We start from the raw sequence: 57671 nt of genomic DNA on the forward strand, positions 1-57671 counted from the left end.
AATAAGTAATTCGTCCCCTGTAAGAATAGCAAAGAAACAATATTATTTACTACCTTATTCCTCAAAACACTCATAATAGTACTCCTGACTTAAATTGACAACTAGTTACCTAGTTATTAAGCATATTCCCCATTTTTTGCTTGAAGCCATCGTTTACGGCTTTAAATAAAAATGTTGTTCTTTCTAATTTCCTGTTTTGGTTTTTGATAAATATTTTAATTAATTTCTTTAAAAGAATCGTAAAAATATTTACCAGAGAAACTGTTTTAATAAGTCCCTTTTGTGTTCTTAAAATCATAGCAATCAAATTTCTAAGTTGATAATAATCAACATATGGAGCTAAATTATTTTCTCCCCCAGAGGATATGGATACTTTATGATAAACAATCGAATCTGGCACATATCTAATGCCCCATCCGTTTTGCTTTGCCCTAATGTTCCAATCGGTTTCCTCAAAATATAGAAAATAGTCTTCATGCATAAGACCAATAGAATCTATTAATTCTTTTCGAAATAATAAGCTACATCCTGTAATGTAATCCACCTCGACATTTCGGTTATAATTACAAGAGTCTATTTCACCTATCCCAATATGTTTGGGGACACATGTGTATTTGTTAACTTTACCACCCGCAAACCAAATTTTATCAGTATTATGATAGTAAATTTTTGAATTCTAATAACGGAAATTGTGTCTGACAAATGTATCGGCGAAAAAGCCATTTACCATTTTATTTGTTGGTTCCGGCGCGGATCGCGGATCGGCTCAGATTATTGCGGCCAAACTGGAAGAAACGTTCGGAGGAAAGCTCGTAAAAACAGCAATCCAAACATCCGATCTAACATCGACTGAGTTTGTCGCCCAGAAAAAATCGCTCGAGATCGCCTCCGAGCAAGCGCAATTGATCCTTTTCGAACCGTTTCTTTTAAACGATAACGGCAATGTCGAAACAAAGACCGCGCTCGCAAATGTGTCGAAAATCATCGAAGACGTGAAAGCGGTGAACCCGGATGTGACCTTTATCTTGCAGCCATCCTATCCGTTATATGCCGCCAAGTACTACCCGCTGCAAGTCGATGCATTAAAGAAATACGCCAGCGACAATGGCATCACGTATCTCGATCACTGGAAAGCGTGGCCAGACTATCAAAAAGCGGAGTTGAAGAACTACTTGCTCGCAGACCAAAGCGGACCAAATGAAAAAGGGAATGCGATTTGGGCGAAGTTTTTGGAAGATTACTTGATTAGCAAATGATGAAAGTTCCTGTTTTTGCTGTTTTATCAAAATTCATCGATTGTTCGACGCGGGGAAAATCGTAATGCACATTCATATGATATACTAAAAGAAACAGTTGGGAGATGATGATCGTGGAAGAGATCTTAAATCAAATCCTACATGAATTAAAAGGTGTTAAGCAGGATTTGAACGGGGTAAAGCAAGATTTAAACGATGTTAAGCAAGATTTGAATGGCGTTAAGCAGGACATTAAAGATTTAAAGCAAGGGCAAGAACGACTGGAAACGAGAATGGCAAAACTCGAAGATGGACAAGGTCGACTAGAAACAAAAGTAGACAACTTAACATTGGAATGGCGCAGCAACTTTATTGATAACAAAAAAGTGTTTAATGTCGCTTCTGACGAGATAAAAAGCATTAAAGTAAACATTGATTACTTGGGCTCGAAAATGGGCAAACACGATATGGAGCTAAACTACATTATAACAAGACTGAAGAGTTAACTGAATGGTACGATCGTGTGCAAAGGGGCAACCCTTTGCATTTTTTATTGGCATCGAAATAAACGCGAATGGTAGTATTTCCCTAGTGGCGATTGATCAAGGTGACCATTAAAAACCTGCACCCCCACTACTTTATTTTAGCCATTTCCTGCTCCAGTTTAACTGCCAGCTCGTTTAATAGGGTGTTGTGTTTTTTTACAATTTTCAAATAAATGATCTTTGCCTCTTCTTCGTCATAGATATGAGACGTTTTATTGCGATCTTCCATCATACTGATCCATTCATCACCATTGTCAATTATTCCAGCGGCATAGGCTTCGCGAATGATTGCCCGCGGACTCCGCAATTCACCGATCCCTGTAAACTCTAAGTGCAGCTTTAGCAGCTTCCAGCTCAATTCAAAGGTAAATTCAAATCGTTGAATGACTCCATCGAAGACAATATCATTTACTGGTTCAAGCTTTGTGGCTTCGTCTAAACGTTTACAGGCACGCTTAAAATCATCAAGCTTCTCGTAAACCCGCTCCTTTTTCATAAATAATCACCCCTTCATTTAAAATATTGGATTTTAGTTTTGCTTTTGTCAGCCGGTCAAAAAACAACACATCTATTTTTAAAGGTGTGGACATTTCATTGATGGAATGGTGAATGACATTTTGCTGTTGATGTGATGCATGGTTGGTAAAAATAGCTAAATCAATATCAGACGTTTTTCGATAATCCCCTCTAGCCCTCGAACCAAACAAGATCACTTTATCTATCATAGTGTTTTCACAACAAAATTGCCGCAACTCCTGCAAAAACTTCAGAGAAATCCCAGTATCATTCCAATTACCAAACATTCCAATCACCTCATTTCATATTTTATCAAAAAAATAAAACGAAAGCGAACAACGGGACGGTTCTCTTGAAAGCAGACGAACCACCCCGCTGTGTTGTCACACGATTCGCTTTAAATCTATCTTCAATTCTTCTAAAAGTTTCGTTAATGTCATATTCTGATCGTTTTTACCATTTTCGTATGCTTTTCGAATGATTTCGGTAAAGTTTTCCTGGCTCTGTTTTTCGTCTTTATCACCTGCCATTTGACAAAAATCTCCTTTCTTCATTTCCTCCCATTTTAATCAATTGCAAATTATTTGTAAATATTTTGTTTTTTGTGATGAAATTTTGAAAAAACCTTGCTGCCGGGGCGGATAAATATGGTAAAATATTAGAAAAATAGGGACACCATTCACTTAGTGTTCCCGGTGTCTGAAACTACTAAACTTTTTAACAGAGGTGATGAAAAATCATGAAGAAAAAAGTCGTTACAGCGCTGGCGACAGCTGCGATTGCCTCAGCTGCCTACGCTGGAACCGCATCCGCCGATACATATACCGTTCAAAAAGGTGATACCCTCTCTCAAATTGCGAAAAAATATCAAACCAATGTTCCAGATTTGAAGAATTTAAACGGCCTTCCATCCGACTTAATTTTCATCAATCAAGTTTTGCAAGTTTCGGTTCCGGCAAGCCAGCCGGCTCCAGTTGCGCAAGCCCCGGCACCTACGGCGATTTACACCGTGGTAAGCGGAGATACTTTAAGCAAAATTGCCCAGCAGTTCGGAATTTCTCTCTCTGACTTGAAACAATGGAACGGCATCAACGGCTATCTTATTTTCCCAGGCCAAAAATTGAAAGTTTCAGATAGTGGTTCAGCAGCTTCAGCAGTTTCGGCTCCGGCCAGCCAGCCACCTGCCGCACCTGCGCCTGTTCAGTCCACGGCCGAGTATGTCGTTGTCAGCGGCGACACTCTTGGAAAAATTGCCCGCCAGTTCGGGATCGCGCTTTCCGACTTAAAACAGTGGAACGACCTTGACAGCGATCTAATTTTTCCAGGCCAAAAATTAAATGTTTCCGGCAGCGGATCAACGGCTGCACCTGCGCCTGTTCCTGTTCGTGCGCCGGCACCCCTGCCTGTTCCTGTTAGCGCTCCGGCACCCGCTCCCACGAAGCCAAGCGCTTCTGCAGATTATACCGTCACAAGCGGCGACACGTTGGGGAAAATCGCTGCGCTCTCTGGAATGTCCGTAAGCGAATTGATGAAACGGAACAACCTAACATCCAGTTTAATTTTTCCAGGACAAACATTGAAAGTATCGGGTGAAATGGCTGCCAGCACGCCCGTTGCCGCACCACAGGCGTCCTCGTCGGTTCTTGATGTTGCCAAAAGTGTGATGGGCGTTCCGTACGTTTGGGGAGGCAGCACGCTTTCCGGCTTTGACTGCAGCGGCTTTATTTACTATGTCTTCAATAAAAGCGGAAAGTCGATCGGACGCTACTCGGCCGCAGGCTACTTCGACCGCTCCTATTATGTGGACAAACCGCAGCCCGGCGACCTCGTTTATTTTGCCAATACGTACAAAAAAGGCATTTCCCATATGGGGATTTATCTCGGAGGCGGCCAGTTCATCCACGCCGACGAAAAGCGGGGCATCAGCATCTCCAACCTCGACAACCCATACTACAAAGCACATTTTGATAGTTTTAAACGATTCTATTAAAAATGAGGAGCCAGTCTCGAATGGTGATCGGGGCTGGCGTTTTATTTTATGTCATTCTATTAAATAAGAGAACCAGTCCTGAATCGCGGTTTGGTTGTCGTTTTTTGGTGAAATACCCAAAGGCTATATTAAAAAAGAGTGACAATCCCGAATAGTGAGTGGGATGGTATTTTTTTACAAAACGTTCTGCGACGTCTGGTGTATCTTATACGATTTTATTTTTTAAAAAAGTAACAATCCCGAATAGTTACTGTACTGGTATTTTTTTACAAAACATTCCGCGACGTCTGGTGTATCTTATACGATTTTATTTTTTAAAAAAGTAACAATCCCGAATAGTTACTGTACTGGTATTTTTTTACAAAACATTCTGCGACGTCTGGTGTATCTTATACGATTTTATTAAACAACCACCTGCTAAAGCAGGTGGATTTTGACATAAATGCCGGCGACTAAAGTCGCTAATATAGACTGAAGTCCACTTAAAGAGCCTAGGCTTAAGCATACTAAATTAGACTAAACTCATTCTTCAATCTTGAATATTTCGTTCTTTTCTTCATTGAATTGGTTTGCTATATAGTTTCTTATTATTTCTTCCGTCACTGTTCCAACTGTGGCACAGAAATAGCCTCTCGCCCACAAATGTTGCCCCCAATATCTTTTTTTCAATTCTGCAAATTCGTCCTGCAAAAGTCTTGATGATCGTCCTTTTAAGTACTGCAGAATTTTACTAGGTGCAAGACTTGGAGGACATGACAATAATAAATGAATATGGTCTTTCCCTACGCTTCCCTGCAAGATCGTAATGCCTCTTGCTTCACACCCTTGCCTTATTAGTTCCCTCGTTCTTATTGCAATGGGTCCATATAAGATTTTATATCGATATTTTGTTACCCATATGACATGATACTTGATGTTGTAAACATCATGACTACTTTTTTTATATCCATCCATACTCTCACCTCATTTTCAAGTATGGACATGGAATGGGAAGGCTAAAAGCGTATACCGTCTAAAGACGGTGGAGTTGGACCACGCATTTGTAAATTAAAAAGAGAGTGACAACACCGAATAGTGATTGTGTTGGTAATTTTCACAAAACATCTCGAGATGTCTGGTGTATCTTATTCGATTTTATGAAAAAGAGAGTGACAATCCCGGACGGTGATCGAGTCGACAATTTTAACAAAAAATTCACACACTTATGTCGCAATTTGTTGTATGGTTTAACTAGAAAGGAAGTGGAACATGGCTTACAAACTTCGTGTCGAAAAAGACGAGATCAAAATTTGGCGATTTCTAAATGCTCGAATGAAGTTGACAAAGGATGAAAAACAGCACTTTTTAAATCTAGAAAAAGGCTTTAAAGGCGAATTGATGTTTGATCAGCACACTGACAAACTTCCTGCTGGCCACCTCATTTTAAATGACTTGCTGCTCGAAGTGGACGGAAGAAAATTCCAAATTGACACCGTTGGAATCATTCAGGAATGGATTCATCTTTTTGAAATAAAAAATCTTGAAGGCAACTATATTTATGAAAATGGCAAAATCTGCAGAGTCAATCCGCGAAAGGAAATTAGCAATCCGCTCGACCAAGTGAAAAGAAGCGAATTCTTGTTGCGAAAGCTGATTGAAAGTTACGGATTCCATCTTCCCATTATCCAACATGTGGTGTTTATCAACCCCGAGTTTACCCTATATCAAGCTCCACTCGACGTGCCCCTCATCATGCCAACCCAAATCAATGCTTTTATGAAAAATTACAGCATGGCTCCATCAACATTAAATTCATTGCATTACAATCTGGCCGAGAAACTGGTTTCCTTGCATCAAATTGACGATCCCTTCCTCCGGGTGCGCCGCTATAGATTCGGCGATCTTAAAAAGGGCATCCTTTGCGGCACGTGTTATTCATTTATGTATTTAGTGAATGGGGGGGATAACCTGGTCTGTCCCTGTTGTGGGGCGCATGAAAAAATGGACTCCGCCGTATTGCGGAATGTAAAAGAACTCCAATTGCTTTTTCCTGATGCGAAAATCACCACAAATCTTGTTTTTGACTGGTGTGAGGGGATTGTGTCAAAAAAGGCATTCAGACGGGTTTTAAAGGGAAATTATCAAACTTTGGGAAATAAAAAATATACTTATTATGAGTGAAGGATTGCCATAGGGGACTGCGTATTCATAGTAATCGAAAAGAGGTATCCTCTTTTATTCGGTACTATGAATTTTTTTAGCGTTTAGTGGTACCCTATTAACTTTAGAAATCGGGGGAAATAAGAATTTTTTTATTGACTGTTGGCTTGTTTTTTCACTGTTGAAGGGCTCTATGAACGCTTCTTATTGACCTCTCTCCCCCTTTTTCATCACCAAAGGGCTCTATGAACGCTTCTTATCGACCTCTCTCCCACTTTTTCCTCACCAAAGGGCTCTATGAACCCTTCTTATTGACCTCTCTCCCCCTTTTTCATCACCAAAGGGCTCTATGAACCCTTCTTATCGACCTCTCTCCCACTTTTTCCTCACCAAAGGGCTCTATGAACCCTTCTTATTGACCTCTCTCCCCCTTTTTCATCACCAAAGGGCTCTATGAACCCTTCTTATCGACCTCTCTCCCACTTTTTCCTCACCAAAGGGCTCTATGAACCCTTCTTATTGACCTCTCTCCCCCTTTTTCATCACCAAAGGGCTCTATGAACCCTTCTTATTGACCTCTCCCTCCCTTTTTCATCGCCAAAGGGCTCTATGAACGCTTCTTATTGACCTCTCTCCCCCTTTTTCATCACCAAAGGGCTCTATGAACCCTTCTTATTGACCTCTCCCTCCCTTTTTCATCGCCAAAGGGCTCTATGAACGCTTCTTATTGACCTCTCCCCCCCTTTTTCATCACCGAAGGGCTCTATGAACGCTTCTTATTGACCTCTCCCCCCCTTTTTCATCACCAAAGGGCTCTATGAACGCTTCTTATTGACCTCTCCCCCCCTTTTTCATCACCAAAGGGCTCTATGAACGCTTCTTATTGACCTCTCCCCCCTTTTTTCATCACCAAAGGGCTCTATGAACGCTTCTTATTGACCTCTCTCCCCCTTTTTCATCACCAAAGGGCTCTATGAACGCTTCTTATTGACCTCTCCACCCCTTTTTTCATCACCAAAGGGCTCTATGAACTCTTCTTATTGACCTCTCCCTCCTTTTTTCATCACCAAAGGGCTTTATGAACTCTTCTTATTGACCTCTCCCTCCTTTTTTCATCACCAAAGGGCTCTATGAACCCTTCTTATTGACCTCTCTCCCCCTTTTTCATCACCAAAGGGCTCTATGAACGCTTCTTATTGACCTCTCCCCCCTTTTTCCTCGCCAAAGGGCTCTATGAACGCTTCTTATCGACCTCTCTCCCCCTTTTTCCTCACCAAAGGGCTCTATGAACCCTTCTTATCGACCTCTCTCCCCCTTTTTCATCGCAAAAGGGCTCTATGAACCCTTCTTATTGACCTCTACCCTCCTTTTTCATCGCAAAAGGGCTCTATGAACGCTTCTTATTGACCTCTCCCTCCTTTTTTCATCACCAAAGGGCTCTATGAACCCTTCTTATTGACCTCCAAGACTTTGAATCCCTATTGATATGCTCATAAACCATTCATTTCCGCTCCTAAAGTTTGCTTTTTCCGGAAAAATCTCTCCTTAAGTTTTTCTAGGCTTCCGAAAGAGACCCTTACATCCAGCAAACTGGCAATGAGAGGGGGTTTTTCGACTAGGGGTAATTGTTCTTGGTTTTGGATTTTGAAATCTGGCAACAACAATCGACAACAAACCGTTCCGCTGCACTATTACCGGCCTGTCAAAAACAATACATCCATTTTTAAAAAGGTAGACATTTCATTATTGGAATGCTTAATGACATCAAGCGAAAGCGAATAGCGGGACAATTCTCACGAAAACACGAAAACACGTGAACCGCCACCGCCACCCGTGTACCCCGGTGTTCCCCTCCGCCCCTCGCCGAAACTTCCATTTTAGGATATAATAAAGAAATATGAATTTTTGTGCGGTATGGGAGGTTGATGGTGTGAATCCAATGTTGGCGAGTACAAGTGAGGCACTGCGGGAGGTGCTGGACCCGTACCGGTCAGAGGATGTAAAGATGGTACAGTCAGGTTTGATGCTGTACCGACAAGGGATGGTGTCGCACCTCCGATTTATCAATAAAGATGTACTGGCAGCGACGGTGCAGGATGTGACGCCAGCAAAAGTGGAACTGGATTTGTCCTTTTTTCCAATGAGCGATTGTTCCTGTCCGACAGAAGGCGTATGCCGCCACCAGATTGCCGTATTTTTTGCGGCCTACGCAACCGCCAGAAGCGTCGCTGAATGGGTCGAAGAGTGGCGCGAGCCCGTTCGGGAAACAGCACAAATCACCAAATGGGGTGTCCAAAAGGCGAAAGACTTAGTAAAAGCAAACAATACCCTGCCAGCCGATTACAACCATTGGGTACAATCGTTTGCAGAAAGCTTTGACTCACTGCTGCGCGAAAAAGCAAACATGAGCCCCTACGTAATCGCTGAACTTTTCCAAATATACCGGCGCCGCATCAAAGCAAGTGCGCCGCTCGAGCAAAAATGGCGCATGCTCTATGAACTGATCGCCAATGTCCTTTCATTTCAAAAACTCGCAACCCTAAGCGAGGAACTCGGCCACACCGAAGAAGCCGTGAAACGTACCTATCTCCACTTGTTTCACCAGCTCACAGACGACACCGAACAACTCCTTGCCAAAATGGGCCACCAGGCACTGCCATTCGCCTTCGATGCCCATTTAGAACAATTCAAGGACGACGCCTTTGGCCTGCTCACATGCGCAACAAGCCTGTCGTACGAGCGCACGTCCCTGTATCAACTGTTATGGACCGATTTTTTTCGAAAAAATGCCTGGCGAACAGCTGAGTTGACACGGATTGAACAGGAACTGAGGCGATTGCATGAGCAAGCCAATCCCCTCCCGCTCCTAATCGCCGCGATTCATTTGCGAATGCTGACGGACGCAGATGAACAGGCACTCAAGTTACTGGAGGAAATAGAGGACGCCGTTGTAACCCCGTACATGCTGTTTTGGATTGATCTCCTGACACAGCAAAATGCGTGGAAGCGAGTCGGCCCTATGATTGAGTTGTTTTTGCAAAAAGTTAAAGGATATTTGCTTGCTCTTGAAAATTATTATGCGTGCACAAGCTTCACGCGGCTCGCGATCAAGGCAATTGCTCCATATTGCGGAGAAATGGGCCGCGCGGATTTGTATGAACGCGCATTGGGACAAATGCTCCCGTATTCGTTTTCGGAGTATGAGTATTTGCTGTTTCAACGCGGCCAGTACGACCGCTGGAGCGAGCTTTACGCGTTTATTGGCGTTGATTTTTCAGACTTGCCGAAGGATCGGGTGAAGATAATTGAAAAAGCACAGCCTGAGGTATTGTTCGGACTGCTGCATCAGTCGGCCCAACGCGCGATTGAGCTGAAGAACCGCCAGAGCTATCGGACGGCTGTTCGGTATTTAAAGAAACTGCGAACATTGTACAAGAAAGCCAAACGCCTCGACGACTGGCAGTTCTTTTTTGACCACTTGATTGACAAAACAAAGCGGCTGCGCGCCTTCCATGAAGAGTGCCGCCGCAGCAAACTGCTGGAAGAGTAAAAAAGGAGTATAGGAATCGATGCTCAAATCGAGATTTTTAAAATTGCGGATAAATGAATTAGAGGAGGGTAGCTACTTGCTTACGGCCCAGGACGAAAATGGCTATTACTTGCCGGCTGCCCAGTGGAAGAACCTTGTTTTCAGCCAGCATGAAGAAAGCTACTTTGGCACGGTACTGGAGGAGAAAACCGAAAATAATCTTGATGGTCTCGCGTTGAGTGGCTGGCAACTGGTCACATTATTCGCGAAGGAGTCCTTCAACCACTTTATTCAATGGGACTGGAGCGAAACGGCTGAGATTTGTCTGGCGGCCTCACATGCCCTCTATGAAGGAATTGTCGAAAACAACTGGTATCCAGATTTTGCCGTCTGGGAACAAGGTCACTTTCGCTGGCGTCTGCCCGAGCAGGTGAAGAATGAGTTCAGCGCTGAATTTTGGCAGCAGTCGCTTCCCTCCCCTTCCGAATCCGTTCAGCCGTTCCTTTTCAATTTGTACAACCGGGCGCTCGATGCGTATTTGACACGCAATCCGGCAATGAAAGAGCTGTTTGCACCCAAGCTTGAGTTGTTGAAAAAGCAAACGATTTCGGGCGCAGATCTGGCGCATTATTTTGATGAGGACAGCTGGCTTGAATGGGTGGGCATCAAGGATAGCGGAGCGCCTTTCACCATCGGCCTGCGTCTGGAAGAACCGATTGATGGCGCAGGGCCTTGGAGTCTCGAAGTATTTTTACGAAGCAAAAAAAATCCAGATGCAACGTACGGTCTTGATGATCGAAAACAGCCGGCAAGCTGGCGTCCGCATTTGGAGAAGGCGGACCGCGAGCAAGCGCGCTGGGCAAAGCTGATCCCGTGGCTGCGAGATGACGATGCCACCCGGCAGCTTGCGGACAATTCCATGGACGATGCTCCTGACCGGCTTGCATCCCATTCAACTGGTGGTGCCACCAAGCGGCTTGATTCCGTTTCCATTGACGGTGCTCCAGAACGGCTTGCATCCAGTTCCATTGACGAAGCTCCTGGGCGGCTTGCATCCAGTTCCATTGACGGTGCTCCTGGGCGGCTTGCATCCAACTCCATTGGCGCAGCACCTGACCGAATCAAGTCGCAGTTAACGGAAGAAGAAGCGTGGATGTTTTTGACCGAGGCGAGTGAAACGCTTGTGGCTTTGGATATCGAGATTCTCCTGCCTGCGTGGTGGCAGGAGATGAAGAACGCCAATTTGAAAGTGAAAGCGGCGTTGAAAGGGACATCGAGCCATCGGCCGTCATTTGTCGGTTTGCAGGCGATGCTTGATTTCAACTGGCGCTTTTCGATGAACGGCGTCGACCTGTCCGAGGAGGAATTCCGCGGACTGGTTGAGGAAAAGCGGCGGCTTGTCTACATTCGCGGCCGTTGGGTGAAACTTGATCCGCAGTTTATCCGGCAAATCCAAGAACTGATGAAAAAAGCGGAAAAAGAAGGACTGCATGTTCGCGATTTGCTGGAGCAGGAGCTTGTCGAAGCCGCTCCAACCGAGGAAGAGCTTGAAAATCCGAAAGCTTTTGCCAAAATTCAAATTGAACTGAACCGCCAGTGGAAACAAATGATCAAGCAGCTTTCCGAAATCAAGGAAATTCCGCTTCAGCCGGTGCCAGCCGGGCTGCACGGTGACTTGAGACCCTATCAGCAGCTAGGCATGAGCTGGCTCTGGTTTTTGCGCCAACATGGATTCGGTGCCACCCTTGCCGATGACATGGGACTTGGCAAAACCGTGCAGCTGATCTCCTATTTGCTGATGGTAAAAGAACAGCCCGCACCAGACGTTTTTGCGGAGATGAATGGCGGCGAACGGCCGCGGCGCAAACCCGCAAAAAAACGGGGAAAAGTCTCAATGGCGGCCGCTCCCGATTCAGCTGGCGGCAATATCGACCTTCAAGAAACCGTTGCTTCCGCCGAGCAAGCAGCAGACGGACAACACCAAGCAGCAAAAACACCAACAAAGGCCGCGCTGATTATTTGTCCAACATCGGTACTTGGCAACTGGCAAAAGGAGCTGGAGCGGTTTGCGCCTGGGATGGACGTCTATTTGCATTACGGATCGAACCGCTTGAAGGGCGTTTCTTTTGCTGAAAAAGCGCAAAATGCCGATGTTGTGCTTACCTCCTATGGCTTGAGCCATCTTGATACCGAGGAATTCGAGTCAATGCTGTGGAGCACGATTGCCATCGATGAAGCGCAAAATATTAAAAACCCGCAGACAAAGCAATCAAGGGCGGTAAGGCGCTTGCGGGGCGGCCATCATATTGCGCTGACGGGAACACCGATGGAAAACCGCCTTACTGAGCTCTGGTCGATTTTCGACTTTACCAATCACGGCTATTTGGGGAGCCTCGGGAATTTCCAGAAAAAATTTGTCATTCCGATTGAAAAGGATGAGAACAAAGACAAGGTGCGCCAGCTGCAAGGCTTGATTCGGCCGTTCCTTTTGCGCCGCACGAAAAAGGACGAAGAAGTTGCGCTCAATCTGCCGGATAAGCAGGAGCAAAAAGAATATTGCCCACTGACAGCTGAACAGGCTTCCCTATATGAGCAGCTTGTGCAGGACACATTCGCCGAGATTGAGAAACTGACCGGCATCGAGCGCAAGGGGTTGATTTTGCAGATGCTAAGCCGTCTGAAGCAGTTGTGCAACCACCCTGCGCTCTATTTAAAGGAAAAAGCAACGCAGCATTTGCTGGATCGTTCGAATAAATTGGAGAAGCTGATCGAACTCGTTGAGGCAGTGCTTGATCAAGGTGAAAGCTGCCTGATTTTTACCCAGTATATTGAAATGGGGCAAATGATCAAAGCCATTTTGAAAAAGAAATTTGGCATTGAGGTACCATTTTTAAACGGGAGTGTGGCAAAAACGCAGCGGGATGTGCTGATCGAACGGTTTCAGAATCATGAGTTTCCCGTGTTCTTGCTGTCGCTAAAGGCGGGTGGAACAGGGCTGAACTTGACGGCAGCCAACCACGTGATTCACTATGACCGCTGGTGGAATCCGGCGGTTGAAAATCAGGCGACCGACCGCGCCTATCGCATTGGCCAGCAGCGCTTTGTCCATGTGCACAAGCTGATCTGCACCGGAACGCTTGAGGAAAAAATTGATGCCATGCTTGAGAAAAAACAATTTTTAAACGATCAAATCATTCAAAGTGAAAATTGGCTGACCGAGCTGTCGACCGATGACCTGAAGGATCTCGTGCTGCTAGGTTCCTCGTGAGGTCTTGCTGGAATTTATCATAAATTCCAGCACGGAGCGATCTCGTGTTGCTAGGTCCTCATAAGGACAGTTGCGGTCACCGAAGCAGGAACGCCCCAATGGATCGGCGTTCCTGTTTTATAGAGTGAATCAAATCACCTATTTACAGCTTCTTGTGGTGGGAATGTTGGTATTGTCGTTTTTTCCGAAGGGCAACGATTTTGCTATTCGGGCCGTTGGCTAAAAATAAAATATGATCCTTCCTTTTTATTAAAAAATGCTTGAAAATTTTATAGGCACCCTCTTTTGACAGCTCGCCGTCATGGTCAATGAGCTCGAGTGCCTTAGGATGGATAAGCAATTCGACTGTTTCATCTTGGAAGTAAAATCGTTCGTGAAGGTTGTCATTGAGCGAAATCATCTGATAGGGGGGATTCTGGGGTGACAGCATCAAAAGGTGCAGGGCATCTGAAAAGCCAGGGATTCCACTCAAATTGATTTCCCGGGGATGCAGCATTTCCCCCAAATAGAAAAGGGTGTTCGCGTACAAACCGGAACTTTTCTGTTTCGAAAAGAGCAAATAGGTTTTTTTCTCCATTGCATAAAGGACCCTCCGAATCTTACATTTGTTTACATTTATAGATACTATTCGACCTTTTTTTCATTTTTCCTCTAAAGATACATTTCTGGATTTCCTTTACTGGCAAGGTTTTCACTACCGTCGTGCACAATTTCCTCATCCGTATTCGTGTATTTTATGCACATTTGGTCTAAAGGCTGCTTTTTCCCGTTAAGTTAAAAGCAACGATTTGTAACGGCGGTGAAAAGAATGGCATTATCTGATAAATTAAAAGAATTGCGTGAGGGGAAGAACTGGTCGCAACAGCATGTAGCGGATTTAATGAAAATTGACCGATCCACGATCAGCCGCTATGAAACGGGAAAGAGCCTCCCCTCCTATCAAACCATTAGTCAATTTGCGGAAATCTATCAAATTGACAAAGAGTATTTGGTTGCGGAGCTTGATAGTCTTCTTCCAGACCCTGACAGACCAGGCTACATCCTGAAAGAAACCGCAAACGATAAAGAGCTTGAGCTGATCATGCAATTGGTTAGCAATGAGCCCGAATTAAAAAAGATTTTATTGGAACTTCACTTCATGGGGCAAAAACGCAGAGGATTTTTTCTCGAAGTATTGAACGCAGCCGTTCGGCTTCAACACAAATATAAGCTGATGTAGCCTTTACCACTTGTTGAAGTCATTGCAGCTTCAGCATACATTGCTTCAATAAAAAGACTAGCTGATTGCAGGAAATTGTTGCGGCATTCGCCAGGGCTTCAGGTCACTTCAGCAAAGCTTTGCGCGGGTGACGGAATGCCCCCGATAGGAAAGCTGACCACAAAAAACTCCGGCGTGAGCAGCGCCGGAGTAAAAAGGGAGATTTTTGCGGGGAAACAATTGAATCTTTCTAAGGCGGGATTCTCGTGAAGTCAGGTGATACCTAAAGTTTTTTCCTTTTTGCAGCTGGGTAGGAAATGAACTGGAGATGGCTGTTTTGGGCGTCCCCCTGCTCCAAAACCATCCATTCCAGCTGACTGATGCGCTGCTGCAATTGCGCAACGGTTTGATTTGATTTTCCTACCATTTTAATGAGACTTTCCAAAAGTTGTTCCAAACTGGCGGCTGCATTCCGATTACACTCCAAGCGGCAAACCCTCCTGACTATTTGCTGGCGCGGGTAAAAGCGAACCAGCATATGGATTGCTGTTTTGGACTTCCGGTGCCGGTGCGGCAAACGAGCCGCTGCTCCGGGAATCCAACCCCTGGTCAGAAAATGACAGATTGCTTCCCGTGCCCGATCCCGAAATCGAGCCGGCGTTTCCCATTCCCGTTCCCGATCCCGGAACCGAGCCGGCGTTGCCCGTTCCCGTTCCCGATCCCGGAACCGAGCCGGCGTTGCCCGTTCCCGTTCCCGATCCCGGAACCGAGCCGGCGTTGCCCGTTCCTGGGGACGAACCGTATGACGGATTGCTTCTCGCTCCCGATGCTGGTTCCGCATGTGGCCGACTGCTTAGAAAACTGACATTTTCGGCAACGACTTCCGTAATGTACATTCTTTTTCCCTCATGACTATCATAATGACGGGTTTGAATTCTGCCGGTAATGCCGAGCACCGACCCTTTTCGGCAGTAGGCTGCTGTGTTTTCAGCTACCTTTCGCCAAAGGGTACACTGGACAAAATCGGCATCAATTTCGCCATTTTGGTTGCGGTAATGACGGCTGACAGCAAGGGTCACATTCGTTACGGGTGTCCCTTCCGTGGTCATTTTCAATTCCGGATTGCGTGTCAGCCTTCCCACAAGTGTCACCTGATTGATCATCTCATCCCTCCTTTCGCTTTGATGTTTTTATCATAGCGCCAAACCATTTCACTTGTAAAAATGGCAAAATGCCATTTTCAGGCGATTTCAGCTGCAAAAAAGGACAAATCTCTTGGCGAAAATTTGTTTTTTAAGAGATGCCCCCCAATTAACGACTGATTTTACCATTCTTCGTAACTATTTTTCGACAATGGTTTTACCAGCACAGTATGATATAATCGAAGTATAGAATTTCCAACGGTTTCCGCGTTCGGGAACAACTCTTGTCGAAATGAGTGGTTATGGAATTTACCATTTTACATTCCAAACAGCTTGGGAAGGAGAGTGATGTTTGCAAATGAAAACCTTTAAACTGATTGCATTAGAAATAATGGATGGGGATGAGGCCGTTAACGTGCCTCTAACCGATGGATTGATTATTAATAAAGAAGATGAACAGTCCACATGGCTGCTTGAAGCTTATACAGCCGCCCCACTTTATGATTTTTTTAAAAAAATTACCGATGAACAAAAAGAGGTAATCGTTCAAGCAGTCATCACCAAAAAGGACAATGACCCTGCTTTTTTCCAAACAAAAGTTGTTACCCTTACTCAATTCAAAAACCACATCAGCGTTCTGCTCGAAGGCCGCCTGCGCCGGGCAAGACGAGATTATTCCGAACTGCTCCTCGACAGCCTGCTGCAAAAAGGCTTTACCGGAAACGCCCTGCTCAACGAATTCAAAGAAAAGATGAAAAGCAAGCCGCGAATCAAATAGATGGAAGCCAGTTCGTGTACAAGGGACTGGTTTTTTTTTCGAGAAAATTGCACAATCTTCGACATATTCAGTGTAAAATGAAAGATATAGAGAAAGAAAGGAGTTCTACGATGACGTTTACCATTCGCAAAAAATTAATCGGCGGTTTTTTGGCTGTTCTGTTACTGCTCGGCACCATTGTCGCCATTGCCAACTATGAAATCAGCCGGATTGACAAATTGTACAGCAAGATGCTCGATGTGGATGCAAATCAAGTCAGCATGATTCAAAACTATAAAGCGGAACTGTTTAAACAAGCAAACGCAGTCAACGCCTACCTTTTGGCAAAAAATGCCGATTCCGTTTCGGACTATCAAATTGCTTTTTCCAAATTCACCAAACCGTTTGAAGCATTGGAAAAAGCCGAAACCACACAAAAAGGAAAACAGCTGTTGGCTGAAATGAAACAGGCACAAAATCAATTTTTGCAAGTCGTTAACAAAGAAATTGAATTAAAAAGTCAAGGGGATACAGAAGGATACATAACGCTTGCGACCACGGAGGCGAAGAGCACAAGTGATCACTTCCAAGCAGCCGCCGAGGCTGTGGTTCAGTATAAAACGGCGCAAATGAAGGAGCACCGCGCGGAGCTAATGGGTCAAACCAATGCCGTTAAACAAACGATCTTGCTGATCAGCCTTGTCGCGATCCTTGTTGGCATTGGGGTAGCCCTTGTTGTCAGTTTTATGATCTCCCGTCCCGTCCAGGCCGTTTCCCACTCGCTCAATCAACTGGCTCAAGGGAATTTAACCATTCCCGATGTTCGGGTAAAAAACAAAGATGAAATCGGCATTCTGGCAAATTCCTTGAATGAGCTTTTAAACCATTTGAAAGAACTGATTGGCAAAGTGGTCGATTCCGCTGCCAAAGTGGCGGCTTCAAGCGATCAGTTGCTGGCCAGCAATGAGCAGAATTCGCGCGCCTCTGAACAAATTGCCCAAAGCGTCCAGCAGACGGCCTCCGGAGCAGAGCAGCAGCTCAGTCTATTTGAGGAAGTTTCCTCTTCTGTCGGAGAAATGGCTTCCGGCATCCAGCAAATTGCCGAGTCAAGCGAACGGATGCAGCATTCGGCCGAAAACGCGACTCATTTAAGCCGGAAAGGAGCAAAATCAGTCGAGACCGTAGTCGATCATATGCGCGACATTACCGAGTCGTTTGAACAAACGTCAAAAATTGTGGCCATTCTCGGCAACCGTTCTTCGGAAATCACCGGAATTGCCGCGCTGATCACCGATATTGCCGAACAGACCAATTTGCTCGCCTTGAACGCCGCCATCGAAGCCGCCCGCGCCGGCGAGCATGGGAAAGGATTTGCCGTTGTCGCCGATGAAGTCCGCAAACTTGCGGTTCAGTCCAAACAATCAGCTGATCAAATTGCCCACACGATCCGCCTCGTCCAAGAGGAAACCGATCAGGCCATTGCCGCTGTTCACGCCGGCAACCAGCTTGTTGAAAAAGGTCTTCATTCGACAAAAGAAGCCGACCTCGCCTTCCGCGATATTTCCGGCTCCATCGAAGAAGTTTCAAGCAAAGTTCAAGAAGTTTCTTCAGCAGTCGAAGAATTAACAGCCCAAAGCCATCTAATTGTCGAAACAATCGGCCAGGTCAAAGCCATTGCCGAACAAGGCCTGCTGGCAAACCAAGACAGCTCCGCCGCTACCCAAGAACAAGTTGCAACCATGGAAGAAGTCACCGCCTCAGCTCAAGGTCTCACCCAGCTTGCCAACGAACTGCAAACCGCCGTCTCACAATTTAAATTATAGGATGGAGGCACTCGCAAATTGCGAGTGCTCTTTTTCGGTTCATTTTCACTTAATTTTTCAAGTGTATGGGTATTTTTGGTCTTTTTCTAGGTATAGTGAGCCGTTTCATCTGCCGCAGCTCCACCCTATCCGCGGGGGTTGGGGGATGTCCGCGGGGTTTTGGGGGGATATCCGAGGGGTTTTGGGGTTTATCCGTGAAATATAGTCGTTTATCCGCGGAGTTTTTGTGTTTATCCGCGAAGTTTAGTCGTTTATCCGCGGAACTTTTCCATTTATCCGCGGAATTCTCCTGTTTATCCGTATTTCCTTTATCTGGATCACCCCTAATTTCCAGTTATCGGTATTTTTGGTCCTTTCCTAGTAAAGAAATTTGTACTACCTACTGCGACTCCACCCTTTCCGCGGACTTTAGTGGTTTATCCGCGAAGTTTTTGTGTTTATCCGCGAAGTTTAGTCGTTTATCCGCGGAAATTTTCCATTTATCCGCGGAGTTCTCCTGTTTATCCGTATTTCCTTTATATGGTTCACCCCCTAATTTCCAGTTATCGGTATTTTTGATCTTTCCTAGTAAAGAAATTTGCACTACCTACTGCGACTCCACCCTTTCCGCGGACTTTAGTCGTTTATCCGCGGAGTTTTTGTGTTTATCCGCGAAGTCTAGTCGTTTATCCGCGGAACTTTTCCATTTATCCGCGGAGTTCTCCTGTTTATCCGTATTTCCTTTATATGGTTCACCCCCTAATTTCCAGTTATCGGTATTTTTGATCTTTCCTAGTAAAGAAATTTGCACTACCTACTGCGACTCCACCCTTTCCGCGGACTTTAGTCGTTTATCCGCGGAGTTTTTGTGTTTATCCGCGAAGTCTAGTCGTTTATCCGCGGAACTTTTCCATTTATCCGCGGAGTTCTCCTGTTTATCCGTATTTCCTTTATCTGGATCACCCCTAATTTCCAGTTATCGGTATTTTTGATCTTTCCTAGTAAAGAAATTTGCACTACCTACTGCGACTCCACCCTATCCGCGAAATTTAGTCGTCTATCCGCGGAGTTTTTGTGTTTATCCGCGAAGTTTAGTGGTTTATCCGCGGAAATTTTCCATTTATCCGCGGAGTTCTCCTGTTTATCCGTATTTCCTTTATATGGACCCATCCCAATTTCCAGTTATCGGTATTTTGATCCTTTCCTAGTTAAGAAATTTGTATTACCTACTGCGACTCCACCCTATCCGCGGAATTTAGTGGTTTATCCGCGGAGTTTTTGTGTTTATCTGCGAAGTTTAGTCGTTTATCCGCGAAACTTTTCCATTTATCCGCGGAATTCTCCTGTTTATCCGTATTTCCTTTATCTGGACCCATCCTAATTTCCAGTTATCGGTATTTTTGATCTTTCCTAGTAAAGAAATTTGCACTACCTACTGCGACTCCACCCTATCTGCGGAATTTAGCTATTTATCCGTGAAATTTCCCCTTTCATCCGCGAAACTTTTCCATTTATCCGCGAAATACCACTATTTATCCATTTACCCCTTTTTCTGGATCCCCCCGAATTTCCAGCTATCGGTATTCCCAGTCTTCTTCATTGTAAAAAATATTGTACCATTGGCTGCGATCCACACCCTTTCCGTGAACTTCCCCTTTTTCCCAGAGTCCACCTTCCAAAGAACTCACCTCACCTTCTGGCCGTCCAAGACATAAAAAAAAAGAAACCCCGCTCCCCTGCAAGGTTTCCATCCATTTACACCCAACAATATTATTTTTCCGCCTTCTCCCCTAAAGCAAACGTGATTTCCGCTTCGCAGACAAGCTCGCCCTCTACCGTGGCAACCGCTTTGCCTTTCCCAATCGAACCGCGAACACGCGTCATTTCTACTTCGAGCCGAAGCTGGTCCCCAGGAGTGACTTGCTTTTTGAAACGGCAACCATCAATTCCGGCAAAAAAAGCGAGCCGCCCGCGATTTTCCTCTTTGATCAAAATGGCAACCGCCCCGACTTGAGCAAGAGCTTCCACAATTAATACACCGGGCATTACCGGGTATTGCGGAAAATGGCCGTTGAAAAACGCTTCATTGGCCGTTACATTTTTAATCCCGACTGCACGCTTTCCTTCTTCTACTTCCAAAATTTTGTCCACCAGCAAAAACGGATATCGGTGTGGGATGATCTCTTTGATTTGCGTTACATCTAGCATTTTAGTACCTCCTACTAATAATAGGTATCCACCCTATTATACACAAAAACGACCATCCCCACTATTTTTCTTTTTCAACAAGATCGCGGATATGCGTCCAGGTTGATGGTTTGAAAACATCGGTCGCCTTGCCGCCGCCAATAGCCCCATACCCGACGAGCGCTCCAGCAGTTATGCTCAACGCAATCATCACAAGCAGCAAAACAAGCCGCAGCCAAATCGGAATCAAACGAACCCGGATCCACCCCGAGCCTGAAGCCGAATCATTCTCGGTCCGCTGCTGCTGCTTATATTCCGCACGCGTCTTCGCCTGCCATTCCTCCGACTGTCTTGCCCCCATCATCCATTCCCCTTTTCGGAAAAGTATCCTGCCGCTGATTTTCTCACCAATCAAAACCTTAGCGAATCCCGTTAATCAGCCCCATCATTTGATCCGCAATCGTTATCGAGCGCGACTGAAACTGGTACGAACGCTGAACAGTAAGCAAATCCGTCATTTCCTTCGACAAATCCACATTAGACTGCTCAAGCATCCGTTGGCCAATCGAAACCTGCCCCCTCTGCTGCCCCGTTAAATCCGTCAGCACATCCGCAGGCACAACCCCCGTGGCACCAGCCGCAAGCCCAAGCAAATTGCCGCCCTTTTGCTCAAAAAACTGCGGCTTATTGAGCTGGACAACACCTAACATAAAAGATTGGCTCGTCCCATTTGCCATCGTCACATTCATTTGCCCCGACTTCGTTACTTCAATTTTACCAACATCCCCAGCAACCGTAATCGGTCGATTCGCCTCATCCAGAACCGGATCACCAGAGCTCGTCACCAGCATCACCTCATTCGCCGACACAGGCGACAGCGAAAACGAACCATCCCTTGTATACTGAACCGAATTATCCTTAGAAGACAAAACCTTAAAATATTGATTCTCCGCCTGAAAAGCAAGATCAAGATCCCGGCCTGTTGACTTGAAACTGCCCTGTTTTGCCAACATTTGAACCTGATCCAGCCGCGCCCCGACACCTTGGCGAATCCCATTCGGCGTCAGCCGGCCAACCTCTGCCCGCGCATTCGGCTGATTATCCACCTGCTGAACCAGCAAATCCGTAAAACTAGCCTGCCTGCTTTTAAAACCCGTCGTATCCACGTTCGCCAAATTATTGCCAATCATATCCATTTGCTTCTGCAACTGACCCAACGCATTCGTTGCCGTAATCATTGTGCTATTCACATGAATCCCTCATTCTCATTCAAACCTTTTTTTGGAAAAAAACTTGCGGGTGACGGAGCTGGTGATCTTGAATTAACCGACTTTGCCGACCTCGTTGACTGCTTTATCCATACTCCGATCATAAGCCTGCAAAATCTTTTGGTTCGCTTCAAACGAACGGTAGGCCGTCAGCAAATCCGTCATCGACCGGCTGACATCAACATTCGAACGCTCCAAAAAGCCTTGCTGCAGCTTAAACTGGACGCCTGGCCGGGTACTGGCATTCACCAGCGCCGCTCCATTTCCCGCCCGGTACAAGCCGCTGCCTTCTTTAATCAGCTGCTCTGGATTGGCGGCAAATGCGATTCCCAACTGTGCCTGCTCGCCATTTGCACCGCTGATTTGCCCGCTATCAGTCAACGTAAACTGGTCGCTTGAAAGCTGAATCGGGTTGCCATTGGCATCCAATACGTATAAGCCGCCACCTGTTGTCAAAAACCCTTTGGCATCAAGCGTAAAATTGCCGTCCCTCGTATAGCGGGTTTGGCCATTTGGATCTTGAACGGTAAAAAACACGGAACCCTTTTGCCCATTTGTGACCGGCATCGTTAAATCAACCAATGCCATATCCGTTTTGTTACCAGTTTGCTGCATATCCCCCTGGATAAACTTCGGAATCGTTTCCTGCATGTACACACCCGTATTCACCGAGCCAACCGGTGTCGAAACCGCTGCCGCGGGAGCCGTTTTATCAAAGCGCTGCAACAGCATCTCCGGAAATGCCCTTAATGCCGCCTGATCTTCCTTAAATCCGGGCGTGTTGGCGTTTGCCATATTATTCGTTACCATTTCTGTCCGGCGCTGCTGGGCGAGCATGCCGGAAGCAACTGTGTAAAATCCTCTGAACATCGTTTCCACCTCATTTATCGATGGGTATCTATCCTTATTATAAGGAATTTTCCTAAAATACACATTAACTTTTTGTAGTTTTTTGTCTGAATTTGTTTTAAATACCCATCAAACGGAAATAATTGTTCATTTAAAGTCCACTTTCTTCAACTAGATCCTGAACTCCGGCTCGATTTCGATATTTCGCCTTCCAAGTGCGGAACTCCGGCTCGATTTCGATATTTCGCCTTCCAAGTGCGGAACTCCGCCTTGATTCAGTTTTTTCTACTTCATCCGAAACAACCCTGTATATAGCCCATTCACCACAATTTACCAAAAATAAAAAAGCCTGATGACGAAGGCTTGTCCGCCTTTTTCTTCAGACTTTTTCCCTATTAGACGATTTTTCTTTTTGGCAGGCGGTCGATGTTGTCGAGCATGACGCCTGTTCCTATTGCGACACAATCCATTGGATTTTCTGCTACCAGTACTGGCACTTTCAGCTCTTCGGCAAGAAGCAGATCAATTCCGTGAAGCAGAGCGCCTCCGCCTGTTAAAATTACGCCGCGATCGATAATGTCCGCTGATAATTCCGGCGGTGTCCGTTCGAGCACGGTTTTGGCCGCTTGCACAATCACGGCAACCGATTCGCGCAATGCCTCTTCGATCTCTTCTGAATGAACCGTAATCGTGCGTGGCAAGCCGCTGACCATGTCCCGGCCGCGAATTTCCATTTCCTCTGAACGCGATCCAGGAAAAACAGTACCAATGTTGATTTTAATATTTTCGGCTGTGCGTTCACCGATCAACAGCTTGTACTCGCGCTTGATGTAATTTAAAATTTCCGCGTCAAATTTGTCGCCGGCCATTTTTATGGAGGAAGAAGTCACGATATCGCCCATAGATAGAACTGCTACGTCCGTTGTTCCTCCTCCGATGTCGACGACCATATTGCCGCTTGGCTGAAAAATGTCCATTCCGGCACCAATGGCTGCTACTTTTGGTTCTTCTTCCAAATACACTTTTTTGCCGCCGCTTTTTTCTGCAGCCTCGCGAATCGCTTTTTGCTCAACGCTTGTGATGTTGGTCGGGCAGCAAATCAAAATTCTTGGCTTTGATAAAAATCCTTTGACATTCAGCTTATTGATAAAATGCTTTAGCATGGCTTCTGTTACATCAAAGTCGGCAATAACGCCATCTTTAAGCGGACGAATGGCAACGATGTTTCCTGGTGTCCGTCCAACCATTTTGCGCGCTTCTTCCCCAACCGCAAGAACGCGGTTTGTGTTTTTATCAATCGCCACAACTGAAGGTTCATTCAAAACAATGCCGCGGCCTTTAACGTGAATCAACACATTGGCCGTTCCTAGATCAATTCCAATATCCCTTGCAAACATTCTTTTCTCTTTCCTCCTTGATACGGAATCCACATACTGTCCTAATTATATATTCTAACACAACCAGGACTTTTTACATACAAAAAGTTGTAAATATTTGCAGAATCTTGTCAGATGAAAGGAAAAAGAATTTGCTCAAAGGAAAATGAAAGTTTGCCAGTTGGCGAGGCTGGCGTTCTTCGGATTTTCAAGTCCGGCCAGGCTGTTTATTTGACAACCTCTCCTTCTCTTTCTTCTTTTTGATATTTCATCTTGGTTGCTTCGCCACCGCGTAAATGGCGGATTGATTTATGGTAATCTAGAATTTCTTTCACTTCGTTTGCCAAATCTGGATTAATTTCAGGAAGTCTCTCTGTCAAATCTTTATGGACTGTACTTTTGGATACGCCAAACTCCTTCGCAATGACGCGAACCGTTTTTCTCGTCTCCACGATATACTTTCCAATCTTGATAGTTCTCTCTTTGATGTAATCGTGCACACCACTCGCCCTCCCTAAATTGGATGTGAGAAGTGTGAAATGAGACCCGCTTATCTTTGACGAATACTGCCACCGCATAAATAGATTCATGACCATGCGGCAGAAAGCATTGCTGCTTTCTGAATCGTACGATGAATAATCATGTCCGCAACTACTCCCCCGCTGTTACCAAACGACTCCTCACCTCAAACACTCTCTTTGTAAAGGTTTGTAAACATTTTATTAGCTTGGGTAACGGTTTATGACCATTTCAGGCAAACAGGACAAGGTTTTTGAGAAATTATTTGATAATTGGACATAAAATTGATCCGCTTTCATCTCAAGACAGTTCAAGCGTCTTTCATTTTTCCGGATGGGCTCCGCCATTTTTATCAATTTACTTTCAATTTAAGGAACTACGTGCGGCCAGTAAACCCCGATAAATGCAGCAAAATTCTTCTCTTTTTCGACAGGCTTTTCACGATAAAGTCGAATATTTCCCGAGAAATTTGTCATATTTTTGCATACAAAAAGGACTGCAGATGGTTGGCTGCAGCCCTTTTCTCATTACTTCATTTGGGTAAACAAATTTTTCACCTTTTCAACAGGAACTTGTGAACCGCCGCGTCCTTGAACGTTTTCAATCATCATGGCCATCATCAGATTGGGCGAATAGGCGACAAACCAGCCATTTTCGGTACCGGTCTCTCCCTGCTTCTGCTTGATTTCAGCTGTACCAGTTTTGCCTGAAATAGGATAGCCGGGAATCTCCGCGCGATGTGCCGTTCCATTTGGATCGGCGACAACCTTCCTCAGCATTCCAGAGAGCAAATTGGCTTGTTCTGCGGTGATCACTTGCTGCTTCCAGACCTGGCTTTTCGGATCGTCCTGAAGTAAAACCGGCTTCATCAGATTGCCGCCATTTAACAGCGGCGTGTAAGCAGCCATTAAATGGACGATATTCATTTGGATTTGCCCCTGCCCATAGCCGGAATCCGCTAATGCGATGTCATTTGCCAGCTGGCCGATTTGCGATGTCTCAAGCGGGAATGGATAGTCTAGCGTCTCGGTAAAGCCAAACTTTTTCAAGCCGGCGCTAAACGGTTCCTTGCCGATTTTTAAAGCGGCTTGGGCAAAATAAATATTATCGGAGTATACGAGTGCTTTCTCTAGGTCAACTGGACTTGCTTGATGAACGCGGGTGACAAAGTAGTTACCCCACGATTGATCTTTTTGCCATTTAAGACCGTTGATGGCTATTGCCTCGCCTGGATTTATTTTTCCAGTTGCAAGTCCGACTGATGCCGTGATTGGCTTCATGACCGAGCCGGGCGCATACACTTGTTTAAACCTTGTTGCCAGCGGCTTTTGCGGATTGTCTTGAAGGGCTTTCCATTCATCTGCTGAAAAACCGATCGCTGCCTGGTTTGGATCAAACGATGGACTGCTAACGAGCGCAAGCGTTTCGCCTGTCATCGGGTTCATTGCCGCTGCAGTTCCTGCTTCGCCGTTCATTTCGGCAAAAATCTTCTGCTGAACTGCCCCGTCGATTGTTAGGGTAATATTTTTTCCATCCTCAACGGGTTTTTCTGCCAGCGTTTCGTCGGTTCCGTTTTGTTTAATGACCGTGATTTTTACACCCCGCTGGCCTTTTAATTGCTCATCAAAGACTTGTTCCAATCCTCTTTTTCCAATTTCATCCTGGGCATTGTAGCCTTTATCTTTCAGTTTTGCCAGTTCATCGGCAGTTATTTGGCCGATGTAGCCGATCAGCTGTGCGGCAGCTTCTTTGTATGGATAAATTCGGGCAGTGACCTTTTTCGTTTGCACCGGCTCGAGCTTGATCAGTTCTGCAATTCTTGCCTGGTCGTCGAGCGCAACTTTTTTCAGGGGAACAAAGTATTCGGGCTTCACCCAGCTTGCGGTGATTGCCTTATTGATTTGCTCGGGGGTCATTTGCAGCAGGGACGCGAGCTGGGCAATCATTACGTCTTTTTGTTCACCCAATTTGCCAGGGACCACGCCTACTTCATACGCTTGGCCGTTTACCGCCATCGGATTGCCGTTGCGGTCAAGAATTTCGCCGCGCTTCGGCGCTGTTGTGCTAACCCCGACTCGGTCTCCTTTTTTTAATTGAGGAAAAATATAGCTTGTATCCCAATTGATATACCAGTCTTTATCTTCTTTTTTCAAATTGGCCTTATTCGTAAACTGGATTTTTCCGGCAATGCTGTTCATTTGTGCGCTATATGTATAGCTTGCCGTCGCCTCTTTTGCTTGTTTGTCATCTTTTGTTTTTTGAAAATCTACCTTCAGGTCGGTAATTTGCAGATCACGGTAGATTTTTTTATACCGGTTCACAAAATCCTTTTGACTGATCGATTTTTTCGCGTTAGTTGAAAGCAATCCATACATTTTATCAAATTTCTGCTGATTCCATAGTTTTACATATTCAGCTAATCGGTCTTGTGGTGTTGGATTGTTGCTGCAGCCAGCCGCTACGCTAACGAGCACGGCAAAGGTGAGTAAAAATGCGAGCCACTTTTTCAATGTATCTCCCTCCTTGCCCCTTATTCTACCATAGATAACGGTTTCCATCCTTTTTAAAAATTGAGGGTTTTGAGGACGATACAGAGCCAAAAGGTGGGAGCGCCTTGGTCAAGTGCTGGAGCTAGACCATAAAGAAAACTTGTCGATTGGCGAGCCTTTGGCGAAGACTGAGGCATAGTTGCCCTTATGCGTTCAGAATTTATGGATATAAATTCTGGTGTAGCTAAAAAAGAGAAGGGTTGCCCCTCCTCTTTGTTTCTTATGAATTTGGATTAGTGGTTGTGTCTGTTGATGGATTGGATGGATTTCCGTTATCCGTATTGGTATTTCCGTTATCGGTTTTGGCATTTCCATTATCCGTATTGGTATTGGCTCCATCGCTTGGATTTTTGCTCGAATCCCCATTGATTGACGACTTGCCGTTTGCATCTTTTTGGCTGTTGTCAATCTTTTGTTGCTCTTTCTTCGCATCTGGTATGCTGTTTGATTTGTTCACTTCAGCCAACGCGCTTACAGGCTTGTTAAAATAGCTTTCCGGATTCACAGCTACTCCGTCCTTGCGAATTTCAAAATGCAAATGGGTTCCTGCTTTTTCATTCAATGTGCTTTGACCAGCTTTGGCAATCGTTTGTCCTTGGTCGACTTTGTCGCCAACTTTGACAGCGATGTCTTTAACAGATTCATATTGGGTCACAACGCCTTTGTCATGTTCAATTTCAATGACATTTCCCAACAATGAATCTTCTTCCACTTTGGTAACCGTACCGCTTAAAGCAGCGACGACGTCAAAGGTTCCGCCATTTTTCATCGTAATGTCGATGCCGGTGTTCGGCGCGTACGTATTGCCATAGACAACAAGCGCTGCTTCCTGATCCGCTTTTTTGCCGGAGAAATCGTAGAATTTCTTTTCAATCATCGCTTCTTCAGCATTTTTCACGGGCATCGTGAAGTTTTCCATTGCCCGGTTTACTTCCACGGACGGCTGCTTGTACTTTTTGCCGGCAATGTCAGTGGACTTAGAGCCATATTTGTCTGTCGCATTATTGCTTGCGGTTTGATACCATAGAACCCCGGTCAAAATGATTGCTGCACTTGCAATATAAAGAGCTGGAAATACCCAACGCTTTTTGAAAAAGCGCTTAAAGCTGGAGCCTCGAGAAGATTGGTTTTTTTCTTCCTCTCTCATTTTCATCACCTCAGCAATCATTCTGAACAGAACGATCGCATTCTATACATCGCCCAAAAAATTTTTTTGGATTTATTTTTCGACAAATGGGAGATGTTTATGCATGATTTCGAAAAAAAATTTTGGCTTATTGTTGAAAATAGATCTTCATTTTGTTTTTGCCGCCAGAGGGTAAATTCATGGAAACGATAAATTGCCTCGTTATGTTGGGTGAGGAAATTTGCAGCCAGTGGCGCAATTCAGTGTTTGAAATGGTTGGTTTAATCAGAAGAAAATGATCCTGAATCGTGTCGATATAAGCGGTTTTGGAAGTAAAATGACAGTTAAAACATTCCCATGTACCGCGATGATATGTCATTGGAATCGCAAAACAATTGGGGCAATGCACACCCGGACGGATTTCATGGGGGCTGATATGATACATTTCTTTAATGGAGTAATCGGGCGGGGTGTGACTTTGGAGTAGCTGTTGACCAATTTTGGTTACTGCAGATTTGCCGATTGGTTCGTTGCGATATTGCTTCGAGAGTGCGAAAATTTTGCGATTGACTGTTTCGCTGTTGCTTGCTTTTTCTAAAATCCATTCGTTTCCCGGATCCGCCGTAATGATCGTTTTCGGATTGCTGTTGACAAATCCATACTCAATGGGCAAGCCCCCAAGCTGGTTGCGATTCATCCAGCTCTCAAGCTGCAAGCTCTGCTCCTCTGCCTGCAAAATTGGATTTTGGTACCGCTCCCTGCTGTTTGTTTGTGGATTGATCCGGATGAATTGATCCAAAAGTTTTTCAAAATGCAAGATCCCGGACATGTTTTTCACTTCTAAAACAAATGCAAACATTGTTGATAGAATAAGCGTGTCAATTTGGAAGAATCCATTTTCCCCCGGAAGCCGCAAGCCATGAATGATATCAAACTTTGTTTGCGGCAGCTTTTTCAAATAGTAGACGAGTGATTTTTCTCCCCGGTAGCCTGCCATACGGGCATGATAATCATCTTCGATCTCCCTTCGCGCTGGATGCTGTGGGTCTATTCTCCTTAAGAGTGCCGCATCGATTAATGCCCTTTTCGGTACCGTAACTTCATTTAAAAACAACAACAATCTCCTCCTTTCTTTCATTCTCCTTCTACTTCTCGTTTTTTCGGATTTCTCCTGCTGACAATTCTATGAAATTTTTCACCGGCAGGGGTTCTTGACTTTTTTTGGGCGTGATCCTCTGTTTGAATTTGGGATCGGGTGTGACCCTCTTATCCGCGGGTTTTTGACGTTTATCCGGATTTGGTCCCGGGCGCGGGGGTCTGGACACTTTTTTTCGGGGGAGCGATCCCCCTATCCGCGGATTTTTGACTTTTATCCGCGAACTTTCTCCTTTTATCCGCGAACTTTTCCCGTTTATCCGTATCTTTTTGCTCTTTATCCGCGGGATTTTGACTTTTATCCGGATTTGGTTCCGGGCGCGGGGGTCTTGACACTTTTTTAGCGGGGAGCAATCCCCTTATCCGCGGATTTATGACTTTTATCCGCGAACTTTCTCCTTTTATCCGCGGACTTTTCCCGTTTATCCGTATCTTTTTGCTCTTTATCCGCGGGTTTTTGACGTTTATCCGGATTTGGTCCCGGGCGCGGGGGTCTGGACACTTTTTTAGCGGGGAGCAATCCCCTTATCCGCGGATTTTTGACTTTTATCCGCGAACTTTCTCCTTTTATCCGCGAACTTTTCCCGTTTATCCGTATCTTTTTGCTCTTTATCCGCGGGATTTTGACTTTTATCCGGATTTGGTTCCGGGCGCGGGGGTCTTGACACTTTTTTAGCGGGGAGCAATCCCCTTATCCGCGGATTTTTGACTTTTATCCGCGAACTTTCTCCTTTTATCCGCGAACTTTTCCCGTTTATCCGTATCTTTTTGCTCTTTATCCGCGGGATTTTGACTTTTATCCGGATTTGGTTCCGGGCGCGGGGGTCTGGACACTTTTTTAGCGGGGAGCAATCCCCTTATCCGCGGATTTATGACTTTTATCCGCGAACTTTCTCCTTTTATCCGCGGACTTTTCCCGTTTATCCGTATCTTTTTGCTCTTTATCCGCGGGTTTTTGACTTTTATCCGGATTTGGTTCCGGACGCGGGGGTCTGGACACTTTTTTTCGGGGAGCAATCCCCCTATCCGCGGAAAATTAGCTTTTCTCCGAATTTCACCTCCTCCGCCGCCGCGAGCCTGAACCTTTTTTTAGCGGGGCCCGGGTGACTTTCATGTGAGATCCTTTATCCTGATTGAGTCTCAAGGAAAAATATCAAAAAACCGGCCCCAACTTTGCGGGAACCGGTCGCCAATCGTACTGGTTATTTTTTTCCGCTGACCATTGCCAGCATGCTTTGCGAGGAGGTAACTTCGACACCTTTGTAATAGTATTTTACAATATCCTTGTAGTTTTTTCCTTCTAAAGCCATGCCGTTTGCACCGTATTGACTCATGCCGACGCCATGTCCGTAACCTTTCGTCGTAACGACAATCTGATCGCCTTTCCGCACCCATGAAAAATCACTCGACTTCAACCCCAGTTTGTCACGGATTTCCTTTCCTGTTAAGATTTTACCATTAAAATCGACTTTGGCTACTCGCTTTCCTGCCGTCCTCCCCACAAAAACACCAATCGAATTGCCTTTTAAGTGAACCCCAAGCCTTGCCTCAAAGTTAGCAACGCTAAAAGTTTGTTCACCATTATACTTTGGTGAGGTTGTATCCCAGGGACTCGGAACACTCCGCAAATAAGGAAACGCATTTGGCCAGTAGTCCTCCGAATTTTCCGTATAGCCATTGCTTGTTGAAAAAAACGTCGCCGTAATTGGCTGCCCATTATACGTAAGGATTTGTCCGCTCGTTCCTCGAACAGCATCAAGAATCTTCTTCCGCTTCCAGCTATAATCCATTCCCCAATCTTTGCGAAGCCGGTCATCACTTAAATAGGCTTGAGTTAGTTCATTATCCCCCACATCCGCTCCTTTAGGCAGGCCGAGGTGATCTCCCGGACTCATCAACTGTTTTACAATATACGTCCGCGCAGTAAGAGCCTGTGCTTTCAAAGCTTCCTCTTGAAAATCTGCCGGCATCTCAGCTGCCACAACCCCTACCAAATAATCCTCAAGCGGAACTTTATCAATTTTCCCTTTTGAAAAACGATAAACAGCCACTTCCACCCCTGCATCCGCAGTCGGAACAGCTGCTACATTTTTTGCTGGAGCTTGCGTCAAAGTCAATTTGCCGCTTGCCTTCTCTCCCGAAAACGGAAGAACAAGAACAGACGGAACAACGAGAGTGACGGCAAAGAGAGACGATCCTAGTACCATGAAGGGTTTGAATTTTTTCATCAACTAAGCCCCCATTATATAAATTCAACAACAGCCTCAGCCGCGTCTATTTCATACATATGGGGGTGGACAAGCATTTATGCCAAAAACAATTCGGTTCTAAAAATCACAAGCGCGAGACCGCTATTAAAAAGAAACACAAGAGCGGTCCCTAAAGTTTCCAAAAACAAAACCGAAGAATACATCTGTCGGTCATCTGACAGCTGCACTCTTCGGCTGGCTCTGTTTTTTATAAAATTATGCGTTTAAATCCGAAACGAGAGGTTGAACCTCTGTGTAAATTTCTTCCATGTCATTGACACGCTCGATGTCGGCACCGAGAGCCGCCAATTTTTCATGAAAATTGACATAGCCGCGGTCGAGGTGTTTGAGCTCTGTTACGCGTGTAATACCTTTTGCGGCAAGGCCGGCTAAAATCAATGCTGCGGCTGCACGCAAATCGGTTGCTGCCACTTCGGCGCCTTGCAAATTGGATGGGCCGTTTAAAATAACAGAGCGGCCTTCAATTTTAATATCGGCGTTCATGCGGCGAAATTCTTCAACATGCATAAAACGGTTCTCAAAAACCGTCTCGGTGATCATGCTGGTGCCATTTGCACGGAGCAAAAGAGCCATCATCTGCGATTGCATATCGGTTGGAAAACCGGGATGCGGCATGGTTTTAATGTCGACTGCTTTTAGGAATTCCGGTCCAATGACACGAATGCCATCTTCTTCTTCAAAAACAGTCACGCCCATCTCTTGCATTTTTGCAATTAAAGAAGACAAATGTTCAGGTACAGCCCCTTTTACCAGCACATTTCCACCAGTGATTGCAGCTGCAACCATGAAAGTACCGGCTTCAATACGGTCGGGAATGATGGCATGATCCGTGCCAAATAAAACATGAACCCCTTCAATACGAATCGTCCCGGTTCCTGCACCCTTCACATTTGCTCCCATTTTATTCAAAAGATTGGCAAGATCGACAATTTCTGGTTCTTTTGCCACGTTTTCGATGATCGTCGTTCCTTCCGCAAGGGTTGCCGCCATCATAATGTTTTCCGTTGCGCCAACGCTTGGGAAATCCAAATAAATTTTAGCACCTTTTAAGCGGCCGTCTACTTCCGCTTCAATAAATCCATTTCCTACCTTTACCATGGCACCCATTGCTTCAAACCCTTTAAGGTGCTGATCGATAGGCCGGGATCCAATGGCACAGCCGCCAGGGAGCGCAACCCGGGCTCGCCCGTTTCGGGCAAGTAAAGATCCCATGACAAGCACAGAAGCACGCATTTTTCGAACGTATTCAAATGGTGCTTCATCCTTTAACTCTCTTGATGCATCTACTGTTACTGTATTGTTTTCAAAAGTAACTTCAGCGTTTAAATTCCGCAACACTTCGTTGATTGTGTATACATCGGAGAGAGTTGGCACATCACGAATTGTTGTTTTTCCATCACTTGCTAATAATGTTGCAGCGATAACAGGCAGCACGGAATTTTTTGCGCCTTCAACCTTTACCGTACCATATAGCCTTTGTCCGCCGCGGACGATGATCTTTTCCAAGAGTATTCCCCTCCGCGTCCATTTTCTCTATATTAATATTCAATCGTTAGGATTGGTGTGCCAACTACAACGGTAGTCCCTGCGCCCAATCCTTCATTGCGTAGTCCAATTTGCAAATTCATGTTGTCGTTTTTTGTTTGGATGGATTCTTTAAATAGCGGCGAATAGGCCGATACTGATATGAATTGATCCTCTTTTAACGCTTCGATTTCTTTTGCTTTGAACCGTTTCATTATGTTTTTAGCTGTTTTGGGCAAAGCCGTATCCATTTTATCATTGATTTTGCCTTTGATACTAGAAAAAATTGTCGGATTCCCAAGAAATATGTCGGTCAGCCTATTTTTGTATTGATCGGTGGTAAAAAAGGACTCTGTCTGCTTTGTCCACTGTTTCCCGCTGACACGATATACTACATACGTATAGGCAGGCCCGTTTGTGTGGGTAGTCAGAATCTGAAGTGATTCTTGGTGGTTTTTAGAAGTTGGAGATACTGCTGTGACTTCCCATTTTTGGCTGGTATGAAGATCAGACCATTTCCAATCCGGAAAATTCTGCTTAAGCTTCTGCACATATTTCCTTACTTCTTCCTCATTTTTCAGGTTCACCGCATGTTCTCTTGCATACAAAGACCAATCTTTGAGCAAAATATTTTCGTTTTTAAAAACAGACACCATTTTCTCTAAATCAAGCTCTCCGGAAGCTACAGACGTTTTATTCCCAATAAATAAACTGCTAAAACCAATCAAAAGTAAAACGGTTAAAATAAATGCAATTTTTTTCTTCATCTCTACACTCTCCCTTACTACACAGTCTTTCCAAGGAGAGGGAGAGCATACTTGGGAAATGTCGTCACTTTTTGACAAATCGTTCAAACTTCACTTTATTCATGTAATGTACGAAAGATACTTTTTCAGCACAAAAAGTATTGTACTTAAAAAATCAAGAAAATGGAACATGTATGAAGACCTAATTTTTTACCAAATTTGTATGTACTGCATCAACAATGGCAGCTGTCTTGACCATTGCAAATAGTCAAGGAAAAAGTTACTAACAGATGAACCAATGACAATGGCCAATACTATATACAACAGCCGTGCCTGAAAAACCCGATTTGGTTTCAGCAGTTTTTCAAGCTGAATGGCTTGCAATGCCCACCAGGCAATCGCAATGAACACAAGATGTGAAAGAATTCCTAACAAAGCTTGTTGTCCAAAATCATTGATCATCCTGTCACCTCTCTTAAAAAATCAAAGGTTGTTTGACAACAATGATTATTTTACCACACTAACACGTAAAAAGCTGAATAAAAATTTAAAATTGGAATTTTTTTGCTCAATTATGAATTTTTTTCAAAAAAAAAAGCCTACGTTTAAGTGGCTTTAATCAAATGGTCTTTATTTTCAAAGCAGTTGTTCGACCCATTAATTTTTTTATTTTTTGGTAGAGGCTCATATAGGAACTTCCCCCCTCTAGCACTTCAAAACCAGCTTTTGTTAAAAAGGGAAAAAGCGTAATCAGTTGATGAATGTGATTTGTATTCTGATAAAAGAGATTGGCTATCCGATCAATCAGCTGCATTTCAGGCAAAATCAGCTCATCAACATCAGCTTGGTAACGGCTAAAAGACTCTCCTTCTCCACGAAGTGTTTCTTTTATGCGCTCGGCAAGCAATTCTCCGCTCCATAATGCATAGTAAATTCCTTCTCCGCCAAATGGCTCAACCAACCCTGCAGCATCACCAATAAGTGCGATTCTCGATGTTTGTAGATGATCTTGTATGCCACCAGCCGACAAAAATGAGCCTTTTATTTTTACTGAATTGGAATTTAAACGATTCAGTTCAATGTACCTCTCAAGGTGGCTTGTCAATTGTTTATGCGAATACAAATAGGAACCGATTCCTACAGATAAATGATCTCCTTTTGGAAAGATCCATCCATAGCCGAACGGGATGATTCCATAATCAATTGCAATACAATGGCGGTATTTTTCCAGCGCTTCCTTGTCTGCAAAGATTTCACACTCAAAGGCAGCAGCTGTCCTGCGCTTCGTCACTAAACCGCTTTGTCTGGCAACGAGACTGTTTACGCCATCGGCACCAATCACATATCGCGCAAAGTATTCCTCGTTGTCGGTTTTTACGATTACTTGATCAGCCAATTCCTCTACCCTTTGCACTACCGTTTTTGTTTGTAATTTTGTTCCATTATTTACGGCATGATTCGCCAGCAAATAATCCAATTCGTCGCGCATGACCGAATAAACGATGGGATTTTTGTATTTAAATTGTTTGCTATTGTTTCCATTCAAAGACAATTCAAATGTATCAATGGTATCTCGTAAAACCGAGGAAATATCCACAGGCATTTTTAACAGCGCCCGTTTCGTTACACCTCCGCCACACACTTTGTAACGCGGCAATGCCGCCTTTTCTAATACAAGGACGTCAATCCCTTGCTTTGCCAAACTCGCAGCCAATGAACTTCCTGCCGGTCCAGAGCCAACAATGATACAATCATATCGATGAGATCCCATGATTATCCTCCTTCTATACTCCATATCTAAAAAATAACGTATAAACTTTAGAAGTTTCTGAATTTAACCTAAAAAAAAGCTAAGAAAAAAAGAGCTAAACAAATTTAGCTCTTTTTTCAAATATAATCTTTTATTGCAAAAAATCTTTAAACTCATTAAAGCGATTATGCAAAAACTCAATCGCCGTGTTTGGTGCCAGTCCAAGCCATAATGTTCCAATGACCGAAACAATAATGACCAAGAGAATTCCGAACGGAACGGAAAATGTAGTTTTTTCTTTTGCCGGACGGAAGAAGATCTGCGTCAAAACACCAAAGTAATAAAAATAGGAAATAATTGTTGTGGCAATCAAAATCGAGCCCAATATATAATGTGTGTTTTGATCAACAAACGCCCCGATGAATATATTTAATTTTCCAATAAAGCCACCTGTACCCGGAAACCCTGCCAATGAAAGAATGAAGATTCCCATTGCAATCGCCAAAAGCGGTGAGCGGCGATACAGGCCTGCATAGTCTGAAATTTCCTCTGATCCAGTCTTTTGCGCAATCAGTTGAATCACCGCAAAAGCTCCCAAATTCATAAACACGTAAGCGAGTAAGTAAAACCAAACGGCATCAAACATAAAGTAATTCATCGATGCAAAGGCGACAAGGATGTAACCCGCATGTGAAATACTTGAATAAGCAAACATCCGTTTAATATTGGTCTGCTTTAGCGCAATTACGTTACCGATAATCATCGTTGCACCGGCAATAAAAGCAATATAATCTTGCATTTTATAAAGAATCGGATCCGATCCCGGCCCTGAAGAGGCTGCAATGCCAAAAACAGAAAGCAAAATACGGATTACGATCACAAAGCCGGCTGCTTTGGAAATAACGCTTAAGAAAGCTGTGACAGGAGTCGGTGCACCTTGGTACACATCGGGTGCCCACATATGGAACGGCGCAGTAGACAGTTTAAAACTTAAGCCAACAAGCAGGATCAAGAACGCTAAACCTAACAAATAAGCTTGCTGAGGATCAGCCACCGATTGTAGCCTTGTCGCAATCTCCAATAAATTGGTCGTCCCTGTTAAGCCGTACACATAGCTCATGCCAAACAAAGTTGTCGCAGTGGAAATCCCACCGATAATTACATATTTCATTGCTGATTCGTTTGATTGTATCGACTTTTTATGCATTCCCACCAAAATATAAGAAGAAATGGAGAGCAATTCCAAGCCCACAAACAATGTAATTAAATCGCCGCTTGAAGTCATGAACATGGCGCCAAGCAATGCGGTTAAAAACAAGTAATAAAATTCGCCGTGATATTCTTCGATCCCATCCTTCGTCTCATAGCTGATCGCCAAAAGGAGAACGAGAACCGAACCGGCAAGCAATATCAATTTAAACGCTTTTGCAAAACCGTCAAGACGGAACGTATCGTATAAAATCGAAGTTACACCAGTGTTCACCAAACCGGCTAATGATACCATTGCCGCCAATACAGCAGCAATGGCCACCCAGCCTAAAATTCTCCGATCACGGTTTTTTGGCATAAACATATCAATCAACATGATGACGGTTGCGATGATAAGGATGATGAACTCCGGTGCCATGATATTCCATTTAAACGATAGTAATGTAGCAATATCCATCCTTCATCACCCTCCTAACCCAAGCATAATCGTTTTTAATGTCGTCTGAAGCGGTATGCTGAGAACACTCGGGAATACGCCGATGACGACAATGAACAGCATTAAAGTCACCACTGGGACAAACTCGATTCCTTGTAAATCAACAACCCCGGCAAAGTCACGATGGGCTTTTCCGAATGTGATTCCAAGAACGGTTCGCAACAGATAAACTGCAGTTAAAATAATCCCGAGCGTTCCAACCGCAGCTATGATTGGCATGACTTTAAACAGACCCAAGAAGGCCATAAATTCACTTATAAAACCGGACATTCCTGGCAATCCAAGCGAAGCAAGCCCGCCAGCGAGCAAAAATCCGGCAGTTAGCGGCATGCCTTTTGCCATTCCGCCTAAGTTCGTAATCAGCGTTGTATCGGTACGTTCGTAGAAAACACTGATCAGGAAGAACAGTAGAGCGGAAATTAATCCATGGGAAATGACCTGAAAAATCGCCCCTTGAACACCCGCTTCATTCAATGCCGCAAGTCCAATTAACACAATCCCCATATGGGAAACGGATGAATAGGCAAGCATCATTTTGAAATCTGTTTGTATTAACGCAATATAGGCACCATATAAAATGTTAATGACACCCAAGATCGCAATGAAAACTGCAATCGATTTAAACTGCTCTGGAAAAATTCCCATTCCAAAACGAATTAAGCCATACGCTCCAATTTTCAACAGGATCCCAGAGTGAATCATCACGATTGGAGTCGGTGCCTGAACGTGCGCCCTTAGCATCCAGCTATGCAGAGGGAAAATCGGCAATTTAACACCAAATGCAATCACTAAAGCGATAAATAGCCCATATTTTGCGCCTGCAGAGAGCGGGGAGACCAATGTAGCCTTGCTGTCATTGATGATATTAGTTAATGCATCAATGTTCGTCGTTCCTGTTTTCGCAAATAGAACCATGATCACAATCAACAGAATGGCCGAACCAACACCGTTATATAATAAAAAGTTAAAGGCCGCTTTTTCTTTTTCAAAATACCCCCACTTGCCAATTAGGAAAAAGGCCGGAATGAGGATCGTCTCGAAAAAGATAAAAAACAAGATCAAATTTTCAGCCGTAAATACACCGAGCATACCCATTTCCAAAAGAAGGAAGAGCATAAAGAAGCCTTTCCATTCTTTTTTGATATAAATGGCTGCAATTGCCGCTAATGTACTTACCAACGCCGTCAACACAATTAAAATTAGGGTAAATCCGTTTAGTCCAAGTTCAAAATTTACCGCGAAAAGTGTTTTGGAAACTTTTTTAAAGCCGCCAAATTGAATCCAAGAAGCAGAAAGTGCGAAATCATTCAAACTCTTTCCTGCCAAGCGATGGAAGTAGGCTGCAAATGCCAGGATTAACGCAGGCAAAGTTGCTAAAACCCCAACAATTTTAATCCATTTTTCCTCTGTTTTTTTGATAAACAATAACACAACCATACCCAAAAGCGGGGAGAATACCATGATTGGGAGAACAGCTGCTAGAGTCATTTTAAGTACCCCCCTGTCAACGCAAAGATGACCATTAATACAGCCAAGCCAACAAAGGCGACTGCGCCATACGTTTGCACTTGCCCAGTCTGGGCTTTGGAGCCTGTTTTCCCAAGTCCTTGGACGAATCCAGCTACTCCTTTCACAATCCCTTCAACGATATAGACATCAATAAAACGCAAGAAATAGCTCATTCCTTTTGTGAACCGGAGCACTGTAAGCTGGTAAAATTCATCGACGTAATATTTGTTATAAAGGATGGTGTGCAACGTATCGCCGCGCGCACTCAACCAAGTTCGGGAAAGAGATCGTTTGCCGTACATTAACCAAGCAAGGTAAATACCCAATAAGGACACAATTGAGGTAATGATCGAGATCCATGTTGAACTTCCCGCTTGTTCGTTCCCAGCTAGCACTTCGTTTCCTTTTGTCAGCCAATCTCCTAAAAATGTCCCAAACCAATTGGTATTTACATATCCAGCAAAAACCGCAAGAAACCCTAGGACAATCATCGGGCCTGTCATAACGGATGGGGATTCGTGAACATTTCCCATATCGCTCCTTGGTTTACCGCTAAAGACCATAAAGAATAAGCGGAATACATAAAAGGCCGTAAAGAATGCAGCAACTAATGCCAGCAAGAAGAGGATTGGATGTCCTCCTTCCCATGCAGCCACTAAGATTTCATCCTTACTGAAAAATCCTGACAGAAGCGGAACGCCGCCTAGTGACATGGCACCGATTAGAAATAAAGGTCCCCGTTAACGGAAGTTTTTTCCACAGTCCACCCATTTTCTCAATATCTTGTGTACCGGCTGCATGGATAATGCTTCCGGCGGAAAGGAACAGCAAAGCTTTGAAGAACGCGTGGGTCATCAAGTGAAACACACCAGCAACATAGCCGGCGGAACCTAATGCCATCATCATATATCCAAGTTGGCTAACCGTTGAATAAGCTAGTATTCTCTTAATATCTGTTTGCACAAGACCGATACTGGCAGCGAAGATAGACGTAAAGCCACCGATGACAGCAATCGTAAGCAATGCGGTTTTGCTAGCCAAAAACAACGGAAACAGTGCAGCCACAAGGTAAACGCCTGCAGCAACCATTGTTGCCGCGTGAATTAGCGCAGAAACTGGTGTCGGGCCTTCCATTGCATCCGGCAGCCATGTGTGTAGTGGAAACTGTCCTGATTTCCCTATCGCTCCAATAAAAATCAAAATGGCAATCAACGTAAGCATGCCAGAAGAGATCGAACCTTGCTCAATAGCTTTAAAAATTACGCTGTACTCAAAACTATTCGTTTGCCAGAACAAGAGGATGATCCCGATAAAGAGGCCGACATCGCCGATGCGAGTGATGATGAACGCCTTTTTCGCTGCGGCCTTTGCTTCGGCTTTATGATAGTAGAATCCAATTAATAAGAAGGATCCTACCCCGACTATCTCCCAAAAGATATACGTCTGCAACAAGTTCGGCGAGATAACCAATCCGAGCATTCCAAATGTAAACAGTCCTAAATAGGTATAAAAAACCGATAATCGCTCGTCCCCATGCATATAGCCTTTTGAGTAAGTATGTACTAAGAAACTTACGAGCGACACAATAAATAGCATTAATGCATTTAATTGATTTACTTCAAAGCCCGCTGTTAAATGAAGATCTCCTATTGTGAACCAGTCGGCTTTCGCTTGGTATGTTGGTGCAGAAAAGCGCTCAAATAATACCAATGTCGAGACCACAAATGCCGCTAATGTAGCAAAAATTCCTACATAAGCACTCGAATTTTTTAGCCGTTTGCCAAATAGAAGAAGAATCAAAAACGATAATAGCGGGAAAAGCGGTATGATCCATGCAGTTTCTATCATTATCACGATCCCCTTTTTGAGCTAATCAGAACATATTTTTTATAAAATTCTGCACTGAGCCAGATCAGCTCGGTATTTTTTGCAAAAACTAGCGCTGGCGGATGGTGTTTTCCTGTCGCCATGTATATGGCTGATTTCGTTTGCTTAATGTTTCATTGTGTTGATTTCATCGATATTTACGGTTTTGCGATTACGATAAAGCGAGATTAAGATCGCCAAACCGATCGCTGCTTCTGCAGCTGCTATTGTAATGGCAAACAAGGCAAAGATCTGACCGGTAATCGATGGCGTAATTCCGTATTTGCTAAACGTAACAAGGTTAATGTTTGCGGCGTTTAACATTAATTCAATCGAAATCAACACGATCACAGTATTCTTTTTTGTTAAGGCTCCGTATAAGCCGATACAAAACAGGATCAGCGCAAGTGCTAAAAAGGCCGATGCAGGAATAGAACTCATTCTTTGTTCGCCTCCTTCACATCTTTTTTGGCGAGGACAATGGCGCCCATCATCGTAACCATTAAAAGAACGGAAGCTAGCTCAAACGGAATCACATATTTAGTGTAGAGAGCTTTACCAATCTGCAACGTATTGTTCACATGCAAATTGCTGGCAACCTGTGTGATATCCAAGTTGTATATACCCATATAAACTGCAAACGCAAAGCCAATGATGCCGAGAAGCAGCAGCCATTTCCGCCATTTTCCCGGTTGCGCCTCACTTTCATCATCGTGTTTTGTCAGCATGATCCCAAAGAGCATGATAATCGTAATCGCCCCGGAATAAATCATGATTTGCACCACAGCAACAAATTCGGCTGACAGCAGGACGTAAATACCGGCGATACTGACAAAGGTAAACACAAGAGCGACAACCATGTGCATCACTTTTGTTAAGTTAATCAGCAGCACCCCGCCGATAATTGCGACCAAAGCCAAACCCAAAAAGGCGATAAATTCTCCCGTCATGGTTTATTCACCTTCCGTATATTTTCGTCGTTTTCATCGAGCCATTCCAAATTCTTAAATAACTGATCGCGGCTGTATTCTGCTAGTTCAAAATTATTCGTCATAATGATGGCTTCTGTCGGGCAGACTTCTGTACACAAATCGCAGAGAATGCAAATTTCAAAATTAATATCATATGTGTCGATAATCTTCCCTTTTTTCGTTGGGTCCGGATGCTTCTTTCCGATTAAGTTGATGCATTCTGTCGGACAAATATTCATGCACTGGTTGCAAACAATGCATTTTTCCGGGTAAAATTTCTGAATTCCGCGAAACCGGTCCGGAAGCGGCAGCGGCTTGTTTGGATAATCATAGGTAACCTTTTCCCGAGTTAGTTGTTTTAGGGTATACTTTAAGCCTTTTGCTAAACCTAGCACGTTTTTCACCCCTTTTTAAGATGATAATTTTACAGTTGCTATTTTTTTAGAAAAAGAGTGTTTTAATTAGAGCTGTTAAAAAGATATTGGCTAAGGCAACTGGCAGCAAGACTTTCCAGGCAAATTCCATTAATTGGTCTGCCCGCAAACGCGGAAAGGTTACACGGAGCCAAATGTACATAAAGAGTACAATGCTGAATTTAAGTGCAAACCAGACAGCTCCTGGAATAAAACTAAGCACTCCGAGCGGTGCTGTCCATCCACCTAGGAACAATACCGTGACAAGGGCGGTCATTGCGAATAAATACACATACTCCGCAAGCATAAAGAATGCCCAGCGGAAACCGGAATATTCAACATGGTAGCCGGCGACAAGTTCTGATTCTGCTTCCGGCAAGTCAAACGGCGTCCGGTTCAATTCGGCAACTGAAGCAATGAAAAAGATGATGAACCCAATCGGCTGCAATAAAATAAACCAACCATGCCTTTGGGCCGCAACAATATCATTTAAGTTTAAACTGCCCGAAAGCAAAATAACTCCAAGCACTGACATAACGAGCGGAATTTCATAGGAGATCATTTGCGCTGCCGCGCGCATGCCCCCCAGGAGAGCGTACTTATTGTTTGATGCCCAGCCTCCAGTCATAACGCCGATCGTTGTTAATCCAGAAACTGCAATGTAATAAAGCAATCCAACGCCGATATCGGCAAATTGGAATTTATCCGTAAACGGAATGGTTGCCAGAACCATAAACGATGGCGCAAAGGCAATGACTGGTGCAAGAATAAACAACGGGCGATCTGCCAGTTTCGGAATGACATCTTCTTTTAATAAAAGCTTTAGGACGTCTGCGACTGTTTGCAAAAGTCCCCAGCGGCCGCCCACTTGGTTCGGTCCGTGGCGAAGCTGCATGTATCCCATTACTTTCCGCTCAGCCAAAATTCCGTATGTTACAAAGCCAAGGACAACCATCAGCAAAACGGCGCCCAATAGGAAGAAAAGAATGAAGTTTAACAAGCCGGGATTTGATTGCAATAACCCTTCGATCATCAGCCATCCACCTCTCCAAGGACAATATCAATGGCCCCTAAAATAGCAATCAGGTTGGCGATGTTTTCGCCTTCCAAAAGTTTTGGTAGTATTTGAAGGTTATAGAATGACGGCCTTCTGAATTTTAAGCGGTACGGTTCTTTTTTTCCGTCGCTAGCAATGTAACAACCAATCTCGCCGCGTGGTGATTCGATTCGGACAAAAGCTTCTCCTTTTGGCGCTTTAATGATTTTTGGCACTTTCGCCAGGATTTCGCCTTCTGCCGGGAATTGCTCAACTGCCTGCTCAAGAATCTTCAATGATTCAGCAATTTCAGCCAAGCGGACATGATAACGGGCCCATGCATCTCCGCCCTCTTGAACGGGAACATCAAAATCAAAGCGATCATAAATGGAATACGGCTCATCTTTGCGAAGATCCCATTTGACTCCCGTGCACCTCAGGTTGGCACCGCTCAGCGAATAGTTCAACGCGTCTTCTTTTGTGTATTTCCCAACGCCTTTTACCCTGTTCATGAAAATTTCATTACCAGTCACGAGCGTATGGTAGCCTGCAAGCTGCTCTCTCATATAAGGAATGAAATCTCTTACTTTTTCAATCCAGCCTTCCGGGGCATCCCATTTTACACCGCCGACGCGCATATAGTTGAATGTCAGGCGCGCACCGGATAATTCATTCAGCATATTGATAATCATTTCACGTTCGCGGAATGCATACAAAAATGGACTGACAGCGCCAATATCCAATAGGAATGTTCCCCACCAGACAAGATGGCTGGCAACGCGGCCAAGTTCCATTGCAATGACACGCAGATACTCCGCCCGATCCGGCACTTTGATCCCTGTCATCGTTTCGACGGCATGGCAGAGGACGTAATTATTGGTCATCGCTGACAGGTAATCCATTCGGTCTGTATAAGGGATAATTTGCGTGTACTGCAAGTTTTCCGCTAGTTTTTCCGTTCCGCGGTGCAAGTAACCAATGACAGGCTGGGCTTCTTTGATAATCTCTCCGTCGATTTTGATTACAAGCCGGAATACCCCGTGCGTACTAGGATGCTGCGGTCCTACGTTTAACAGCATTTCTTCCGTTCGTATCATTGGTTACACCTCCACATCATACGGCTCATAATCTTTTCTAAGTGGATGGCCAATCCAATCATCTCCAAGCAAGATCCGATAGAGTTTCGGATGTCCTGTGAATTTAATTCCAAGCAAGTCATATGCTTCACATTCCGGCCAATTAGCCCCTGCCCAAATCGATTGCACTGACTCAATGGTTGGTTCATTTCGGTCAACTTTTACTTTCAAGGCAACAGACTGGCGATTTTTGTAGGAGTATAAATGAACATATACTTCCATATGGGTTTCGTAGTCCGTTCCATGCAGTTCAGACAAATAGTCGAAGCTTAAAAGCTCATTGTATTTTAAAAATTGTGCAAGTTTAAAATAAGATTCCCGCTTGGCGACAAGTGTTGGAACATCCTTTGAAAGGTTATTAATATAGGAATCTTCCAAAACGTCCGAACCCAAATTTTCCTTAATCACTTTTAAATATTTGTCGAGATACTGCTGGTTCGGTGACGGCTTTGCTTCTTCGGCTGGTTCAGCTGCTTGGCCTCCCGCTTTTCCTGCTGCAGCTTTCGCTTTGGCTGCAGCTACTGCTTTTGCCTTCGCTTTTGCAGCAGCAATTGCTTTCGCTTTTTCATCATCACCATCTGCAGATCCGGCCTGTTTTGCAGCGGCAGCGGCCTTTGCCTTGGCGGCTGCTGCGGCTTTTGCTTTTGCAGCTGCAGCGGCTTTCGCTTTTGCTTCGTCTCCCGATTCAGCGGCGGCGGGTTCTTCGCTTCCTCCACCTTCACGCGCTTGTTTGGCCAGTGCGGCGGCCTTTGCCTTGGCGGCCGCGGCGGCTTTTGCTTTTTCAGCTGCAGCGGCTTTCGCTTTTGCTTCGTCTCCCGATTCAGCGGCAGCAGGTTCTTCGCTTCCTCCACCTTCACGCGCTTGTTTGGCCAGTGCGGCGGCCTTTGCCTTGGCGGCTGCGGCGGCTTTTTTCTTCGCCAAGTCATCACGATCTGCGACCGCATCTGCTGTTGACTTTTCTCCACTGTTTGAAGTTGCTTCGGCTGCTTTCTTTGCTTGCAGCTTTGCCATTGCGGCGGCTTTTGCTTTTTCAGCCGCTTCTTTCTTTAATTGCTCGAGATCTTTGTCACCGCTCATTGGTTAGATCACCTTCTTCCCAGTCTTCGCTTCGTAACGAATTTTTTCCCTTAATTTATTGATTCCGTAAATTAAAGCTGCTGGGTTTGGCGGGCATCCAGGTATGTATACATCAACCGGTACAATTTGGTCGACTCCTTTTACAACCGCATACGATTTCACATACGGGCCGCCGGCTGTTGCACATGATCCCATCGCAATCACCCATTTGGGTTCTGGCATTTGATCATACAAACGGCGTAAAATCGGCGCCATCTTTTTTGTTACCGTCCCTGATACGATCATACAATCCGATTGCCTTGGTGATGTTCGGAAAAATGATCCAAAACGGTCGAGGTCATAATGGGATGCTCCTACCCCCATCATTTCGATCGCGCAACATGCAAGACCAAATGTCATTGGATACAGTGAATTGCTCCGAGCCCATGCCTTCAACTGTTCAAGCGTCGTCATAAATACGTTTCGCTGCATGTCTTCCATTTCCCGCTGTGAAACACCTTCTAACTTTAAGTCCATTTTAACACCTTCTTTTTCCAAGCATAAACGAGGCCGATGACAAGCATGACTACAAAAATCAGCATTTCAATCAGTGCAAATGCTCCAAGTTTATTGTAGGCAACAGCCCATGGATACAAAAATACTGTTTCCACATCAAAAATAACAAACAGCAGGGCAAAAATATAATAGCGGACATTGAACTGTACACGTGAATCGTGAAATGGCTCAATACCGCTTTCATACGTGGTATACTTTGCATCACTAGGCTTATAAGGACGCAAAAGCTTACCCAAAAATAACGCTACAACTGGCAGCAAAACTCCAAGAATCAGAAACACAAAGACAATCAGATAATTATTCTGATATACATTTAGAAGTTTCATGCCTACTCCCCTCCAATGTTGTAGAATTTTCATACTTGTGAAACTTGTAACCGAATTCATTATAGCATTGTTACAATACTGTGTCGACAAGCCAACTACTAAAAAATAGAATTTCGTATTTCAGCAAAACTTTCCATTTTAGATTTGATTCTTTCTGCTGGCCGTATTCAGTTTCTCAAGTATTGTCTACAAACTCATTTTAATAAAAAAGGCGACGCAATGTCAGTGAGAATTGTCATAAAATGTTCCGGTTTATCTTATTCGGGGGTTTTGGAAACTAGTACGACTAGTTTGTATGAGGTTTTCCCACTGCTTTTGGGCATTAAAGCAAGTGCTTTTAGGAGGAAACATAAATGAAAACTCGCCGACTGGCGAGTCCTTTGGACGAAGACAGAGGCGTAGTTGAATTTACCACGCTCGTTTACCTGCCACATCCTGTGGCACTCGCCTGACTAGGACGTCCTGTCCATCGTCCGTTCAGAATTTATCCATATAAATTCTGATTAGCCATGAAAAACCGGGCAAAAACCGCTCGGTCCTTTTTAGTTTGGCGGATAAACGAGGTCTGTTGATTTCCGCTCCAGGCACTCGCTTTCCGGGGGGCGTGCGGGGGAACCAGTAGTACCATTTCACCCTGAAAAATAGGAGAATTGGGCATTAGGGAAGCTAGTTATGACCGTTTTGACCCAAAAAACAGGAGAATCGGGCATTAGGGAAGCTAGTTATGACCGTTTTGACCCAAAAAACAGGAGAATTGGGCATTAGGGAAGCTAGTTATGACCGTTTTGACCCAAAAAACAGGAGAATTGGGCATTAGGGAAGCTAGTTATGACCGTTTTGACCCAAAAAACAGGGGAATTGGGCATTAGGGAAGCTAGTTATGACCGTTTTGACCCAAAAAACAGGGGAATCGGGCATTAGGGAAGCTAGTTATGACCGTTTTGACCCAAAAAACAGGGGAATCGGGCATTAAGGAAGCTAGTTATGACCGTTTTGACCCAAAAAACAGGAGAATCGGGCATTAGGGAAGCCTCTAGTGACCATTTATCTTGATAAATATGAGAATTGGACTCCTTCATTTTTATTGGTCTCTTTATGGCGATAAACGTCTCTATCAACCGTTTTTTCCTTTTAATAGTCAAGAGATAAGTTAAGATAAAAATTCTGATATTATAAAAAAACCTTCCACTACAATTTGTATTGGAAGGTTTCTGATCATTACATTCTTCTATCCGAAACGGCTAGGCGGTTGATTGCACGTTGAAGAGCCAATTGAGCTCGTTTAAAATCGATGTCTTCTTGGTGCTGTTCGTGCAGACGGTGTTCAGCACGCTCTTTCGCCCTTTGCGCCCGCTCAACATCAATGTCAGTTGCCAATTCTGCTGCTTGAGCCAAAATGGTTACTTGATCAGGACGGACTTCTAACAATCCGCCGCTTAGGGCAATCAGCTCCGTTTTCCCTGCTTTTTTCAGGCGAACGGCGCCAATTTCCAGCGGTGCCACCAACGGAATATGTCCTGGTAAAATACCGAGTTCACCGCTTTTGGCTTTTGTGCTGACCATTTCTACATCGGAATCAAACACCGGGCCATCGGGAGTAACAACACTGACTTTGATCGTCTTCATCTTTTACCCTCCTGGCTCGTTTTAAACCTCTACACCCATGCGTTTTGCATTCTCAATAACATCTTCAATTTTACCAACTAGACGGAATGCATCTTCCGGAAGGTGGTCATATTTTCCTTCAAGAATTTCTTTAAAGCCTCTTACCGTTTCTTTTACCGGTACGTAGGATCCAGGCTGGCCAGTAAACTGTTCAGCAACGTGGAAGTTTTGCGATAAGAAGAACTGAATCCGGCGGGCACGGTGTACGACGAGCTTATCCTCATCGGAAAGTTCGTCCATCCCGAGGATTGCAATAATATCCTGCAATTCACGGTAACGCTGAAGCGTCTGCTGAACCTTACGGGCAACATTGTAATGCTCTTCGCCAACAATTTCAGGCGACAGGGCGCGCGATGTTGAAGCAAGCGGGTCAACCGCAGGGTAGATACCCATCTCAGAAAGCTTACGCTCAAGGTTTGTTGTTGCATCAAGGTGAGCGAAAGTCGTAGCTGGAGCCGGATCCGTATAGTCATCGGCTGGTACGTAAATCGCCTGGATTGATGTAACAGAACCTACATTTGTAGAAGTAATCCGTTCCTGTAATTTACCCATTTCAGTCGCAAGGGTTGGCTGGTAACCAACGGCAGATGGCATGCGGCCTAACAGCGCGGAAACCTCTGAACCGGCTTGAGTGAAACGGAAAATGTTGTCCATGAAGAACAGCACGTCTTGTCCTTGCTCATCACGGAAATATTCAGCCATTGTCAAACCGGTCAACGCAACGCGCATACGGGCGCCAGGCGGTTCATTCATCTGACCGAATACCATCGCTGTTTTCTTAATAACGCCTGAATCCGTCATTTCGTGGTAAAGGTCGTTCCCTTCACGCGTACGCTCGCCAACGCCGGCAAACACGGAAATACCGCCGTGCTCTTGGGCGATGTTATTGATCAATTCTTGGATTAAGACGGTTTTCCCTACACCGGCACCGCCGAAGAGACCGATTTTTCCACCTTTAATATACGGAGCAAGCAGGTCGACAACCTTAATGCCCGTTTCCAGAATTTCTACCTCTGTCGATAACTGTTCAAATGTTGGTGCTTCACGGTGAATGGAATCGCGGCGCGCATCTGCAGGAATTTTTTCATCAAGGTCAATTGCATCTCCTAAAACGTTAAATACCCGGCCTAATGTTACGTCGCCAACCGGGACAGAAATAGGGGCGCCTGTATCAACAACTTCCATGCCGCGGGTTAGACCGTCTGTCGATGCCATCGCAATCGTCCGAACCGTATCATCACCCAAATGAAGAGCTACTTCAAGGGTTAGGTTGACATCCACTTCTGATTCGTTGCGCGCTTTATAATTGATTTTTAACGCATTATAGATCTCTGGGAGATTGCCGTTTTCGAACTTCACGTCAACTACCGGACCCATAATTTGTAGAACGCGTCCTGTGTTCATCATTTTCCCTCCTAACGTACTCAATAAAGCAATTTTTAAAAATAAGACACGCAACCCGGCAATCCGGCGCGTTTATTTATTCTAAGGCGGCTGCTCCGCCGACAATTTCCGTAATTTCTTGCGTGATTGCTGCTTGACGGGCACGGTTGTACATTAAGCTGTACGAGCGAATTAATTCCTTCGCATTGTCTGTCGCATTCCTCATTGCCGTCATCCGGGCAGCATGCTCGCTTGCTTTGCTGTCTAAAAGCGCTCCGAAAATTAAGCTTTCCGCATACTGCGGTAAAAGAACTTCCAGAATTTCTTCGGCTGACGGTTCGAATTCATAAGAAGCTAACTTGGACGAAGGACCAATATCCGTTAACGGAAGCAGCTGCTTTTCCGTTACCACCTGTGAAATCGCACTGACATAGTGTGTATAATAGATATGCACTTCATCGAACGTTCCATCGGCATACATGCCAACCGTCGCGCTTGCAATATCTTTAATATCCGAGAACGTTGGGGTATCGGACATACCCACGATGTCAAGAACAACATTCATACCGCGCTTCGCAAAAAAATCACGAGCCATTCGGCCTATGGCGATAATGGCAAACTCATCGTTTGACTGATGCTTTTGCTGGATTGTTTGGAATACCCGGCGCAGAACATTACTATTATAAGCGCCTGCTAATCCGCGATCCGATGTCATAACGATGTAGCCGGTTTTCTTGACAGAACGAGCTTGAAGCATCGGATGGGCAATGCCTTTGCTGCCGTTTGCCACCGATGCGGTAACTTCCTGTATTTTTTCCATATACGGTACAAATGACTTCGCGTTCAGAACGCTCTTATTCCATTTTGCGGAATAGACCATTTCCATTGCTTTTGTGATTTGACTCGTTTTTTGCGTTGAATTGATCCGGGATTTGATATCGCGTAATGATGCCAAGGTTCTCACCACCCTTTTTCAAAGAATGTCAGGCTTTAGCACCGGGCGGTTCAAATGATCAACAGCACGGTGCTTTCAGCCTTTTACTTGCTAGTCCTCTATTCAGAAACGGCAAACGTCTTTTTAAAATCGTTTATTGCAGATGCCATATCGTCATCCGCAGGAAGCTCTTTTGTTGTCCGAATCTGGTCTAACAATTCTTTGCGGTTGTGGTCTAACCATGTATGGAATTCGGATTCAAACCGGCGGATGTCCTGTACTGGAATATCATCAAGGAAACCGCGTGTTAAGGCGTACAGAATCGCAACTTGCTTTTCGACTGCAAGCGGCTTGTGCAGGTCTTGTTTTAGAACCTCAACCGTACGGGCACCGCGGGCTAGCTTTGCCTGTGTTGCTTTATCAAGGTCGGAACCAAATTGGGCAAATGCTTCCAATTCACGGTAGGAAGCAAGGTCAAGACGCAGCGTACCGGAAACCTTTTTCATCGCTTTAATTTGCGCAGAACCACCGACGCGGGAAACAGAAAGACCTGCGTTGATGGCTGGACGTACGCCTGAGAAGAACAAATCAGACTGCAAGAAAATTTGTCCATCTGTAATCGAAATAACGTTTGTTGGAATATAAGCAGAAACGTCACCTGCTTGAGTTTCAATAAATGGCAATGCCGTAATCGAGCCAGCGCCCTTTGCATCGCTTAACTTGGCTGCACGCTCTAATAAACGGGAGTGCAAATAGAATACATCCCCTGGATACGCTTCACGACCTGGAGGACGGCGAAGCAGCAAGGAAAGCTCACGATAGGCTGCTGCTTGTTTTGACAAATCATCATACACAACAAGTACGTGCTTGCCATTGTACATAAATTCTTCCGCCATTGATACACCCGCATATGGTGCAAGGAATAGCAATGGAGCTGGCTGGGATGCAGCCGCTGTTACGACAATGGTATAATCCAATGCGCCGTATTTGCGAAGTGTCTCAACTGCATTCCGAACAGTCGATTCTTTTTGGCCAATTGCTACATAAATACAAATCATGTTTTGACCCTTTTGGTTCAAAATCGTATCAATCGCAACGGATGTTTTACCTGTTTGCCGGTCACCGATGATTAACTCACGCTGACCGCGCCCGATTGGCACAAGGGCATCAATCGCCTTAATACCTGTTTGCAGCGGCTCGTGAACCGATTTCCGATCCATTACCCCAGGTGCGACCGCTTCAATTGGGCGGGTTTTGGTCGTATTGATTGGACCCATGCCATCAATTGGTTGTCCCAATGGATTTACAACCCGTCCGATCAGCTCTTCCCCTACAGGCACTTCCATGATCCGGCCTGTACGGCGAACCTCGTCGCCTTCACGGATTTCCGTAAAAGGTCCAAGAATAATGATTCCGACGTTATTTTCTTCAAGGTTTTGCGCCATACCCATAACGCCGTTGGAAAATTCAACAAGTTCTCCGGCCATAACATTGTCGAGGCCATGAGCTCGGGCAATACCGTCACCGACCTGGATCACTGTACCCACATCACTCACTTGAATTTCCGACTGATAGTTTTCAATTTGCTTCTTTATCAGCGCGCTAATTTCTTCCGCTTTGATGCTCACGAGTTTCACCCCTATCTACGATTTATCCTAATAATTTACGTTCAAGACGATCGAGCTTGCCTCGCAAGCTTCCGTCATAAATTCGGTTGCCAATCCGCAGGCGGACGCCGCCAAGCAAATCGGTATCGACAATATTTTCAATTCTTAGTGCCTTTTTCCCCACTTTTGCTGCAAAAATAGAGGAAAATGCCTTCCGTTCATCTTCTGTCAGCGGGCGTGTCGTATACACTTCCGCTTCAGCGATGCCCCGCTCTTCGTTTGCCAATTCAATAAATTCATCCGCCACACTAACGAGCTCTCCCTCGCGATGGCGGTCAATCAACAGCAGCAATGTATTGACCACATATTGATTCATCGAAGCAAACGCCGTTGTTAAAATTGTTTTTTTCTCTGACGGTTCAAGCTTTGGCGACTGTAAAACAGCCTTTAAATCAGAGCTATACGTAAAAACTTCCTTGACAACGCGAAGTTCTTCTTCCATTTCGTCAAGAAGATTGTGTTCTTTTGCGATTTGGAAAAGAGCCAGCGCGTAACGCTTTGCAATCATGGAGCTCGTCATCGCTCTTCTCCTGCCTCTTGAATATATTGACTAATCAGCTTGTCTTGATCTTCGGCAGTCAATTCTTTTTCAATGACTTTTGAAGCAATTAGGACAGACAAGGAAGCCACTTGTTCGCGGATCGCGGCAACGGCCTTTTCTTTCTCTTGATCAATTTCGAGCTTCGCAGCTTCTTTGATGCGCTCAGCTTCTGACCGGGCAGCTACAACGATCTCCTCACGCTGCACGTCTCCCTGTTTTCTCGCATTTTCCATTAAGCTTTGCGCTTCTGCACGTGCTTCTTTTAAAAGGCTGCGTTGTTCTTCCAACAACTTTTTCGCTTCCAAACGGCTGTTTTCCGCTGCATCAATCTCACCAGCAATATGCTCTTCACGCTGTTTCATGATCCCCATTAAAGGACCCCAAGCGTATTTTTTCAATAATGCCAACAAGACAAGGAAAACAAGTAATTGGAAAATGATATCGCCACTATTTAAACGGGCACCCTCTGCTGCAGCACCCAATACCAAACTGTCTGCTAACACCCTCGATTCACTCCCTTCAAGAGTCTTTCCCTTCAAAAATCAGCTTTTTTTCACAACTAGACAAAATGAATGGCGAAGGTTTCTATTTATCCCTCTCGCCATTAGAATGTTCCGCTATTATCGGCCTAAAACCATGAACGCAATAACAACGCCGATAATTGGTAATGCTTCAACTAACGCTACCCCGATAAACATCGTAGTTTGCAATAAACCGCGTGCTTCTGGCTGACGGGCAATTCCTTCCACTGTACGGCCGACGATTAAACCGTTACCGATACCTGCGCCGACTGCTGCTAAACCAATTGCAATTGCTGCTGCTATAAGATTCATTATTAAAGTTCCTCCTTAAAATTGGATAATATCTTTTTTTGTTAGAAAGAATTTATATCTAGAAAATTCTCACTTACAGTAATGGTTTGTTCAACAATGAACAGAGAAAAACTAGTGGTCATGTCCAACTTTATGTGACATATAAACCATCGTCAGCATCGTAAAAATGTATGCCTGGATCGTGCCGACAAAAATTGAAAACGCCTGCCAGACAAGAGTTAGCGGTATTGCTGCAATCGTACCAACTACTCCCGTTGCCAATCCTGCCGATAATAAGGATAACAGCAGTTCTCCGGCATAAATATTTCCATAAAGACGCAAACCCAAGGTTAGCGTATTGGCAAACTCTTCAATGATTTTTAACGGAAACAAAAAGGCCAACGGGCTAAAGAAACCCTTCGCATAACCTTTCACACCCTTTTGTTTTATTCCATAATAATGGGACAGGGTGACGATCATGACCGATAACGTCATCGTAATAATCGGATCGGCTGTCGGCGATTTCCACCACAGCTTGTCATTCACGACAATTGCAAATGGGAGGCCCAGCATATTGGAGACAAAAATATACATGATTAAGGTTATGCCGAGAATGTGAAACCTTCCGCCATCCTTCCAATCCATTGTACTATTGATGATGCCTTTGACAAAATCCATGACCCACTCAAAGAAATTTTGCATTCCGGTTGGTTTCATTGCCAGCTTGCGGGTAGAAAGAACCGCAATGATCAGCACGATAATGCTCGCAACCGAAATCATCAAGATATTCGCTAAATTAAAATAGAGGCCAAGAAATTCTACCACAGGAGCTCCATGTTCCATGTTAACTCACCTCGCTTCCCCCTTATTTATGTACAAACAGTGAGTGGTAAAGATAATCTATCATAATGACAATGTAAGATGTCATTAGTCCCCATACAACACTAATAATATAAAAGTATTCCGGATATTTCAATGCAATTATGACCGCAATAGCCGCCGTCGCCATTCGTGACAGCAATCCTAACGAACGCACTTTTTTTCCGCTGGCAATTGCCTTGTCAAAACGCTTCATCCTTCTAACCAATAACCAAAGATTCAAGAAACTGAAGCAAGTTCCGAGAATCAAACCCAAAAAAATAGTTTGATATGGAGTGAATCCCCAGCCGAGAACATAAATGGACAGCAAGTAAAAGAAAATCTTATGCTGCCGTTGATAGATTTCTTGAAATTCTGGCATAGCTGTTTAATCTCCTGAGTAGAAATGACGGATCGAAACAAGCATGGAATAGATCCCCGCCGCTAACCCGATAAATAACCCGATGATCAAAAAAATCGGCTCGGTTCCCCATTGTGAATCAAGCCATCTCCCGCCAAAAATACCAATGAGAATGGAACCAACTAACTGAGAAATGATTGCGGACATTAAGGCCATTGCTTGAAATGGATTGCGGTTATTTTGACGCATCTTTAACCATCCTCACTATTGAGAATGACAGCAGGGCATTGAGGGAAATTGATGGTTTTGAAAAAGAAATTAAGTTCCTGGCTATTGCCCGAAAATTGTGAAAACCCTACCATTTTACACCCTTTGTTAGCATACAATAGGGGCTTGGCAATGTCAATGAATTTGGGATGAAAAAATTCACAAATCGTTCATAGTTTTTTTCCTCTTTTCCTTGTAATAAAAGGAGAAATCCCCATCATTCCTCCTTCTCTTTTCCAAACATTACCGTTGTTTCAAGACGATCTTCTTTCTGCGCCTTTTTCGCAAACACCTTGACCACATACGTACCAGGCGGAGGCAGTTTCTCGCGGGCAATTTGTTTGCTTAGAAGGCCTTTCTTCACATTCCGGTCTGTATCCAAATAGCCAACAAACCGGTAATCAGCCTGCGAAAACAGCGCAATCCCAAACTCCTCCGCCCCTCCCGGCAAATAAACCTCATAGCGGTACGTTCCCGGCTGATCTCCCTTTGTCAGCTCAAAGCCCATCACCCTTGGATAATCAGGCTCTTCCAAAACATACACATACGGGATCCGAATTTCCTCCGCCCCGGCAAGCAACCGAATAGCACCATCATAAATCTTTTTCCTGAAAAACTCCGGCTCCACCGCGATCTCCACTTCCACTTCCCGCTTTTCTCCCGGCGCAAGTGTAAACGGGAGCGGAACCTTCCACAGCAGCCCATCCCTCCGCTCCGGCACAGCAAACGAATAGCGCTGCCGGACACCGCTTTTATTTTCAACCAGCAAATACGCCTTATGGCGATGCAAAGAATCGGCAAGCTGAAACTTGCCAAACTGAACCGAACTCGGCAACACAAGCGTCCCTGCTTTTACCGCCTTATCCACCTGAATCCTTCCCGCCCCCTGCTCATAGGCATGATAGTCGTCCCCGCCATTTTTCCTTAGCGGCTTAGCCGTATTCATCAACGCCGCCTTCACCTCCGCCGGCGTCCAATCCGGATGTGCCTCCTTGATCAGCGCGCACGCCCCCGCCACATGCGGCGCCGCCATGCTCGTCCCCTTTAAAGCCAAATACCCGCCCGGCACCGTCGACTCAATCGCCACCCCGGGCGCCACCACATCCGGCTTCACATCCCACGTCACCGTCACCGGCCCGCGCGAACTAAAATCCGCCAGCCGATCCTTCTCCACCTCCATCTCGAGCCGAACCGTAAGCGGCAAACCATGCTTTTTTAAAAAGTCTCCAACCCCCTTAGAGAGCGAACCAACCGGGATGGTCACGAGTTCCTGCAAATTCCCTGTAAACCCGCCACTTGTATTGTTGTAAATAAGCACGCCGACCGCTCCCGCAGCCGCCGCGTTTTTAGCCTTTTCTGTAAACGAGAGACCCCCCCGCTTGATGAGCGCTATTTTACCAGCAGCGTGCGTTACTTCTTTTTTTGTACCTAAGCCGCCATCAACGAGTTCCACGCTGCGCTCGGTTGTCCAGTTTCGGGAACCGGTCAACGGTTCAATTCGGATTTTCTGCCGCTTTTCTTCTATTAATAAAGTTGGCACTTCCATTGTCGGTGTTGAGGCACCAACGGAGATGGCTTTCGCCGCCGTACCGGGTGAGCCGACCGTCCAATTGTTTGGCCCGGCATTTCCCGCGGCCGCCACAGCAATCATACCTTTATCAACGGCGCGATTGAGTGCCAGACTGATCGGCAAATCGGGTCCATTGATCTCATCACCTAACGAGAGGTTTACAATATCCACTTTGTCTTTGATCGCCTGCTCAATGGCAGCGAGAACTTGTTCTGTTGTTCCGGAACCGCCGGGACCAAGTGCACGGTAGGCGATAATTTTCGCATCGGGGGCCACTCCCTTTATTTTGCCATTTGCGGCAATAATACCGGCAACATGGGTGCCATGAAGGGTAGACTTGCCCGGAGCGTTACTCTTCGTTTCCATTGGATCATCGTCCCCGTCGACAAGGTCATGGCCTCCGTGAAAGTTTGCGCGCAGATCCGGGTGGGTATAATCGATGCCTGTGTCAATGACGCCCACCGTAATCCCTTTCCCGGTGAGCGTTCTGTTTAACCGGCGCACCTCTTCCCCGCCAATGATTTTCACATTTTCCTCCATTTCAGCTTGGTAGTTATTCACGGGGGAAATGGCAAGAATTTCATGGCTTTGGTTTAAACCAGCAATGGCAGCTTGACTGCCTTCCACCGAAAACCCGGTGATTGCCTCGCGAAAAATACGGCGCAGCTTCACATTCGGAAATGGTTTCAGCAGTTCTTTGATTTGCTGTTCTGATTGGGGGCTTTTCAAAATGATGATCGCAACCGAAGCATCGTCCGCCCTGATTCCGGCTGGCAAAAGGACCATTCCGAAAAGCACTAACACAAGAAGTCTCTTCATTCCACGAAATCTCCTTTTTGTTTTATTGTTTTCCATCGGTTTCAGAAGTATGTGATCGAGTGCTACAGAACGGGGCATTGCAAAAGGTCGGCGTTTCATTTATTTAGAATTGTCATTTTTTGCGAGGTGTTCGGTCTGTGATCGGTTTGGCTTGCGGGGCGGGGACGGGTAGAGGCTCCCGAACTGGATCGGATCGCGAACTGGGTCAGCTCCCGGATCGGAGTGGCTTGCGGATCGGGGCGAGGCGGCCCGCGGATCGGATCGGCTCACGGATCGGGGCGGGGCGGCTCCCGAATTGGGTCAGCTCGCGGATCGGGGCGGAGTGGCTCGCGGTCTCTATCCGTGGGTTTTTCCCTTTTATCCGCGAAACTTGGACGTTTATCCGCGAAGTTTTTCCGTTTATCCGCGGATAATTTCCTTTTATCCGCGGGTTTCTTCTTTTTATCCGTATTTGTCACTTCTTTGTCACTTCTGGCGGCTCGCGAACTGGGTCAGCTCCCGGATCGGGGCGCCGATCGAGACGGATTGCGGATCGCAGCGGCCCGCAGTCTCTATCCGTGGGGTTTTCCCTTTTATCCGCGAAACTTGGGCGTTTATCCGCGAAGTTTTTCTGTTTATCCGCGGATTATTTCCTTATATCCGCGGATTTCTTCTTTTTATCCGTATTTGTCACTTCTTTGTCACTTCTGGCGGCTCGCGAACTGGGTCAGCTCCCGGATCGGGGCGCCGATCGAGGCGGATTGCGGATCGGTCGGATTGC

At 45.1% G+C, this 57671-nt stretch carries 54 protein-coding genes and 2 pseudogenes (1 of these 56 running past the window's edge); 11 read left to right on the plus strand and 45 right to left on the minus strand.

What is annotated here, in order from left to right; all coding sequences use genetic code 11:
• Window positions 1-109: 109 nt before the first annotated feature.
• Entirely contained in the window at window positions 110-544 is a 435-nt protein-coding gene (locus ACQYAD_RS17050) for a glycosyltransferase family 2 protein (protein ID WP_430240025.1), read from the minus strand.
• Window positions 545-689: 145 nt separating this feature from the next.
• On the opposite strand from ACQYAD_RS17050, the gene ACQYAD_RS17055 reads away from it, so the two are divergent.
• On the plus strand, window positions 690-1256 hold the full coding sequence (locus ACQYAD_RS17055; protein ID WP_430240027.1) for an SGNH/GDSL hydrolase family protein: 567 nt from the start codon (window positions 690-692) through the stop codon (window positions 1254-1256).
• A 113-nt stretch (window positions 1257-1369) separates the two neighbouring features.
• Entirely contained in the window at window positions 1370-1741 is a 372-nt protein-coding gene (locus ACQYAD_RS17060; RefSeq protein WP_430240028.1) for a hypothetical protein, read from the plus strand.
• A gap of 127 nt (window positions 1742-1868) precedes the next feature.
• Here the strand turns inward: ACQYAD_RS17060 and ACQYAD_RS17065 are convergent, their stop codons facing one another.
• The 3 genes from ACQYAD_RS17065 to ACQYAD_RS17075 all read right to left on the minus strand — a co-directional run bounded on the left by ACQYAD_RS17065 (window position 1869) and on the right by ACQYAD_RS17075 (window position 2826).
• Window positions 1869-2276 carry a nucleotidyltransferase substrate binding protein gene (locus ACQYAD_RS17065; RefSeq protein ID WP_430240030.1) on the minus strand — a complete coding sequence of 136 codons (408 nt, stop codon included), beginning with the start codon at window positions 2274-2276 and terminating at the stop codon, window positions 1869-1871.
• Window positions 2245-2583 carry a nucleotidyltransferase family protein gene (locus ACQYAD_RS17070; RefSeq protein WP_430240032.1) on the minus strand — a complete coding sequence of 113 codons (339 nt, stop codon included), beginning with the start codon at window positions 2581-2583 and terminating at the stop codon, window positions 2245-2247. Before ACQYAD_RS17070 ends, ACQYAD_RS17065 begins: the two co-directional genes overlap by 32 nt.
• Before the next feature lie 96 nt (window positions 2584-2679).
• A complete protein-coding gene (locus ACQYAD_RS17075) occupies window positions 2680-2826 on the minus strand; it encodes a hypothetical protein (protein WP_430240034.1) in 147 nt (48 codons plus the stop codon).
• 209 nt (window positions 2827-3035) lie between these two features.
• On the opposite strand from ACQYAD_RS17075, the gene ACQYAD_RS17080 reads away from it, so the two are divergent.
• On the plus strand, window positions 3036-4286 hold the full coding sequence (locus ACQYAD_RS17080; RefSeq protein ID WP_430240035.1) for a LysM peptidoglycan-binding domain-containing protein: 1251 nt from the start codon (window positions 3036-3038) through the stop codon (window positions 4284-4286).
• Between the two features lie 522 nt (window positions 4287-4808).
• On the opposite strand, the gene tnpA is transcribed toward ACQYAD_RS17080, so the two are convergent.
• Window positions 4809-5240: an IS200/IS605 family transposase gene (gene tnpA, locus ACQYAD_RS17085; RefSeq protein ID WP_430234559.1), complete on the minus strand. Its 432-nt coding sequence runs from the start codon at window positions 5238-5240 to the stop codon at window positions 4809-4811.
• A gap of 294 nt (window positions 5241-5534) precedes the next feature.
• On the opposite strand from tnpA, the gene ACQYAD_RS17090 reads away from it, so the two are divergent.
• The 3 genes from ACQYAD_RS17090 (at window position 5535) to ACQYAD_RS17100 (ending at window position 13222) form a co-directional block, all read left to right on the plus strand.
• Window positions 5535-6446: a nuclease-related domain-containing protein gene (locus tag ACQYAD_RS17090; RefSeq protein ID WP_430240037.1), complete on the plus strand. Its 912-nt coding sequence runs from the start codon at window positions 5535-5537 to the stop codon at window positions 6444-6446.
• Window positions 6447-8430: 1984 nt separating this feature from the next.
• The gene (locus ACQYAD_RS17095; protein ID WP_430240039.1) at window positions 8431-9975 is read left to right on the plus strand and encodes an SWIM zinc finger family protein; all 1545 of its coding nucleotides are present in this window, start codon (window positions 8431-8433) and stop codon (window positions 9973-9975) included.
• Between the two features lie 76 nt (window positions 9976-10051).
• Window positions 10052-13222 carry a DEAD/DEAH box helicase gene (locus ACQYAD_RS17100; protein ID WP_430240041.1) on the plus strand — a complete coding sequence of 1057 codons (3171 nt, stop codon included), beginning with the start codon at window positions 10052-10054 and terminating at the stop codon, window positions 13220-13222.
• Between the two features lie 142 nt (window positions 13223-13364).
• Here the strand turns inward: ACQYAD_RS17100 and ACQYAD_RS17105 are convergent, their stop codons facing one another.
• Window positions 13365-13799, minus strand: coding sequence for a hypothetical protein (locus ACQYAD_RS17105; protein WP_430240043.1), 435 nt, complete (start codon window positions 13797-13799; stop codon window positions 13365-13367).
• Between the two features lie 231 nt (window positions 13800-14030).
• Here ACQYAD_RS17105 and ACQYAD_RS17110 point away from each other — a divergent pair, with 231 nt between their 5' ends.
• Window positions 14031-14441 (plus strand): helix-turn-helix domain-containing protein, encoded by a 411-nt coding sequence (locus ACQYAD_RS17110; protein ID WP_430240045.1) that lies wholly within the window; start codon window positions 14031-14033, stop codon window positions 14439-14441.
• 262 nt (window positions 14442-14703) lie between these two features.
• Here the strand turns inward: ACQYAD_RS17110 and ACQYAD_RS17115 are convergent, their stop codons facing one another.
• Together ACQYAD_RS17115 and ssb are read right to left on the minus strand one after the other, a co-directional pair.
• A complete protein-coding gene (locus ACQYAD_RS17115) occupies window positions 14704-14907 on the minus strand; it encodes a hypothetical protein (protein WP_430240047.1) in 204 nt (67 codons plus the stop codon).
• 346 nt (window positions 14908-15253) lie between these two features.
• Window positions 15254-15583, minus strand: a pseudogene (gene ssb, locus ACQYAD_RS17120) (single-stranded DNA-binding protein); the annotation flags it as partial.
• Between the two features lie 337 nt (window positions 15584-15920).
• Between ssb and ACQYAD_RS17125 the strand changes: the two are divergent.
• Both ACQYAD_RS17125 and ACQYAD_RS17130 read left to right on the plus strand, forming a co-directional pair.
• Window positions 15921-16340 (plus strand): YwpF-like family protein, encoded by a 420-nt coding sequence (locus ACQYAD_RS17125; protein WP_430240390.1) that lies wholly within the window; start codon window positions 15921-15923, stop codon window positions 16338-16340.
• Window positions 16341-16450: 110 nt separating this feature from the next.
• Window positions 16451-18142, plus strand: a complete 1692-nt coding sequence (locus tag ACQYAD_RS17130) for a methyl-accepting chemotaxis protein (protein ID WP_430240049.1) — start codon at window positions 16451-16453, stop codon at window positions 18140-18142.
• A gap of 1553 nt (window positions 18143-19695) precedes the next feature.
• Here ACQYAD_RS17130 and ACQYAD_RS17135 read toward each other — a convergent pair.
• From ACQYAD_RS17135 to ACQYAD_RS17315, 37 genes and pseudogenes are all read right to left on the minus strand, one after another.
• Window positions 19696-19872 carry a hypothetical protein gene (locus tag ACQYAD_RS17135; protein WP_430240051.1) on the minus strand — a complete coding sequence of 59 codons (177 nt, stop codon included), beginning with the start codon at window positions 19870-19872 and terminating at the stop codon, window positions 19696-19698.
• Between the two features lie 19 nt (window positions 19873-19891).
• On the minus strand, window positions 19892-20329 hold the full coding sequence (gene fabZ / locus ACQYAD_RS17140; RefSeq protein WP_430240053.1) for a 3-hydroxyacyl-ACP dehydratase FabZ: 438 nt from the start codon (window positions 20327-20329) through the stop codon (window positions 19892-19894).
• Between the two features lie 61 nt (window positions 20330-20390).
• Window positions 20391-20723 (minus strand): DNA-directed RNA polymerase subunit beta, encoded by a 333-nt coding sequence (locus ACQYAD_RS17145; RefSeq protein ID WP_430240055.1) that lies wholly within the window; start codon window positions 20721-20723, stop codon window positions 20391-20393.
• Window positions 20724-20727: 4 nt separating this feature from the next.
• A complete protein-coding gene (locus tag ACQYAD_RS17150; RefSeq protein WP_430240058.1) occupies window positions 20728-21558 on the minus strand; it encodes a flagellar hook-basal body protein in 831 nt (276 codons plus the stop codon).
• A 72-nt stretch (window positions 21559-21630) separates the two neighbouring features.
• Window positions 21631-22446 carry a flagellar hook-basal body protein gene (locus tag ACQYAD_RS17155; protein ID WP_430240060.1) on the minus strand — a complete coding sequence of 272 codons (816 nt, stop codon included), beginning with the start codon at window positions 22444-22446 and terminating at the stop codon, window positions 21631-21633.
• Between the two features lie 374 nt (window positions 22447-22820).
• A complete protein-coding gene (locus ACQYAD_RS17160; protein WP_430240062.1) occupies window positions 22821-23822 on the minus strand; it encodes a rod shape-determining protein in 1002 nt (333 codons plus the stop codon).
• Window positions 23823-24028: 206 nt separating this feature from the next.
• Entirely contained in the window at window positions 24029-24301 is a 273-nt protein-coding gene (gene spoIIID, locus ACQYAD_RS17165) for a sporulation transcriptional regulator SpoIIID (protein ID WP_430240063.1), read from the minus strand.
• A 546-nt stretch (window positions 24302-24847) separates the two neighbouring features.
• Window positions 24848-26830, minus strand: a complete 1983-nt coding sequence (locus ACQYAD_RS17170; protein ID WP_430240065.1) for a penicillin-binding transpeptidase domain-containing protein — start codon at window positions 26828-26830, stop codon at window positions 24848-24850.
• 259 nt (window positions 26831-27089) lie between these two features.
• Entirely contained in the window at window positions 27090-28016 is a 927-nt protein-coding gene (locus ACQYAD_RS17175) for a peptidoglycan DD-metalloendopeptidase family protein (protein ID WP_430240066.1), read from the minus strand.
• A 127-nt stretch (window positions 28017-28143) separates the two neighbouring features.
• Window positions 28144-29109: a nuclease-related domain-containing protein gene (locus tag ACQYAD_RS17180; protein WP_430240068.1), complete on the minus strand. Its 966-nt coding sequence runs from the start codon at window positions 29107-29109 to the stop codon at window positions 28144-28146.
• A gap of 1243 nt (window positions 29110-30352) precedes the next feature.
• The gene (gene spoIID, locus ACQYAD_RS17185) at window positions 30353-31378 is read right to left on the minus strand and encodes a stage II sporulation protein D (RefSeq protein ID WP_430240069.1); all 1026 of its coding nucleotides are present in this window, start codon (window positions 31376-31378) and stop codon (window positions 30353-30355) included.
• A gap of 237 nt (window positions 31379-31615) precedes the next feature.
• Window positions 31616-32926 (minus strand): UDP-N-acetylglucosamine 1-carboxyvinyltransferase, encoded by a 1311-nt coding sequence (gene murA, locus ACQYAD_RS17190; RefSeq protein WP_430240070.1) that lies wholly within the window; start codon window positions 32924-32926, stop codon window positions 31616-31618.
• A gap of 32 nt (window positions 32927-32958) precedes the next feature.
• Entirely contained in the window at window positions 32959-33711 is a 753-nt protein-coding gene (locus tag ACQYAD_RS17195; protein WP_430240072.1) for a YwmB family TATA-box binding protein, read from the minus strand.
• Between the two features lie 189 nt (window positions 33712-33900).
• Window positions 33901-34152, minus strand: coding sequence for a DUF1146 family protein (locus ACQYAD_RS17200; protein ID WP_430240074.1), 252 nt, complete (start codon window positions 34150-34152; stop codon window positions 33901-33903).
• A 157-nt stretch (window positions 34153-34309) separates the two neighbouring features.
• Window positions 34310-35461 carry an NAD(P)/FAD-dependent oxidoreductase gene (locus tag ACQYAD_RS17205; RefSeq protein ID WP_430240076.1) on the minus strand — a complete coding sequence of 384 codons (1152 nt, stop codon included), beginning with the start codon at window positions 35459-35461 and terminating at the stop codon, window positions 34310-34312.
• A 130-nt stretch (window positions 35462-35591) separates the two neighbouring features.
• Window positions 35592-37106 (minus strand): NADH-quinone oxidoreductase subunit NuoN, encoded by a 1515-nt coding sequence (nuoN, locus tag ACQYAD_RS17210; protein ID WP_430240078.1) that lies wholly within the window; start codon window positions 37104-37106, stop codon window positions 35592-35594.
• Window positions 37107-37112: 6 nt separating this feature from the next.
• A complete protein-coding gene (locus ACQYAD_RS17215; protein ID WP_430240080.1) occupies window positions 37113-38633 on the minus strand; it encodes a complex I subunit 4 family protein in 1521 nt (506 codons plus the stop codon).
• Window positions 38630-40502 (minus strand): annotated as a pseudogene (gene nuoL / locus ACQYAD_RS17220) (NADH-quinone oxidoreductase subunit L). The gene ACQYAD_RS17215 and the pseudogene nuoL overlap by 4 nt, the downstream one beginning before the upstream one ends.
• 144 nt (window positions 40503-40646) lie before the next feature.
• The gene (gene nuoK / locus ACQYAD_RS17225) at window positions 40647-40961 is read right to left on the minus strand and encodes an NADH-quinone oxidoreductase subunit NuoK (RefSeq protein ID WP_430240081.1); all 315 of its coding nucleotides are present in this window, start codon (window positions 40959-40961) and stop codon (window positions 40647-40649) included.
• Window positions 40958-41470: an NADH-quinone oxidoreductase subunit J gene (locus tag ACQYAD_RS17230; protein ID WP_430240083.1), complete on the minus strand. Its 513-nt coding sequence runs from the start codon at window positions 41468-41470 to the stop codon at window positions 40958-40960. The genes nuoK and ACQYAD_RS17230 overlap by 4 nt, the downstream gene beginning before the upstream one ends.
• Window positions 41467-41886: an NADH-quinone oxidoreductase subunit NuoI gene (nuoI, locus tag ACQYAD_RS17235; protein WP_430240085.1), complete on the minus strand. Its 420-nt coding sequence runs from the start codon at window positions 41884-41886 to the stop codon at window positions 41467-41469. Before nuoI ends, ACQYAD_RS17230 begins: the two co-directional genes overlap by 4 nt.
• 46 nt (window positions 41887-41932) lie before the next feature.
• The gene (nuoH, locus tag ACQYAD_RS17240) at window positions 41933-42937 is read right to left on the minus strand and encodes an NADH-quinone oxidoreductase subunit NuoH (RefSeq protein ID WP_430240087.1); all 1005 of its coding nucleotides are present in this window, start codon (window positions 42935-42937) and stop codon (window positions 41933-41935) included.
• On the minus strand, window positions 42937-44037 hold the full coding sequence (locus ACQYAD_RS17245) for an NADH-quinone oxidoreductase subunit D (RefSeq protein ID WP_430240088.1): 1101 nt from the start codon (window positions 44035-44037) through the stop codon (window positions 42937-42939). The genes nuoH and ACQYAD_RS17245 overlap by 1 nt, the downstream gene beginning before the upstream one ends.
• Window positions 44038-44040: 3 nt before the next feature.
• Window positions 44041-45153, minus strand: coding sequence for an NADH-quinone oxidoreductase subunit C (locus tag ACQYAD_RS17250; protein WP_430240089.1), 1113 nt, complete (start codon window positions 45151-45153; stop codon window positions 44041-44043).
• Between the two features lie 3 nt (window positions 45154-45156).
• On the minus strand, window positions 45157-45669 hold the full coding sequence (locus tag ACQYAD_RS17255; protein ID WP_430240090.1) for a NuoB/complex I 20 kDa subunit family protein: 513 nt from the start codon (window positions 45667-45669) through the stop codon (window positions 45157-45159).
• Entirely contained in the window at window positions 45660-46034 is a 375-nt protein-coding gene (locus tag ACQYAD_RS17260) for an NADH-quinone oxidoreductase subunit A (RefSeq protein ID WP_430240091.1), read from the minus strand. The genes ACQYAD_RS17255 and ACQYAD_RS17260 overlap by 10 nt, the downstream gene beginning before the upstream one ends.
• A 1218-nt stretch (window positions 46035-47252) precedes the next feature.
• Window positions 47253-47660, minus strand: a complete 408-nt coding sequence (locus tag ACQYAD_RS17265) for a F0F1 ATP synthase subunit epsilon (RefSeq protein ID WP_430240093.1) — start codon at window positions 47658-47660, stop codon at window positions 47253-47255.
• A gap of 21 nt (window positions 47661-47681) precedes the next feature.
• A complete protein-coding gene (gene atpD, locus ACQYAD_RS17270) occupies window positions 47682-49103 on the minus strand; it encodes a F0F1 ATP synthase subunit beta (protein WP_430240094.1) in 1422 nt (473 codons plus the stop codon).
• 76 nt (window positions 49104-49179) lie between these two features.
• On the minus strand, window positions 49180-50037 hold the full coding sequence (atpG, locus tag ACQYAD_RS17275; protein ID WP_430240096.1) for an ATP synthase F1 subunit gamma: 858 nt from the start codon (window positions 50035-50037) through the stop codon (window positions 49180-49182).
• Between the two features lie 98 nt (window positions 50038-50135).
• Complete coding sequence (gene atpA, locus ACQYAD_RS17280; RefSeq protein ID WP_430240097.1) at window positions 50136-51644, minus strand: F0F1 ATP synthase subunit alpha; 1509 nt, start codon at window positions 51642-51644, stop codon at window positions 50136-50138.
• 22 nt (window positions 51645-51666) lie between these two features.
• Window positions 51667-52203, minus strand: a complete 537-nt coding sequence (locus tag ACQYAD_RS17285; RefSeq protein ID WP_430240099.1) for a F0F1 ATP synthase subunit delta — start codon at window positions 52201-52203, stop codon at window positions 51667-51669.
• Window positions 52200-52727: a F0F1 ATP synthase subunit B gene (locus ACQYAD_RS17290; RefSeq protein WP_430240101.1), complete on the minus strand. Its 528-nt coding sequence runs from the start codon at window positions 52725-52727 to the stop codon at window positions 52200-52202. Before ACQYAD_RS17290 ends, ACQYAD_RS17285 begins: the two co-directional genes overlap by 4 nt.
• A 117-nt stretch (window positions 52728-52844) precedes the next feature.
• Window positions 52845-53057: a F0F1 ATP synthase subunit C gene (atpE, locus tag ACQYAD_RS17295; protein WP_026572680.1), complete on the minus strand. Its 213-nt coding sequence runs from the start codon at window positions 53055-53057 to the stop codon at window positions 52845-52847.
• A 111-nt stretch (window positions 53058-53168) separates the two neighbouring features.
• Entirely contained in the window at window positions 53169-53879 is a 711-nt protein-coding gene (gene atpB, locus ACQYAD_RS17300) for a F0F1 ATP synthase subunit A (protein WP_430240103.1), read from the minus strand.
• A 22-nt stretch (window positions 53880-53901) separates the two neighbouring features.
• A complete protein-coding gene (locus ACQYAD_RS17305) occupies window positions 53902-54276 on the minus strand; it encodes an ATP synthase subunit I (protein WP_430240105.1) in 375 nt (124 codons plus the stop codon).
• Between the two features lie 6 nt (window positions 54277-54282).
• Window positions 54283-54504 (minus strand): AtpZ/AtpI family protein, encoded by a 222-nt coding sequence (locus tag ACQYAD_RS17310; RefSeq protein WP_430240108.1) that lies wholly within the window; start codon window positions 54502-54504, stop codon window positions 54283-54285.
• A 235-nt stretch (window positions 54505-54739) separates the two neighbouring features.
• The gene (locus tag ACQYAD_RS17315) at window positions 54740-56911 is read right to left on the minus strand and encodes a S8 family serine peptidase (protein WP_430240111.1); all 2172 of its coding nucleotides are present in this window, start codon (window positions 56909-56911) and stop codon (window positions 54740-54742) included.
• Between the two features lie 119 nt (window positions 56912-57030).
• Between ACQYAD_RS17315 and ACQYAD_RS17320 the strand changes: the two genes are divergently transcribed.
• Both ACQYAD_RS17320 and ACQYAD_RS17325 read left to right on the plus strand, forming a co-directional pair.
• A complete protein-coding gene (locus tag ACQYAD_RS17320; RefSeq protein WP_430240113.1) occupies window positions 57031-57324 on the plus strand; it encodes a hypothetical protein in 294 nt (97 codons plus the stop codon).
• A 49-nt stretch (window positions 57325-57373) separates the two neighbouring features.
• Window positions 57374-57671, plus strand: the beginning of a protein-coding gene (locus ACQYAD_RS17325) for a hypothetical protein (protein ID WP_430240115.1). The gene runs 413 nt beyond the window's last position; the window shows 298 of its 711 coding nt (coding positions 1-298); the start codon lies at window positions 57374-57376; the stop codon falls past the right edge of the window.

This window comes from Neobacillus sp. SM06, assembly GCF_050496765.1.
Lineage (GTDB): Bacteria > Bacillota > Bacilli > Bacillales > Cytobacillaceae > JAEVLT01.

What these genes read in the sequence shown, in the direction of transcription:
- ACQYAD_RS17065 (WP_430240030.1), bottom strand. Translation starts at nt 2,276, where the DNA reads ATGAAAAAGGAGCGGGTTTACGAGAAGCTTGATGATTTTAAGCGTGCC.
- nuoN (WP_430240078.1), bottom strand. Translation starts at nt 37,106, where the DNA reads ATGGATATTGCTACATTACTATCGTTTAAATGGAATATCATGGCACCG.
- nuoH (WP_430240087.1), bottom strand. Translation starts at nt 42,937, where the DNA reads ATGATCGAAGGGTTATTGCAATCAAATCCCGGCTTGTTAAACTTCATT.
- ACQYAD_RS17315 (WP_430240111.1), bottom strand. Translation starts at nt 56,911, where the DNA reads ATGAAGAGACTTCTTGTGTTAGTGCTTTTCGGAATGGTCCTTTTGCCA.
- ACQYAD_RS17250 (WP_430240089.1), bottom strand. Translation starts at nt 45,153, where the DNA reads ATGAGCGGTGACAAAGATCTCGAGCAATTAAAGAAAGAAGCGGCTGAA.
- ACQYAD_RS17130 (WP_430240049.1), top strand. Translation starts at nt 16,451, where the DNA reads ATGACGTTTACCATTCGCAAAAAATTAATCGGCGGTTTTTTGGCTGTT.
- ACQYAD_RS17075 (WP_430240034.1), bottom strand. Translation starts at nt 2,826, where the DNA reads ATGGCAGGTGATAAAGACGAAAAACAGAGCCAGGAAAACTTTACCGAA.
- ACQYAD_RS17110 (WP_430240045.1), top strand. Translation starts at nt 14,031, where the DNA reads ATGGCATTATCTGATAAATTAAAAGAATTGCGTGAGGGGAAGAACTGG.
- ACQYAD_RS17255 (WP_430240090.1), bottom strand. Translation starts at nt 45,669, where the DNA reads ATGGACTTAAAGTTAGAAGGTGTTTCACAGCGGGAAATGGAAGACATG.
- ACQYAD_RS17090 (WP_430240037.1), top strand. Translation starts at nt 5,535, where the DNA reads ATGGCTTACAAACTTCGTGTCGAAAAAGACGAGATCAAAATTTGGCGA.
- ACQYAD_RS17230 (WP_430240083.1), bottom strand. Translation starts at nt 41,470, where the DNA reads ATGACGGGAGAATTTATCGCCTTTTTGGGTTTGGCTTTGGTCGCAATT.
- ACQYAD_RS17070 (WP_430240032.1), bottom strand. Translation starts at nt 2,583, where the DNA reads ATGTTTGGTAATTGGAATGATACTGGGATTTCTCTGAAGTTTTTGCAG.
- ACQYAD_RS17260 (WP_430240091.1), bottom strand. Translation starts at nt 46,034, where the DNA reads ATGAAACTTCTAAATGTATATCAGAATAATTATCTGATTGTCTTTGTG.
- ACQYAD_RS17200 (WP_430240074.1), bottom strand. Translation starts at nt 34,152, where the DNA reads ATGATCAATGATTTTGGACAACAAGCTTTGTTAGGAATTCTTTCACAT.
- atpB (WP_430240103.1), bottom strand. Translation starts at nt 53,879, where the DNA reads ATGGAACATGGAGCTCCTGTGGTAGAATTTCTTGGCCTCTATTTTAAT.
- ACQYAD_RS17205 (WP_430240076.1), bottom strand. Translation starts at nt 35,461, where the DNA reads ATGGGATCTCATCGATATGATTGTATCATTGTTGGCTCTGGACCGGCA.
- atpD (WP_430240094.1), bottom strand. Translation starts at nt 49,103, where the DNA reads ATGAACACAGGACGCGTTCTACAAATTATGGGTCCGGTAGTTGACGTG.
- ACQYAD_RS17095 (WP_430240039.1), top strand. Translation starts at nt 8,431, where the DNA reads ATGGTACAGTCAGGTTTGATGCTGTACCGACAAGGGATGGTGTCGCAC.
- atpE (WP_026572680.1), bottom strand. Translation starts at nt 53,057, where the DNA reads ATGAATCTTATAGCAGCAGCAATTGCAATTGGTTTAGCAGCAGTCGGC.
- ACQYAD_RS17310 (WP_430240108.1), bottom strand. Translation starts at nt 54,504, where the DNA reads ATGCGTCAAAATAACCGCAATCCATTTCAAGCAATGGCCTTAATGTCC.
- ACQYAD_RS17285 (WP_430240099.1), bottom strand. Translation starts at nt 52,203, where the DNA reads ATGACGAGCTCCATGATTGCAAAGCGTTACGCGCTGGCTCTTTTCCAA.
- ACQYAD_RS17215 (WP_430240080.1), bottom strand. Translation starts at nt 38,633, where the DNA reads ATGACTCTAGCAGCTGTTCTCCCAATCATGGTATTCTCCCCGCTTTTG.
- ACQYAD_RS17305 (WP_430240105.1), bottom strand. Translation starts at nt 54,276, where the DNA reads ATGCCAGAATTTCAAGAAATCTATCAACGGCAGCATAAGATTTTCTTT.
- ACQYAD_RS17265 (WP_430240093.1), bottom strand. Translation starts at nt 47,660, where the DNA reads ATGAAGACGATCAAAGTCAGTGTTGTTACTCCCGATGGCCCGGTGTTT.
- ACQYAD_RS17125 (WP_430240390.1), top strand. Translation starts at nt 15,921, where the DNA reads ATGAAAACCTTTAAACTGATTGCATTAGAAATAATGGATGGGGATGAG.
- ACQYAD_RS17245 (WP_430240088.1), bottom strand. Translation starts at nt 44,037, where the DNA reads ATGATACGAACGGAAGAAATGCTGTTAAACGTAGGACCGCAGCATCCT.
- ACQYAD_RS17155 (WP_430240060.1), bottom strand. Translation starts at nt 22,446, where the DNA reads ATGTTCAGAGGATTTTACACAGTTGCTTCCGGCATGCTCGCCCAGCAG.
- spoIID (WP_430240069.1), bottom strand. Translation starts at nt 31,378, where the DNA reads ATGAAAAAATTCAAACCCTTCATGGTACTAGGATCGTCTCTCTTTGCC.
- ACQYAD_RS17080 (WP_430240035.1), top strand. Translation starts at nt 3,036, where the DNA reads ATGAAGAAAAAAGTCGTTACAGCGCTGGCGACAGCTGCGATTGCCTCA.
- tnpA (WP_430234559.1), bottom strand. Translation starts at nt 5,240, where the DNA reads ATGGATGGATATAAAAAAAGTAGTCATGATGTTTACAACATCAAGTAT.
- nuoK (WP_430240081.1), bottom strand. Translation starts at nt 40,961, where the DNA reads ATGAGTTCTATTCCTGCATCGGCCTTTTTAGCACTTGCGCTGATCCTG.
- ACQYAD_RS17135 (WP_430240051.1), bottom strand. Translation starts at nt 19,872, where the DNA reads ATGGAAACCTTGCAGGGGAGCGGGGTTTCTTTTTTTTTATGTCTTGGA.
- ACQYAD_RS17175 (WP_430240066.1), bottom strand. Translation starts at nt 28,016, where the DNA reads ATGAGAGAGGAAGAAAAAAACCAATCTTCTCGAGGCTCCAGCTTTAAG.
- ACQYAD_RS17160 (WP_430240062.1), bottom strand. Translation starts at nt 23,822, where the DNA reads ATGTTTGCAAGGGATATTGGAATTGATCTAGGAACGGCCAATGTGTTG.
- ACQYAD_RS17105 (WP_430240043.1), bottom strand. Translation starts at nt 13,799, where the DNA reads ATGGAGAAAAAAACCTATTTGCTCTTTTCGAAACAGAAAAGTTCCGGT.
- fabZ (WP_430240053.1), bottom strand. Translation starts at nt 20,329, where the DNA reads ATGCTAGATGTAACGCAAATCAAAGAGATCATCCCACACCGATATCCG.
- ACQYAD_RS17195 (WP_430240072.1), bottom strand. Translation starts at nt 33,711, where the DNA reads ATGAAGAAAAAAATTGCATTTATTTTAACCGTTTTACTTTTGATTGGT.